This is a genomic window from Sphingomonas sp. (assembly GCF_041661885.1).
In the GTDB taxonomy this organism is placed as follows: Bacteria; Pseudomonadota; Alphaproteobacteria; order Sphingomonadales; family Sphingomonadaceae; genus Sphingomonas.
Genome location: NZ_JBAZTL010000004.1, coordinates 282,491 through 339,983, shown reverse-complemented (window position 1 = coordinate 339,983; position 57,493 = coordinate 282,491). Strand labels below are relative to the sequence as shown.

General features: G+C 65.0%; 52 protein-coding genes and 1 tRNA gene (2 of these 53 cut by a window edge). 36 read left to right on the top strand and 17 right to left on the bottom strand.

Annotated features, from left to right (window positions below):
* The 4 genes from WC704_RS10390 to WC704_RS10375 form a co-directional block, all read left to right on the top strand.
* On the top strand, window positions 1-681 hold the 3' portion of the coding sequence (locus tag WC704_RS10390; RefSeq protein WP_372889840.1) for a SapC family protein. 96 nt of this gene lie to the left of the window's left edge; 681 of the gene's 777 nt are visible here — the last part of the coding sequence; its start codon lies off the left edge, out of view; its stop codon occupies window positions 679-681.
* Window positions 678-1,682 carry a cupin-like domain-containing protein gene (locus tag WC704_RS10385; protein WP_372889839.1) on the top strand — a complete coding sequence of 335 codons (1,005 nt, stop codon included), beginning with the start codon at window positions 678-680 and terminating at the stop codon, window positions 1,680-1,682. The genes WC704_RS10390 and WC704_RS10385 overlap by 4 nt, the downstream gene beginning before the upstream one ends.
* Window positions 1,679-3,169 (top strand): tryptophan halogenase family protein, encoded by a 1,491-nt coding sequence (locus WC704_RS10380; protein ID WP_372889838.1) that lies wholly within the window; start codon window positions 1,679-1,681, stop codon window positions 3,167-3,169. The genes WC704_RS10385 and WC704_RS10380 overlap by 4 nt, the downstream gene beginning before the upstream one ends.
* A 154-nt stretch (window positions 3,170-3,323) precedes the next feature.
* Window positions 3,324-5,699: a TonB-dependent receptor gene (locus WC704_RS10375; RefSeq protein WP_372889837.1), complete on the top strand. Its 2,376-nt coding sequence runs from the start codon at window positions 3,324-3,326 to the stop codon at window positions 5,697-5,699.
* A 36-nt stretch (window positions 5,700-5,735) separates the two neighbouring features.
* Here WC704_RS10375 and WC704_RS10370 read toward each other — a convergent pair whose 3' ends face one another.
* Window positions 5,736-6,842: an S-(hydroxymethyl)glutathione dehydrogenase/class III alcohol dehydrogenase gene (locus WC704_RS10370; RefSeq protein ID WP_372889836.1), complete on the bottom strand. Its 1,107-nt coding sequence runs from the start codon at window positions 6,840-6,842 to the stop codon at window positions 5,736-5,738.
* Window positions 6,843-6,951: 109 nt separating this feature from the next.
* The gene (locus WC704_RS10365) at window positions 6,952-9,504 is read right to left on the bottom strand and encodes a TonB-dependent receptor (RefSeq protein WP_372889835.1); all 2,553 of its coding nucleotides are present in this window, start codon (window positions 9,502-9,504) and stop codon (window positions 6,952-6,954) included.
* 121 nt (window positions 9,505-9,625) lie between these two features.
* Here WC704_RS10365 and WC704_RS10360 point away from each other — a divergent pair, with 121 nt between their 5' ends.
* From WC704_RS10360 to WC704_RS10340, 5 genes are all read left to right on the top strand, one after another.
* Window positions 9,626-9,808 (top strand): hypothetical protein, encoded by a 183-nt coding sequence (locus WC704_RS10360; protein WP_033967126.1) that lies wholly within the window; start codon window positions 9,626-9,628, stop codon window positions 9,806-9,808.
* Between the two features lie 142 nt (window positions 9,809-9,950).
* Window positions 9,951-11,132, top strand: coding sequence for an efflux RND transporter periplasmic adaptor subunit (locus tag WC704_RS10355; protein ID WP_372889834.1), 1,182 nt, complete (start codon window positions 9,951-9,953; stop codon window positions 11,130-11,132).
* 7 nt (window positions 11,133-11,139) lie between these two features.
* Window positions 11,140-14,334 carry an efflux RND transporter permease subunit gene (locus WC704_RS10350; RefSeq protein WP_372889833.1) on the top strand — a complete coding sequence of 1,065 codons (3,195 nt, stop codon included), beginning with the start codon at window positions 11,140-11,142 and terminating at the stop codon, window positions 14,332-14,334.
* Window positions 14,331-15,815: an efflux transporter outer membrane subunit gene (locus tag WC704_RS10345; protein ID WP_372889832.1), complete on the top strand. Its 1,485-nt coding sequence runs from the start codon at window positions 14,331-14,333 to the stop codon at window positions 15,813-15,815. The genes WC704_RS10350 and WC704_RS10345 overlap by 4 nt, the downstream gene beginning before the upstream one ends.
* A gap of 190 nt (window positions 15,816-16,005) precedes the next feature.
* The gene (locus tag WC704_RS10340) at window positions 16,006-16,473 is read left to right on the top strand and encodes an N-acetyltransferase family protein (RefSeq protein ID WP_372889831.1); all 468 of its coding nucleotides are present in this window, start codon (window positions 16,006-16,008) and stop codon (window positions 16,471-16,473) included.
* A gap of 53 nt (window positions 16,474-16,526) precedes the next feature.
* On the opposite strand, the gene WC704_RS10335 is transcribed toward WC704_RS10340, so the two are convergent.
* Complete coding sequence (locus WC704_RS10335; protein ID WP_372889830.1) at window positions 16,527-16,859, bottom strand: phasin family protein; 333 nt, start codon at window positions 16,857-16,859, stop codon at window positions 16,527-16,529.
* A 261-nt stretch (window positions 16,860-17,120) separates the two neighbouring features.
* On the opposite strand from WC704_RS10335, the gene WC704_RS10330 reads away from it, so the two are divergent.
* Together WC704_RS10330 and WC704_RS10325 are read left to right on the top strand one after the other, a co-directional pair.
* The gene (locus WC704_RS10330) at window positions 17,121-18,308 is read left to right on the top strand and encodes a hypothetical protein (protein WP_372889829.1); all 1,188 of its coding nucleotides are present in this window, start codon (window positions 17,121-17,123) and stop codon (window positions 18,306-18,308) included.
* A gap of 64 nt (window positions 18,309-18,372) precedes the next feature.
* Complete coding sequence (locus WC704_RS10325) at window positions 18,373-18,879, top strand: polymer-forming cytoskeletal protein (RefSeq protein ID WP_372889828.1); 507 nt, start codon at window positions 18,373-18,375, stop codon at window positions 18,877-18,879.
* Between the two features lie 50 nt (window positions 18,880-18,929).
* Here WC704_RS10325 and WC704_RS10320 read toward each other — a convergent pair whose 3' ends face one another.
* The 5 genes from WC704_RS10320 to WC704_RS10300 are packed head-to-tail and all read right to left on the bottom strand — an operon-like array spanning window position 18,930 to window position 23,673.
* Window positions 18,930-20,345 carry a hypothetical protein gene (locus WC704_RS10320; protein WP_372889827.1) on the bottom strand — a complete coding sequence of 472 codons (1,416 nt, stop codon included), beginning with the start codon at window positions 20,343-20,345 and terminating at the stop codon, window positions 18,930-18,932.
* 40 nt (window positions 20,346-20,385) lie between these two features.
* Window positions 20,386-21,795 carry a dihydrolipoyl dehydrogenase gene (lpdA, locus tag WC704_RS10315; protein WP_372889826.1) on the bottom strand — a complete coding sequence of 470 codons (1,410 nt, stop codon included), beginning with the start codon at window positions 21,793-21,795 and terminating at the stop codon, window positions 20,386-20,388.
* Window positions 21,788-22,183, bottom strand: coding sequence for an acyl-CoA thioesterase (locus WC704_RS10310; RefSeq protein ID WP_372889890.1), 396 nt, complete (start codon window positions 22,181-22,183; stop codon window positions 21,788-21,790). The genes lpdA and WC704_RS10310 overlap by 8 nt, the downstream gene beginning before the upstream one ends.
* Window positions 22,176-22,388: a hypothetical protein gene (locus WC704_RS10305; RefSeq protein ID WP_372889825.1), complete on the bottom strand. Its 213-nt coding sequence runs from the start codon at window positions 22,386-22,388 to the stop codon at window positions 22,176-22,178. Before WC704_RS10305 ends, WC704_RS10310 begins: the two co-directional genes overlap by 8 nt.
* A 7-nt stretch (window positions 22,389-22,395) precedes the next feature.
* Window positions 22,396-23,673, bottom strand: coding sequence for a pyruvate dehydrogenase complex dihydrolipoamide acetyltransferase (locus WC704_RS10300; RefSeq protein WP_372889824.1), 1,278 nt, complete (start codon window positions 23,671-23,673; stop codon window positions 22,396-22,398).
* 135 nt (window positions 23,674-23,808) lie between these two features.
* On the opposite strand from WC704_RS10300, the gene WC704_RS10295 reads away from it, so the two are divergent.
* Window positions 23,809-24,264, top strand: a complete 456-nt coding sequence (locus WC704_RS10295) for a universal stress protein (RefSeq protein ID WP_372889823.1) — start codon at window positions 23,809-23,811, stop codon at window positions 24,262-24,264.
* Between the two features lie 45 nt (window positions 24,265-24,309).
* Complete coding sequence (locus WC704_RS10290; protein ID WP_372889822.1) at window positions 24,310-25,617, top strand: M20/M25/M40 family metallo-hydrolase; 1,308 nt, start codon at window positions 24,310-24,312, stop codon at window positions 25,615-25,617.
* Between the two features lie 6 nt (window positions 25,618-25,623).
* On the opposite strand, the gene WC704_RS10285 is transcribed toward WC704_RS10290, so the two are convergent.
* Window positions 25,624-26,484 carry an RcnB family protein gene (locus WC704_RS10285; RefSeq protein ID WP_372889821.1) on the bottom strand — a complete coding sequence of 287 codons (861 nt, stop codon included), beginning with the start codon at window positions 26,482-26,484 and terminating at the stop codon, window positions 25,624-25,626.
* Window positions 26,485-26,597: 113 nt separating this feature from the next.
* Window positions 26,598-27,083 carry a GAF domain-containing protein gene (locus WC704_RS10280; protein WP_372889820.1) on the bottom strand — a complete coding sequence of 162 codons (486 nt, stop codon included), beginning with the start codon at window positions 27,081-27,083 and terminating at the stop codon, window positions 26,598-26,600.
* 96 nt (window positions 27,084-27,179) lie between these two features.
* Between WC704_RS10280 and arfB the strand changes: the two genes are divergently transcribed.
* Both arfB and WC704_RS10270 read left to right on the top strand, forming a co-directional pair.
* A complete protein-coding gene (arfB, locus tag WC704_RS10275; protein ID WP_033967061.1) occupies window positions 27,180-27,602 on the top strand; it encodes an alternative ribosome rescue aminoacyl-tRNA hydrolase ArfB in 423 nt (140 codons plus the stop codon).
* A 66-nt stretch (window positions 27,603-27,668) separates the two neighbouring features.
* Window positions 27,669-28,979, top strand: coding sequence for a replication-associated recombination protein A (locus tag WC704_RS10270; RefSeq protein ID WP_372889819.1), 1,311 nt, complete (start codon window positions 27,669-27,671; stop codon window positions 28,977-28,979).
* Window positions 28,980-28,986: 7 nt separating this feature from the next.
* On the opposite strand, the gene WC704_RS10265 is transcribed toward WC704_RS10270, so the two are convergent.
* On the bottom strand, window positions 28,987-29,325 hold the full coding sequence (locus WC704_RS10265; RefSeq protein ID WP_372889818.1) for a YegP family protein: 339 nt from the start codon (window positions 29,323-29,325) through the stop codon (window positions 28,987-28,989).
* A complete protein-coding gene (locus WC704_RS10260; protein WP_372889817.1) occupies window positions 29,315-29,569 on the bottom strand; it encodes a BrnT family toxin in 255 nt (84 codons plus the stop codon). The genes WC704_RS10265 and WC704_RS10260 overlap by 11 nt, the downstream gene beginning before the upstream one ends.
* A gap of 30 nt (window positions 29,570-29,599) precedes the next feature.
* Here WC704_RS10260 and WC704_RS10255 point away from each other — a divergent pair, with 30 nt between their 5' ends.
* Both WC704_RS10255 and WC704_RS10250 read left to right on the top strand, forming a co-directional pair.
* A complete protein-coding gene (locus tag WC704_RS10255) occupies window positions 29,600-30,460 on the top strand; it encodes a hypothetical protein (protein WP_372889889.1) in 861 nt (286 codons plus the stop codon).
* Between the two features lie 19 nt (window positions 30,461-30,479).
* Window positions 30,480-30,555: transfer RNA gene (locus tag WC704_RS10250), tRNA-Thr, on the top strand.
* A gap of 207 nt (window positions 30,556-30,762) precedes the next feature.
* On the opposite strand, the gene WC704_RS10245 is transcribed toward WC704_RS10250, so the two are convergent.
* The gene (locus WC704_RS10245; protein WP_372889816.1) at window positions 30,763-33,360 is read right to left on the bottom strand and encodes a TonB-dependent receptor; all 2,598 of its coding nucleotides are present in this window, start codon (window positions 33,358-33,360) and stop codon (window positions 30,763-30,765) included.
* A gap of 197 nt (window positions 33,361-33,557) precedes the next feature.
* Window positions 33,558-34,400 (bottom strand): PhzF family phenazine biosynthesis protein, encoded by an 843-nt coding sequence (locus WC704_RS10240; protein WP_372889815.1) that lies wholly within the window; start codon window positions 34,398-34,400, stop codon window positions 33,558-33,560.
* Between the two features lie 186 nt (window positions 34,401-34,586).
* On the opposite strand from WC704_RS10240, the gene WC704_RS10235 reads away from it, so the two are divergent.
* From WC704_RS10235 to WC704_RS10145, 19 genes are all read left to right on the top strand, one after another.
* Window positions 34,587-35,201 (top strand): TetR/AcrR family transcriptional regulator, encoded by a 615-nt coding sequence (locus WC704_RS10235; protein WP_372889814.1) that lies wholly within the window; start codon window positions 34,587-34,589, stop codon window positions 35,199-35,201.
* A gap of 328 nt (window positions 35,202-35,529) precedes the next feature.
* Complete coding sequence (locus WC704_RS10230) at window positions 35,530-35,937, top strand: hypothetical protein (protein WP_372889813.1); 408 nt, start codon at window positions 35,530-35,532, stop codon at window positions 35,935-35,937.
* Window positions 35,934-37,208 (top strand): efflux RND transporter periplasmic adaptor subunit, encoded by a 1,275-nt coding sequence (locus WC704_RS10225; protein WP_372889812.1) that lies wholly within the window; start codon window positions 35,934-35,936, stop codon window positions 37,206-37,208. Before WC704_RS10230 ends, WC704_RS10225 begins: the two co-directional genes overlap by 4 nt.
* A 256-nt stretch (window positions 37,209-37,464) precedes the next feature.
* Window positions 37,465-40,662: an efflux RND transporter permease subunit gene (locus tag WC704_RS10220; RefSeq protein WP_372889811.1), complete on the top strand. Its 3,198-nt coding sequence runs from the start codon at window positions 37,465-37,467 to the stop codon at window positions 40,660-40,662.
* An 8-nt stretch (window positions 40,663-40,670) separates the two neighbouring features.
* Entirely contained in the window at window positions 40,671-42,074 is a 1,404-nt protein-coding gene (locus WC704_RS10215; RefSeq protein WP_372889810.1) for an efflux transporter outer membrane subunit, read from the top strand.
* Window positions 42,075-42,116: 42 nt separating this feature from the next.
* A complete protein-coding gene (locus WC704_RS10210) occupies window positions 42,117-43,343 on the top strand; it encodes a nucleotidyltransferase family protein (protein ID WP_372889809.1) in 1,227 nt (408 codons plus the stop codon).
* Window positions 43,340-43,831 carry a lasso peptide biosynthesis B2 protein gene (locus WC704_RS10205; RefSeq protein WP_372889808.1) on the top strand — a complete coding sequence of 164 codons (492 nt, stop codon included), beginning with the start codon at window positions 43,340-43,342 and terminating at the stop codon, window positions 43,829-43,831. Before WC704_RS10210 ends, WC704_RS10205 begins: the two co-directional genes overlap by 4 nt.
* Window positions 43,832-43,889: 58 nt before the next feature.
* Window positions 43,890-44,582: an endonuclease/exonuclease/phosphatase family protein gene (locus WC704_RS10200; protein WP_372889807.1), complete on the top strand. Its 693-nt coding sequence runs from the start codon at window positions 43,890-43,892 to the stop codon at window positions 44,580-44,582.
* Window positions 44,582-46,876, top strand: coding sequence for a patatin-like protein (locus WC704_RS10195; protein WP_372889806.1), 2,295 nt, complete (start codon window positions 44,582-44,584; stop codon window positions 46,874-46,876). Before WC704_RS10200 ends, WC704_RS10195 begins: the two co-directional genes overlap by 1 nt.
* A gap of 92 nt (window positions 46,877-46,968) precedes the next feature.
* Window positions 46,969-47,292 carry a hypothetical protein gene (locus tag WC704_RS10190; protein WP_372889805.1) on the top strand — a complete coding sequence of 108 codons (324 nt, stop codon included), beginning with the start codon at window positions 46,969-46,971 and terminating at the stop codon, window positions 47,290-47,292.
* Window positions 47,289-47,963: an orotidine-5'-phosphate decarboxylase gene (pyrF, locus tag WC704_RS10185; protein WP_372889804.1), complete on the top strand. Its 675-nt coding sequence runs from the start codon at window positions 47,289-47,291 to the stop codon at window positions 47,961-47,963. The genes WC704_RS10190 and pyrF overlap by 4 nt, the downstream gene beginning before the upstream one ends.
* Window positions 47,964-48,015: 52 nt before the next feature.
* The gene (locus tag WC704_RS10180) at window positions 48,016-48,654 is read left to right on the top strand and encodes a phosphoribosylanthranilate isomerase (protein ID WP_372889888.1); all 639 of its coding nucleotides are present in this window, start codon (window positions 48,016-48,018) and stop codon (window positions 48,652-48,654) included.
* 241 nt (window positions 48,655-48,895) lie between these two features.
* Window positions 48,896-50,125 (top strand): tryptophan synthase subunit beta, encoded by a 1,230-nt coding sequence (trpB, locus tag WC704_RS10175; protein ID WP_372889803.1) that lies wholly within the window; start codon window positions 48,896-48,898, stop codon window positions 50,123-50,125.
* Window positions 50,126-50,213: 88 nt separating this feature from the next.
* Window positions 50,214-50,561: an endonuclease domain-containing protein gene (locus tag WC704_RS10170; RefSeq protein WP_372889887.1), complete on the top strand. Its 348-nt coding sequence runs from the start codon at window positions 50,214-50,216 to the stop codon at window positions 50,559-50,561.
* Window positions 50,558-51,358, top strand: a complete 801-nt coding sequence (gene trpA / locus WC704_RS10165) for a tryptophan synthase subunit alpha (protein ID WP_372889802.1) — start codon at window positions 50,558-50,560, stop codon at window positions 51,356-51,358. Before WC704_RS10170 ends, trpA begins: the two co-directional genes overlap by 4 nt.
* Window positions 51,355-52,215 carry an acetyl-CoA carboxylase, carboxyltransferase subunit beta gene (accD, locus tag WC704_RS10160; protein ID WP_372889801.1) on the top strand — a complete coding sequence of 287 codons (861 nt, stop codon included), beginning with the start codon at window positions 51,355-51,357 and terminating at the stop codon, window positions 52,213-52,215. The genes trpA and accD overlap by 4 nt, the downstream gene beginning before the upstream one ends.
* A 114-nt stretch (window positions 52,216-52,329) precedes the next feature.
* Complete coding sequence (locus WC704_RS10155) at window positions 52,330-52,734, top strand: endonuclease domain-containing protein (RefSeq protein WP_372889800.1); 405 nt, start codon at window positions 52,330-52,332, stop codon at window positions 52,732-52,734.
* Entirely contained in the window at window positions 52,734-54,071 is a 1,338-nt protein-coding gene (locus WC704_RS10150) for a folylpolyglutamate synthase/dihydrofolate synthase family protein (RefSeq protein WP_372889799.1), read from the top strand. Before WC704_RS10155 ends, WC704_RS10150 begins: the two co-directional genes overlap by 1 nt.
* Window positions 54,072-54,140: 69 nt before the next feature.
* Window positions 54,141-54,599 carry a DUF6628 family protein gene (locus tag WC704_RS10145; protein WP_372889798.1) on the top strand — a complete coding sequence of 153 codons (459 nt, stop codon included), beginning with the start codon at window positions 54,141-54,143 and terminating at the stop codon, window positions 54,597-54,599.
* On the opposite strand, the gene WC704_RS10140 is transcribed toward WC704_RS10145, so the two are convergent.
* The 3 genes from WC704_RS10140 to WC704_RS10130 form a co-directional block, all read right to left on the bottom strand.
* A complete protein-coding gene (locus WC704_RS10140; protein WP_372889797.1) occupies window positions 54,589-55,338 on the bottom strand; it encodes a hypothetical protein in 750 nt (249 codons plus the stop codon). The genes WC704_RS10145 and WC704_RS10140 overlap by 11 nt on opposite strands.
* A 58-nt stretch (window positions 55,339-55,396) precedes the next feature.
* Window positions 55,397-57,097: an MFS transporter gene (locus WC704_RS10135; protein WP_372889796.1), complete on the bottom strand. Its 1,701-nt coding sequence runs from the start codon at window positions 57,095-57,097 to the stop codon at window positions 55,397-55,399.
* A 145-nt stretch (window positions 57,098-57,242) separates the two neighbouring features.
* Window positions 57,243-57,493, bottom strand: partial view of a response regulator gene (locus tag WC704_RS10130; protein WP_372889795.1) — the 3' portion only. 187 nt of this gene lie beyond the right edge of the window; the window shows 251 of its 438 coding nt (coding positions 188-438); the start codon falls outside the window, past its right edge; the stop codon is at window positions 57,243-57,245.

Sequence of the window (57,493 nt, the reverse complement as noted above, 5' to 3'; positions counted from 1 at the left end):
GTTCTCTTTCCCGGCGAAATCGACGAGGCGCAGCGCGATTATCCCATTCTGCTCCGCCGCGACGACGCTGGAGCATTTTACGCGGTCGCGCTGCTTGGGCTCGACCGCGACGAAAACCTGTTTCTGGGTGCCGTCGGATGGCAGGCCCGGCACATCCCTGTAATCCATCAGCGCGGGCCGTTCCTGATCGGTCTGGTCGATCGCACGATTGAGGGGCAGACGCGGCGCGAGCCGATGCTGCATGTCGATCTCGACCACCCCCGCATCGCCGCAGCATCGCAAAGCCCCAATGCACAGGCCGTGTTCCTGCCGCATGGCGGATCGTCCCCATATCTCGACCATATCGTGCGCGTATCGCAGGTCCTCCACGACGGGCATCAGCAGCGCGACGCGATGTTCACCGCCTTCGAACAGGCCGACCTGATCGAGCCTGTCACACTGGAAATCGCGCTTGACGCGCATACCCGTTATGATGTGCCCGGCTGCTTCACGATCGGCACCGGTCGGCTGGCGCGGCTCGACCCCGCCACGCTGCACACGCTCAACCGGAGCGACTATTTGGGGCACGCCTTCCAGATCGCGTCCTCGCTCGGCAATGTCGCGCGGTTGATCGAGCTCAAGAACCGCAAGCGCCGCGCCGAATTGGGCGAACCCCAAGCGGTCGCGCCGGTCCCGGTATGAGCGACCCCGCGCCGGAACCGCTGCTCGATCCGGCGGGCTTGATCGCGCAACAACAGCCCGTCGTGCTGCACGGCTTGGTGCGGAATTGGCCGCTGGTCGCCAAGGGCCTTCACGGGCCCGAAGCGGCGGTGGCGTATCTCAAGTCCTTCTACACCGGCACCGCGGTGGTCGGGTATAGCGGCCCGCCCGAGATTGGCGGCCGGTTCTTCTACAATGCCGATATGACCGCGATGAATTTCACCGCGACGCGCGTGAAGCTCGATGCCTTTCTCGACCGGATGCTCGCCACGCTGGACGATGCGCAAGCGGATGCGCTCTACGTCGGCTCGACCGACCTCGACACCTATCTCCCCGGCTTTCGTGCCGAAAACGATCTGGCCCTTCCACCCGAGGCGTTTGGCGGTGCCACGCCGCTCGCCAGTATCTGGATCGGCAATCGCACCACGGCGGCCACGCATTACGACATGTCGAACAACATCGCCTGTTGTCTGGTCGGGCGGCGGCGCTTCACGCTGTTTCCACCCGATCAGGTCGCCAACCTCTATCCCGGCCCACTCGAACCGACACCGGGAGGACAGGTAGTCAGCATGGTCGATCTTCGCGCGCCCGATCTCGATCGCTATCCGCGCTTCGCCAAGGCGCTGGCAACCGCGCAGGTGTTCGATCTCGAACCCGGCGACGTGCTCGTCTATCCGGCCTTGTGGTGGCACAATGTCGAGGCGCTCGATGCCTTCAACGTGCTGGTCAATTATTGGTGGAATGCAGCCCCGCGCTTCCTCGACACGCCGATGACTACGCTGCTGCACGGCCTGCTCAGCCTGCGCGACCGCCCTTTGACCGAAAAGCAGGCATGGCGCGCGCTGTTCGACCATTATGTGTTCGGCCCGGCGGACATCGCTGGCGAGCATCTTCCCGAAGCGGCGCGCGGGCCGCTTGCCCCGCTCGATGACCTCACCGCCCGCCGTTTGCGCGCGCATTTGCTGCAAAGGTTGAACCGATGAGCCATTCGGACGCGCAGACGATCAAGCGCGTGGTGATCGCGGGCGGCGGCACGGCGGGCTGGGTCGCGGCGGCGGCGCTGTCGAAGCATCTCGGGCCCCTGCTCGATATCGTGCTGATCGAATCCGACGAAATCGGCACGGTCGGCGTCGGCGAGGCGACGATCCCGACGATCCGCACCTTCCACCGCTTCCTCGAACTCGACGAGCGCGATTTTATGCGCGCGACGCAGGCAACCTTCAAACTCGGCATCGCCTTTGAAAATTGGGCGCGGCGCGGGGATCGCTACATCCATTCCTTCGGTCGCGTCGGCCAATCGATCTGGATGGGCGATTTCCAGCATATGTGGCTGCGCGCGCGCGCCGAGGGTGTGGGCGGCGCGCTGGGCGATTATTGTTTCGAGCTGACCGCCGCCGAAGCAGGCCGCTTCGCCACCGGGCCCGACGCCAAGATCAACTATGCCTATCATCTCGACGCATCGCGCTACGCGCTCTTCCTGCGCCAGTTCAGCGAAGCGCGCGGCGTCACCCGCGTCGAAGGCACAATCGGCCAGGTTCACCAGCATCCCGAAACGGGCTTCATCGAAGCGCTCGACCTCGCCGATGGCCGCCGGATCGAAGGCGATCTGTTCATTGATTGCACGGGCTTTCGCGGGCTGCTGATCGAGCAGACGCTGAAGGCGGGCTATGAGGATTGGAGCCACTGGCTCCCCACCAACCGCGCGCTTGCGGTGCAGACCAAGGCGGTTCAGCCGGCTTTGCCTTATACCCGCGCGATCGCGCATGAAGCGGGCTGGCAATGGCAAATCCCGCTGCAACACCGCGTCGGCAATGGTCTGGTCTATTGCAGCGATTATCTGTCGGACGATGCCGCGCACGCAAAGCTGCTCGCGCACATCGACGGCGAAACGATCACCGATCCGCGCCTGATCCGCTATGTCACCGGTCGCCGCAAACGCGTGTGGGACAAGAATTGCGTGGCACTGGGGCTCGCCAGCGGTTTCGTCGAGCCGCTGGAATCGACCAGCATCCACCTCATCATGATCGGCATTACGCGCCTGATCCAGTCCTTCCCGTTCAGCGGGATCAAGCCCGCGCTTGTGCAGCATTACAACGCGCTCGCCGAAACCGAGCTGGAGCGCGTGCGCGACTTCATCATCCTGCATTATCATTTGACCAAGCGCAGCGACGATCCGTTCTGGGACCGCTGCCGCACGATGGACATTCCCGCCACGCTTGCGCAGCGCATCGCCTTGTTCCGTGAGGCGGCGCTCACCCCGCAAACCGCCGACGACCTGTTCCAGGCCGATTCCTGGCTGCAAGTGATGCTAGGCCAGCGGCTGGAGCCCGCCAGCTATCACCATATGGGGCATATGCTCAGCATCGAGCATATGCAGCGCGCGCTCGATGACCTGAAGGGCAGCATCGCCAGCGCGGTTGCGCGGATGCCCACGCATCAAGCCTTTCTTGACGGATATTGCGCGTCCTGACGGCGTCAGCCCGCCCTGATCCATGCCCCGAAATGCGGAACACGGCACAGTGAGAGCACCATAAGGGTGGGACGCCCGCTATTAATATCTATATTCCATTGTATATAGCGAGTCGCCGACGCGGAGTGCCGTGGGCCAAAAGCTGGGGATTTACATGCGATTGTCGATCTATGCCGCTACCGTGTCAGCGGTTGCCGTGCTGGCACTCATGCCCTGCGTAGCCAACGCCCGCCCTACCGCCGATGCGCCGAAAACAGACGTTACGATTGATACCAATAGCGACATCGTCGTCACCGCGCGCCAGCGGGCCGAGGATCTGGAAAAGGTGCCGCTCGCCGTGTCGGTGGTCGGCGGCGCGCTGCTCGACCGGTCCTACACCGTCAACACCAGCCAGTTGAGCCTGCTGGTGCCCGCGCTCAACTACAGTTCGGCCAACCCGCGCAACACCGCCTTCACCATCCGCGGCCTCGGCAGCAGCGTCGTCGCGGTCAGCCAGGCCAATGACGGGCTGGAACCCGGCGTCGGCTTCTATGTCGACCAAGTCTATCACGCCCGCCCCGCCACCGCCGCGTTCGATTTCTCGGATATCCAGCAAATCGAGGTGCTGCGCGGGCCGCAAGGCACGCTGTTCGGCAAGAACACCACTGCGGGCGCGATCAATATCACCACCCGCGCGCCGACCTTCACCCCCGAAGCGAGCGAGGAACTGTCGGTTGGCAGCTTCAACTTCGTCCAGGCCAAGGCCTCGGCCTCGGGGCCGCTGATCGGCGATACGGTCGCGTTCCGGCTATCGGGGCTGGTCACGCGGCGCGACGGCGTGATCGACAATGTCCGCACCGGTGCCAAGGAAAACGGCATCGGCAACCAGGCGGTGCGCGCGCAGATTTTGTTCAAGCCGACCACCGATTTCCAGCTTCGCCTGACCGGCGATTTCACCAATTTCGAAAGCGAATGCTGCACCCAGGTCTATTTGCGCGTCGGCCAGAGCCTGCGGGCCCCTTCCCGGCAATATCCGGCGCTGGCGGCGCTGTTCAACTATACCCCGCCCAGCACCAATCCGTATGACCGCGTCACCGATATCGACGCAGCCTTGGGCGTGAACACGAATGAAGGCGGCGTCTCGGCGATTGCCGACTGGAATGTCGGTTTCGCGACGCTCACCTCGGTCAGCGCGTGGCGCTTCTGGAACTGGGATGCCGCCAATGACCGCGATTATACCGGCATCCCGGTCCAGCTTACCCAGCACATCCCGTCGCGCCAGGATCAGTACAGTCAGGAACTGCGCCTTGCCTCGAATGGCGACCACCGGCTCGGCTATGTCGCGGGCCTGTATTTCTTCGACCAGAAAATCACTGGCGAGCCGATTAGCATCTACGGCCCGGCAGCGGCTTATTATCTGATCGGCCAGACCACCGGCACCCCCGCCGTCGCGGTGCCCGCCAATTTGCTCGACGGTTATGGCACCGACGGCCACACCCGGCTGAAGGAAGACAGCTATGCCGCCTTTGCCGAGCTCAATTACAAGATCCTGCCGCGCCTCACCCTGACCGGTGGCCTGCGCTACACCTATGAAGTGAAGGACGGTACTTACGACACCACCGTGTCCGGCGGCCCCGCCACCACCAACACGACGCTCCTCAACGCGCGGCTCGGCGTGCTGCGCCCGCAAAGCTATGTCGCGCATGACCGCGAGAGCAACGTGTCGGGCCGCGCCAATCTCGCCTGGCAGGCGACCGACACCGTGCTGCTCTATGGCGGTTACGCACGCGGCTTCAAATCGGGTGGGATCAACCTGTCGGGCTTGCCGCTCAACGCCGCCAACCAGCCGGTGCTGACCACCGCCGTAATCCGCCCCGAACTCAACACCACCTATGAAGGCGGGATCAAGGCGGCGCTGTTCGACCGTCGGCTGGTGGCGAATATCGCGGGCTATTACACCGATGTTCGCGATTTCCAGGCGACGATCGTCGACAGTTCGCAAACCGTGGCGCTCCGCGGTTACCTGTCCAACATTCCCAAGGTGACGGTGAAGGGCTTTGAGGCCGATGTCACCGCCAACGTCACCCGCGCGTTTCAACTGCGTGGCAATGTTGCTTATGCGGACGGCAGATATGCAAAGTATCCGGCTGGCCCCTGCCCACTCGAAGTACAGACCGCCGCGACCACTGCGTGCAACTTGACCGGTCGCCCGCTCGCCGGGTTACCGAAATGGTCGACCACCATCGGTGGGGATTACACGCTGCCGGTCGGCAGCGCGGCGCTGATCCTGCACGCCGATTCAAGCTGGCGCACGAGTTATTATGGCGACCCCAGCCTGTCGAAATACACGCTGATCGACGGCTACAACGTCACCAACGCCAGCCTTGGCCTGCGCAGCAAAAGCGGGCTCGAGGTCGCAGTATTCGCGCGCAACCTGTTCAACGCCAATTATATTCAGAATCTGACGATCCAGGCGGGCAATTCCGGCCTGATCCTCGGCACCCCCAGCGACCCGCGCGTAATCGGCATCACCTTGCGGGCGCGGCAATAACCGCTGCGCCTCCCCATCAGGGGAGGCGCAAGACGCTCAATACACCACCACGCTGCGGATGCTCTCGCCTGCGTGCATCAAATCGAACCCCTTGTTGATCTCCTCAAGCGAGAGAACATGCGTAATCATCGGGTCGATCTCGATCTTGCCGTTCATATACCAGTCGACGATCTTGGGCACATCGGTGCGCCCCTTGGCCCCGCCAAACGCCGTCCCGCGCCAGTTGCGCCCGGTGACGAGCTGGAACGGCCGCGTGCTGATTTCCTTGCCAGCCTCGGCCACGCCGATGATGATGCTGGTGCCCCAGCCGCGATGGCACGCTTCCAACGCCTGGCGCATCACGGTCGTGTTGCCGGTGCAATCGAAGGTATAGTCCGCGCCACCATCGGTCAGCGCGACGAGATGCGCGACCAGGTCGCCCACGTCCTTCGGGTTGACGAAATGCGTCATGCCGAACTTGCGGCCCCATTCCTCGCGGTCGGGGTTGATGTCGACGCCGACGATCATGTTCGCGCCCGCCATCCGCGCGCCCTGCAGCACGTTAAGGCCGATCCCGCCCAGACCGAACACGATGACGTTGTCGCCAACTTGCACCTTGGCGGTGTTGACCACCGCGCCCACGCCCGTCGTTACGCCGCATCCGACATAACAGCTCGTCTTGAACGGCGCGTCCTCGCGAATTTTGGCGACGGCAATCTCGGGCAGCACGGTGAAATTCGAGAAGGTCGAGCAGCCCATATAGTGGAAGATCGTCTCGCCCTTGTACGAGAAGCGCGAGGTGCCGTCGGGCATCAGCCCCTTGCCTTGCGTCGCGCGGATCGCGGTGCACAGGTTGGTCTTGCCGCTGAGGCACGATTTACACTGCCGACATTCCGGCGTGTAGAGCGGGATGACATGGTCGCCCGGCTTGACCGAGGTGACCCCCGCGCCAACTTCGCGCACGATGCCAGCACCTTCATGCCCCAGCACGCTCGGGAACAGCCCCTCGCTGTCGAGCCCGTCGAGCGTATAGGCATCGGTATGGCAAATGCCGGTCGCCATGATTTCGACCAGCACTTCGCCCGCCTTCGGCCCCTCCAGATCAAGCTCGACGATTTCGAGCGGCTTCTTGGCTTCAAAAGCGACGGCGGCGCGGGTCTTCATGGCGGACACTCCTGGAAACGTGTGTCCTCACTTACGGCCACCGCCCCCCGCGTCAACCGCCCGCGCCGTTCAGCCGCCATGCCGCACAAGCATGAAAGCCATCCCCCGTTTAGAAGAACAGCTTGCGGATCGACACCCGCACCGTGCGCCCCAGCGGATTGAGATAATCGGGCTGATAGGCGACCGGCGTCGTGCCGCTCGCATCGGTCACGTGCTGACGCGAATCGAAGAGGTTGTCGACCGCGACCGCGACCCGCACGCCGCGAATCCACGGATACTTTTTAACGAGTTCCAGGCGCTGCCCCAAATCACCGAACAAGCGCAGGTTGACCGTCGCCAAATCCGAAAAGTGCAGATCCTGCGGGTTGGCCGCAGTGCCGCCATTGACGTTGGTCGCGCTTTGCCAATTGGCCGACAGGCGCACGCCGATGCCGTTATTGCTATAGCCAGCCTGCCCTTCCAGCTCATGCCGCGGTTGCCCGCCGCTGCCGCCGATCGCATCGCCCCGCAGCAAATCCAGCGAAGGCCTGCCCTGCTGCACCAGCACATGATCGGTGAAATGCCACGTGTGGTACAGCGCAAATTGCAGGCGACCGCCCGGCACGCCGCGCCCGCCCCCGCCTCCACCAAAGCCGCCGAAACCACCGCGCCCCGGACCGCCCGGACCACCGGGACCGCCCGGTCCACCAGCCCCCGGACCACCCGGACCACCCGCCGCACCACCGCGCTCCGCGCGTGCCTGGGCAATCTGGCGCGCAACGCTGTCGGGAATCTTGACCCCGGCAAAGGGATTGGGGCCCTTGCCCGCGCGCCACGCCTCGATTTGCTTTTGCAGTTTCGATTTGAGCGCCACCGAGAAATTGATGCCCCAACGCAGTTCCGACCGGCTCGTCTCGGCAAAGTTGATCGGCCGCGTGTCGATCCGCTGCAGATTGCCGTCAACATCGCGGGTGAAGCGCGACGGAAACGCCGCCTCGATCGCCGAACTCGCGCTCGGGAAGCTGGCGACGGGGTTGTCGGTGCGCACATCGACATAATTGGCCGACAGCGACAGATCCTTGGTGCTCCACGGTTTCAGCGTGGCACCCAGCTTGCGCGTATGGCTGTTGCTCGCGATCAGATTGGGATTGCCACCCGAAACCGTCGTCACCACCGCATTCACGCCGCGCACATAATCGAACACGGGGACGTTGGGCGTCACCACTTGCGGGTTGCCCAGTTGCTGCGCGGTTGGCGCAATGTCGCGATCGGTCACCGACGCGATGACCCGCAACGGCACCACCGGTGACCAATTGAGGCCGTAACCAAGCGTCGTCAGCGTGCCGAAATCCGACAGATGATCGACCGCGACATTGCCGTTGACCGACAGATTGCCAATCACCGGCAGCACATTCTTGGTACGGCTGGTCAAGGGCACATCGACATTGAGCTGACCGTTGACGGTATTGCGCGACACGCCGCCGAGCGAGGTCAGCCCGCCACGATACGACCTGCTGTTGAAATCGCTGATGTCGCCGCCAAGATGGACGCTGGTCGAAACCTCGCCCGCTGGCAGTTTGAACAGCGCACCGTTGACCAGAAGGTCAATTTGCCCCTCATCCGAGGTCGAATAGCCGCGATTGACCTGTGCCGTGGCAGCATTGGCGGCAAGCGCGGTGTCGGTGAAAGTCTTGGATTCGGCGTGGTCATAGGCGCCGGTGACCGACCACTGCCAGCCACGCAACGCGCCATTGAAACCGGTGCCAAGGTGCGTCGCGATTGCGGAATTGCGCTGTTTTAACGGGTTCACGTCGCCGCTGACCGCGCCATTCACTACCCCCGCATCGCTCGGCAAGCCAAGCAGCCCATTGGTATCCGTGGCCGAGAGCGTGGCGTTCAGCGTACCCGAAATATCCCCGAAACTGCGCGCATAGGTGGTGTTGACATTCAGCGTGCGCCCCGAGGGCAACAGCGTGCGATAGGGGCGCTGGTCGATGCCGCTACCGGTGCCGCCATTGGCGCCGGATTGCCGTGCCGTCGGCAGAATGTCGCGCTCATTCTCTTTCAGCGCATCCGACGCCTGATATTCCAGATGCAGATTGACCCGCCCCTTATTGGCGATGGTCAGCAAATCGAGTTCGGTTTGCGGCGTGTCGCGCCCGCCTTCCGTTGCGGTCCGGTCCGACAGCTCGACCGTTGCCGCGCGAAAACGGCGGCGCAGCACGATATTGACCACCTTCTGATCGGCACGATAGCCATATTTCAGCGCAACTTCTTCGGGCAGAATGTCCACCCGCGCAATTGCTTCGGTCGGCAAATCGCGAATCTCGGCGAAACCCGAAATGCGCTTGCCGTCGAGCAGCACCACCGGCGCTCCACCCCCGCCGCGATCACTGCGAATTTGCGGTCCCAGTTCCGCGAGCAATTCGGTGACCGACCCGACACCATAAGAGCGGATATCGGCTGGCCCGAGCTGCTGTTCGGGCGGGATGTCCCCGATGACGGAGCCAGGCTGCTTCGCCCCTTGAACCACGATATCGGGGCCGTCCTCGCTATCGTCGGCCACAGGCTTCGGCGTCGCTTTGGGTGCCGAACGGGGCGCGGCGGTCGGCTGTTGCTGCGCAATCGCCAACGTCGGCACCCCCACGAGAGCAAGGGTCAGCAAGGTCTTGGTCGGGGGCATGATGAATCCGTGCGTCGTGTGTAAGATGCGAGCCTGGCCGGGTAACGCCCAAGTGTCGCAAGAGTGTGTCAGGCCTGCGATACGCTGGTGCTTGCCGTCCGAGTGGCGTAGCGCAGGCGCTATGAGCGAAGATCGATTCGAACGCCACCGGCAACCCTGGACCACCGACGAAATCCAGAAGCTCCACACCCTCGCCAAAAAGGGCATGGCGCTCAAGGCGATTGCCAAGGCGCTCAAGCGCAGCGAAGAATCAACCAAGGATCGTGCCAAGGCCGACGGCTTGACCATCGCCAAGCTACGATGACATGCTGCACTGCAATAGAGTCGGTTAGGGCCGAACCGAGACAGTTGATCCGGGCCCGGAACAATCCCTAACAGACGACGTTTGGCGACGATTGCGCAGGGTATCCACCGTGCGCCGACTTGGCCCGGAGCGGTGGACAGCGATGACGGTTCGGTTTTTCTCCCTGCACACACTGGCGCTGCTTGGCGGTTCAACGCTGCTGCTCAGCGGTTGTGGTGCGGCCTCTCAAAATAAGAAAAACGCCGCAAAGGGGCCTCCCGAAGTCGGCTTTGTCGTCGCACAGCCAACCAGCGTACCGACCGTGACCGAACTTGCCGGGCGGACCGCCGCTTATCAAAGCTCCGAAGTTCGCCCGCAAGTCAACGGCCTGATCCTGCACCGCTTTTTCACCGAGGGCGCGTTGGTGCGCCAGGGCCAGCCGCTCTACCAGATCGACCCCAGCCTGTACCGCGCATCGGCCAATCAGGCGCGCGCCAACCTCGCCAGCGCTGCCGCCAATGCCGAAGCGACCAGGGCCAAAGCCGATCGCTACAAGCCGCTGGCCGACATAGAAGCGGTCGCCAAACAGGATTATACCGACGCCACCGCGACCGCGCGCCAGGCCGCCGCCGCTGTCGAGCAGAATCGCGCCGCGCTCGACACCGCGCAGATCAACCTGCGCTTCACCACCGTGCCCGCCCCGATCAGCGGACGGATCGGCCGTTCGCTCTTCACCGAAGGGGCGTTGGTCACCGCCAGCCAGGCGAGCCCGCTCACCACGATCCAGCGGCTCGATCCAATCTATGTCGACATTCAGCAAGCGAGTTCGGACGTGCTGCGCCTGCGCCGCGCGCTCACCTCGGGCGGTGCCGTTCCAACCCGCGCCGATGTGCGGCTGAAGTTGGAGGATGGCAGCGATTACGGCCTGACCGGTGACATCGAATTTTCAGAGGTCGTGGTCGATCCTGCCACCGGGACCGTCACGCTGCGCGCACGCTTCCCCAATCCCAAAGGCCTCCTGCTTCCCGGGATGTTCGTTCGGGCGAGTTTCACGCAGTCGATCGACACCAAGGCCTTCCTCGTGCCGCAACAGGCGGTGTCGCGCGATCCCAAGGGCAATGCGACGGTGTTCGTAGTCGGGCCCGGCAACAAGGCGATCCAGAAGACCGTCGTCGCGGCTCGCACCCAGGGTGCTTTCTGGGTCATTACCGACGGCCTGAAATCGGGTGACAAAGTCATCACGCAGGGCGTCGGCAAGGTGAAGCCGGACCAGCCGATCAAACCCGTCAACGCCGATACGCCGCAGACGATCAAGGCAGCGACCGCCGACAAGTCGAAGATCTGACCGCGCCGTGATCTCGCGCATCTTCATCGACCGGCCGATTTTCGCCTGGGTCATCGCCATCATCATCATGCTTGGCGGGATCGGCGCGATCTATACGCTTCCCGTCGAGCAATTCCCCGATATCGCCCCGCCCAACGTCAACATCCGCGCGACCTATCCCGGCGCATCGGCGGAGACGCTGGAAACGTCGGTCGCGCAAGTGATCGAGCAGCAGCTTACCGGCATCGATGGCTTGCTGTATTTCAGCACCAGTTCCTCCTCGCGCGGCCAGGTCAATATTTCCGCGACCTTCGCCAAGGGCACCGATCCCGACATCGCGCAGGTGCAGGTGCAGAATAAGGTCCAGCAGGCCCTGCCGCGCCTGCCGCAGCAAGTGCAGCAGCAAGGCATTACCGTCACCAAATCCAACCCCGACTTCCTGCTGATCGCCGCGATTTACGACACCAGCGACCGCACCACCAACCAGGACGTGTCGGACTATCTGGTGTCCAACCTGCAGGATTCGATCGGCCGGTTGAAGGGCGTCGGCGATATCAACGTGTTCGGCGCGCAATATGCGATGCGTGTGTGGCTCGATCCCAACAAGCTCGCCAGTTACAGCCTCATCCCCGGTGACGTCGTCACCGCGATCACTGCGCAGAATACCGAAGTCGCGGCGGGCGAAATCGGTGGTACGCCCAACGCGCCCGAACAGGCGCTCAACGCCACCGTTACCGCGCAATCGCGCCTGTCGACCCCGGACCAGTTCCGCGCCATCGTGCTGAAAACGCAGCCCGATGGATCGACGGTGCGGCTGTCCGATGTGGGCCGGATCGAGCTGGGTTCGGAAAATTACGGCATCACCAGCCGCGTCAACGGCCACCCCGGCGCGGGTCTCGCGGTCAGCCTCGCCCCTGGTGCCGACGCGCTCAGCACCGCTGAATTGGTGAAGGGTGAGATCGAGCGCGCCTCGAAACACTTTCCCAATGGCTATGCGTACAGCTTCCCGCAAGATTCGACCGCGTTCATCAAATTGTCGGTCGAGGAAGTCGAAAAGTCGCTGATGGAAGCGATTGCGCTGGTCGTAATCGTCATGTTCGTCTTCCTGCAAAGCTGGCGCGCGACGTTGATCCCGACAATCGCGGTGCCCGTCGTGTTGCTCGGCACCTTCGGCATTTTCTCGCTGGCGGGGTTTTCGATCAACACGCTCACCCTGTTCGGGCTGGTGTTGGCGATCGGCTTGCTGGTCGATGACGCAATCGTCGTGGTCGAAAATGTCGAGCGCCTGATGGACGAACATCCCGAAATGTCGCCGCGCGAGGCGACGATCAAGTCGATGGATGAAATCACCGTCGCGCTGATCGCGATCGCGCTGGTGCTGTCGGCGGTGTTTCTGCCAATGGCGTTTTTCGGCGGCTCGACCGGGGTGATTTACCGCCAGTTTTCGATCACGATCGTGTCGGCGATGGGGCTGTCCGTGTTGGTCGCGCTCGTGCTGACCCCGGCGCTGACCGCGACGTTGTTGAAGCGTAAGGACAAGACCAAGCAAGAGAGCTGGCTCGACCGCAAGACCCGTGGTGCCTCGGAATGGTTCAACACCGGGTTTGATCGCATGGTGACGCGCTATGGCAATGCCGTATCCCGCGTCGTCGATCGCAAATGGCTGTTCCTGCTCATCTATGCCGGGGTCGTTGCGATCCTTGCGCTCCTGTTCGTGCGACTGCCGACCGGCTTCCTGCCGACCGAGGACCAGGGCATCGCGCAAATCCAGTTCAACCTCGCCCCCGGCGCGACGATCAACCAGACGCGCGCGGCGCAGATGCAGATCGAAAAATACTTCTCCGGCCCCGAGGGCAAGAATGTGGCGGGGTTCTTGACCGTTGCAGGCGCGGGTGGCGGCGGGGTGGCCGGTGGGCAAAATGCCGGTCGCGGCTTCATCGCGCTCAGAAATTGGGCGGATCGCAAGGGTACGGTCAACGGTGCCGACGCGATCACCCAACGCGCGACCAAGGCGCTGAGCGGGCTGCGCGATGTCGAATTTTACGCGACTGTTCCGCCAATCGTGCGCGGGCTTGGCCAGTCCAACGGCTTCACGATGGAGTTGCAGAACACCGGCGGGCTTAGCCGTCCAGACTTCAAGGCCGCGCGCGACAGCCTGCTCGCGGCGGCGCGTGCGGATCCGACACTCGCCGCCGTGCGCCCGACCGACCTTGACGATCAGCCGACGCTGAAGGTCGATCTCGACGCGCAGAAGCTGAGCACGCTCGGCCTTACACAAGCGGACGTCAACACCACTCTGGCGACCGCCTGGGGTGGGCGTTACGTCAACGATTTCAACGATCGCGGACGCGTGAAGCGCGTCTATGTCCAGGGCGACGCGCCATATCGCGCGGCCCCCGAAAATCTGGCGCAATGGTATGTTCGTGGGTCGAGCGGGCAAATGGCCCCCTTCTCGGCTTTCTCCACCATTTCGTGGAGCAAGACGCCACCGACGCTGGCGCGCTTTTCGGGCATCTCGTCCTATGAACTTTCCGGTCAGGCTGCCCCGGGGAACAGCTCGGGCACGGCGATGAACCGCATGACCGAACTTGCCGCGCAATATCCCGGCATCAGCGTGGCGTGGAGCGGCCTGTCCTATCAGGAACGGCTGTCCTCGGGACAGGCACCGTTCCTCTACAGCATCTCGCTGCTCGTCGTGTTCCTGTGTCTGGCCGCCTTGTATGAAAGCTGGTCGATCCCGATTGCGGTGCTGCTGGTGATTCCGCTCGGGCTGGTCGGCGCGATCTTTGCGGTCACGCTGCGTGGGTTGCAGAACGACGTGTATCTGCAAATCGGGTTGCTGACGACGATGGGGCTTGCCGCCAAGAATGCGATTTTGATGATCGAATTTGCCGAACAGGCCGAAAAAGCCGGCAAACGCGTGATCGAAGCCGCACTCGAAGCCGCCCGTATCCGCTTGCGCCCGATTTTGATGACCAGCTTCGCCTTCATCTTTGGCGTGCTGCCGCTCGCCATTTCGACCGGGGCGGGTGCCAACAGCCGCATCGCGATCGGCACCGCCGTCATCGGCGGGATGCTGACCGCGACGATCCTCGCCATCTTCTACATTCCTTTGTTCTTCGTATTGGTCCGGCGGAGCACGCGCGACGTGTTGAAGCATTTGCACCACGAACACCCCGCCCCGCCCGCTGCGGCGCCAGGCCAGGCGGAGACGACGGCATGATCCGCAAAACCGTTCCGCTCATTGCGTTGGCGTCGCTTGCAGCCTGCTCGATGGCACCGAAATATGTGCGGCCCGCTTTGCCGGTGCCGCCAAGCTGGCCCGTTGGCGATGCCTATCTGAAGCAAAGCGAAGCCGCGCTGCCCAGCGTCAGCTACCGCGATATTTTCCGCGATCCGCGCTTGCAAAAGATCGTCGAGCAAGCGCTGGTCAACAATCGCGATTTACGGATTGCCGCCGCCAATATCGCGACTGCGCGGGCGCAATATCGCATTCAGCGCGCGGCGTTGCTGCCCGAAATCGATGACTCGCTCAACTTCAGCCACCGTGACAATGGCACCAGTGGGGTTACTTTCGGCAACACCACTGGCGGAACCACGGGTGGCGGCCTGACCAGCGGCGGGTCGGGCGTTCGCGAGACATATTCGACCAGCCTTGGCCTCACCGCTTTCGAAATCGATCTGTTTGGCCGCGTTCGTTCGCTCACCACCGTCGCGCAAAACAGCTATTTCGCGACCGAAGCTGCCGCCCGCGCGACCCGGCTGACGCTGGTCGGCGACATTGCGTCGGCCTGGCTCAATTATGCGTCGGACCAGAGCCTGTTGAAGATCGCGCGCGACACCGCAGCCAATGCGCAGCGCAGCGTCACGCTCACCAAGGCGCGGGTAGATGGCGGTGTCGCCCCGCGTACCGACCTCGACCAGGCACAGATCGTTCAGCAAACCGCGCTGTCCGATCTTGCGGCGCAGACCACCGCGGTCGCGCAGGACGTCAACGCCTTACATTTGCTGGTGGGTGCGCCGGTCGACCCCGCCCTGCTGCCGACATCGATCGAGGAAGCCGCGTCGACGATCGCCGAACCGCCCGCTGGGCTCGATTCGGGCATTCTCCTGCGTCGCCCCGACGTGGTGCAGGCCGAATATACGCTGCGCGCCGCCAATGCACAGATCGGTGCCGCACGCGCGGCATTGTTCCCGCGCATATCGCTCACCGCGCTGGCTGGGCTCGCCAGCACCTCGCTCAGCAACCTGTTCACCGGGGGGGCGTTCAATTATTCGGTCGCCCCCAGTGTCAGCTATCCGATCTTCCGCAGCGGCGCGGGTCGCGCTGGTGTCGCGCAATCGCAGGCGCAGCGCGATGCAGCACTCGCCAGCTACGAAAAATCGATCCAGACCGCTTTTTCGGAAGTCGCCAATGCGCTCGCCCGGCGCGGCACGGTTGATAGCCAATTCGCGGCGCAGGAGGCGTTGGCCAAATCCTCGGAGGACAATTACCGCTTGTCCGAAGCGCGCTATCGCGGCGGGATCGACACCTTTCTGCAAAGTCTGGTCGCGCAGCGTTCGCTCTACACAGCGCAGCGCTCGCTGGTGACGACGCGGCTGACGGGGGCGACCAACCTGGTGACGTTGTACCGCGCGCTGGGTGGCGATGCCGCGCTGGACGTAACACCATCCGGCCCGCAACCCGCCGCTCCGCCGCGCTGAACGTCCACCGCAAAGTACGCCGGGCGATAATTCCCGCGACGAAGAGGTGACAATCGCGGGCGGGCGTGCCAGCCTTACCCAAAGAAGCACGGCAACCAGGCGGCATTAGCCGATCTTGGCCGCTTGGCTTGGGGGAACGATCAGCATGGGTCATCACATTCGCCGGTTCGCGGCCAAAGACGAAAAGGCGATGCAAGCTTTCGCCGAACGCCTGCCCGAGCATGACCTTCTGTTTCTGGGGCGCGACCTGCGGCACCCGCGCGTGATCGCCGCTTGGGTTGAGGCGATCGGCGAAGGCGCGATCGACAGCCTGATCGCCGAGGACGACAAGGGAAATCTGGTTGGTGCCGCCGCCTTGGTGCGCGATCCGCTGGGCTGGAGCGGGCATGTCGGCGAAGTCCGCTTGCTCGTCTCCCCTGATAAACGCGGCGCGGGGCTCGGGCGGGATCTTCTGGAGGGGATTTACGCGATCGCCCGCGATCGTGGCCTTACCAAATTGACTGCGCAAATGACGCCCGATCAGATCGGGTCGGTCATGTTGTTCGAAAGCTTGGGGTTCCGCGCGGAGGCGTTGCTGAAGGGCCAGGTGCGCGACCGTGCCGGCACAGCCTATGACCTCACCATCCTCAGCCACGACATGCCAGGCGGCGCGAAATAGCGCACGCTATCTTGCGCGGACCGGGGGCGTTCCGCCGAACGCCCCCCACCCAGCTATTTTTCGCCGCGCACCGCGCCGACCGCGTCGCGACCGAATTGCAGGATCACCTCGCCGATTTCCCGCGCCTGTGTCATGCTGCGGCTGCCCTGTTCGCGCAGGAACTCCCCCTGGATCTTCATCACCTCGGAAAGGTCCTTCGCGGACGCGGCAGCGCGCATCGCGACAAACGCCTCGCGCGTGTTGGTTTCGGCCTGGTCGAGCAGCTTCAGCCCGACGGTCGCGCTATTTTCGGCAATCTTCGTGCCCGCCTCCCGCATCGATTCCCCGGCCTTCTTGGCCGGATCCACGATGGTTTCGTTGAAAGCGTCCCTCACTGAATCAGTCATGCGGTCGTCTCCTTCTGCTGATGCACCGTCTTTGCGCGGCCGATGGCGTCAACGCACGAGGGGACGAAGGGTGGCCGCCCCTCAACGCAAGGCTGCCGCATCTATCACTCTCCTCGCCGACGTCTTTGCGCGTCGCGGGCCGGATGGTGAACCTGCAAGGCGATCGGGGCAAGGGGCGTTGACACGCGGCGCAATCGCACACCGACAGGACACCACCGCAGCCTTAACCCCGCTTTAGCCCCGTTCTGGCAAGGTCGTCGGGTGAATAGCGCTCTCATCACGATGCCTGCCACGCGACACGCGCGCCCGACGCGTCTGCCGCCGGTGGCCTTCTCGCTCGCGATTGCGGTGGCGATGGCCTATGTCACCGCGCCGATGGTGACGGTGGACATGGCGGTCTATTTGATTCCGTGGTTCGATCACATCGCGGCGAGCGGCGCCATCACGGTCTTCGCGCATCCCTTTTCCAATTACACACCGCTTTATCTTTATCTGCTAGCCGCGATCACGCCTTTGGGCGGGCTGGTGCCGCAGGTCGTGCTGATCAAGCTCCTTTCGCTCCTTGGCACGGCGGCGCTGGCGTTTGCCGTGCGCGCGGTATTGGTGCGGCTCGGCGCGCCGCAGGCCAACCGTGGTGCGGCATTGGTCGCAGTGCTGCCCAGCGTCATGCTCAATGCGGGCCTGATGGGCCAGTGCGACGCGATGTGGGCCGCGGCCTGCATCATGGCGCTGGCAGCAGCGCTCGACCGTCGCCATGCGGCGATGCTCGCCTGGTGCGGCCTTGCCTTGGGGTTCAAGGCACAATCGGTGTTCGTGGCCCCGTTTTTCCTCGCTTTGCTGGTCAATCGGCACGTACCGCTACGACTGTGGCTGATTGCCCCGCTCGTCACGGTGGCGACGATACTGCCGGCCTGGATGGCCGGGTGGCCGGCGAGCGACCTCGCTCTGGTCTATCTGCGACAGGCCGATTATTTTCAGGCGCTGTCAATGAACGCTCCCAATATCTGGGCAATCGTGCAGCGACTGCCGCTTGACGGGTTGCCGCTGGCCGGGCTCGCTTTTGCCGCCGCAATCGGCGTTGGCGGGGCCTATGTCGCCCGCATTTCCACATTGCGTCTTGACGGACGCGCGCTGGTTGCGGCGGCGGCGCTCGCGCCGCTCCTCATGGTTGGGCTGTTGCCACGGATGCATGAACGGTTCTTTTTTCTTACCGATATCGTTACATTGATCGTGGCGCTGGCCAATCGCGACCGGGCGAGTTGGCGGATCGCGCTGCTGGTTCAGGCGGGGTCGAGCCTTGGTCTGCTCGGTTATCTGATTGGCTGGGATGGTTTTGCCGTTGTCGGCGCGGTGCCGATGCTGGTGGCAACCGTGTCGCTCGCGCGCATCGTTGTGAAGCCGGCCGCCAACGACAATCCCCTTATGGCACGCCCTCCCCTGAGAACGTAGTTCTGTAATTTCCACAGGCTATGCTAGCAAAACCCCCGATTCGGGGCTTTCCGGGGACGAGTAGATGGCGATTTTTACCAGCAGTTCGCGTGGCGATCGGGACAATGGTTCGGGCCTCCCGCCCGCACCGCCGCCAATGCCGCAAAGCGCGAATGGCAGGCGGGGCATGTTCTCGGTGATCGGGCCTGATATGGTCATCACGGGCAATATCGCGGCGACCGCCGACCTGCATATCGACGGCCGCGTCGATGGCGACGTCAATTGCGCCAATCTCGTTCAGGGCAATGACAGCCGCATCCACGGTGCGGTCCGCGCCGAAAATGCCCGGCTGGGCGGTTCGATCGAAGGCTCGGTTTCGGTGCGTCAACTGACGATCGAACGCGCGGCGCGCATCACCGGCGATGTCGAATATGAATCGATCGCGATCGAAACCGGTGCATCGATCGACGGTCGTCTGAAGCATGTGGCCGCCGACACCGGCACGCGTGCTTTCGATCGCACCCCGCCCGTCACCACCAGCCGCAACGACGAAGTGGTGCAGTTCACCACGGCCACGGCAACTCCGGCCTGAACGCGTTGGCCCGCCTTCGCGCGGGCCAACCTGTCGAGGGCCGCCCGTGGCTATTGCAACAAAGCGCGATAGCTTGTCGGCGGCGTCGGCAGCGTCAACCGTGCCATCAGGCCGCCAGCCAAAACCAATGCCAGCGCCAGCCCGCCAAGCCGCAACGCGCGGGCCGACCAGCGACGGTCCACCCATAGCAACACCATCGCCAGCGCGGTGCCGACCATCGGCCAAAGATGGTAGCGCAAGTCGGATGCGATACTGAGCACACCGAAACTCGCCTCCAACGAGACCGCCGACACCAGCAGCGCCAGCGCGAGATCGCGCGCCGCGCCCACCGGGCGCGGCACCGCGACCGCTAGCCCGATGATCGCCAGCGTCAACCACGCAATCGGCCAGCCGAGCGATGTTTCCGCCATCCATCGCGCTGCAATTTGCCACCCACGCGCCACCGCACCCGGATTGCCCAGGCCAAGGTCGTTGGGTTCGCTGCGCGCAGGCGGCGCCGCGCCCGGCCAGCCCGCCGGCACCAGGAAACGCTCGGTCGAATTGAAATGCGCCAGCCGGTGGGCCGCATAAGCAAGCGGATGGCGGATGATCGCGGTGACCAGCAACCGGTAGAGTTGCCCGGCAGGCCGCCCCTGCAAACGCGCGACGAGCGGCGCGCATCGCGTTTCTTCGCCCAGCGGATCCCAGAAATATGGCTTCGCGCAATGCCCAGCCCGCAACGCCTGCGCCTCGCCTGGCGTAAAGCCGATGGCGGTATCGGGCGGGCGCACTGCAATTCCAGCCAGATCATAGAGCGCTTCGGTCCGTTCGACCCCGCTCGACGTGGCACCCAACAGTCCGTGATTGAGGATCGGTGCCGCCATCAGCACCGCCGCCACGCCCGCCAGACCGAGCGCAAGCCGCGTCCACCAGCGCCCCGTCCCGAACAGCATTACCGCCAGCGGCACGGTTGCGAACACCGCGTTCGCGCGCACCAGCGTTGCGTACGCCAGCAACATTGCCACAACGATCAACGCCCATACCGGGACGCGCGCACCCCGGAGCCGCCACCACGCGACCGCACCACACGCCGCCAGCACCGCGCCCAGCATTTGCGTGTCCTTGAGCACCACCGCCTGCCAGCCGAGAAACAACGGCAGCGCGCCGATGGCCAGCACGACCGCAGCCGCACGTCCCCGCCCCAACCGCGCCAATGTCGCCGCGACCAGGCCGAATCCGGCCCAATACAGCGCCATCTGCACCGCGAACATCGGCTCGCTTGTACCACCGGCGGCGGCGTGGAACAGGCTCCACATCCGCGCCATCGCGGGCGGGTGCCAGTCTTCATAGGCCCCGCTCAGCACCTGGGCGAACTGGCCGACGCTATCGTACATCGCGATGCCCGGCCAGAACAGCGCCAGTGACCCCACCAGCAACAGCAGCGTCACCCCGGCAACCGTCCGGATGCGGGGCGGCGGGGTCGTCATATCGGTCGCGGACGTCCCGCTACGGCCGCATGACGGGCCATCAGATGTGCAACGCGCGACCGTACGCGCCGAGCACGCTTTCGTGCATCATTTCGCTGAGCGTCGGATGCGCGAATACCGTTTCCATCAGCTCGGCCTCGGTCGTTTCCAACTGGCGCGCGATGACATAGCCTTGGATCAGCTCGGTCACTTCGGCACCGACCATGTGCGCGCCGAGCAATTCGCCGGTCTTGGCGTCGAACACCGTCTTCACGAAGCCCTCGGCCTCGCCCAGCGCAATCGCCTTGCCATTGCCGATGAACGGGAACTTGCCGACCTTCAGCTCATGTCCCGCTTCCTTGGCCTTGGCCTCGGTCAGCCCCACGCTCGCGACTTGCGGGCGTGAATAGGTGCAGCCGGGGATGTTCCACTTCTCGAACGGATGCGGCTTCAGGCCCGCCAGCGCCTCGACGCAGACGATGCCCTCATGGCTGGCCTTGTGCGCGAGCCACGGCGCGCCGGTCACGTCGCCGATCGCATAAATCCCCTCGACATTGGTGCGCGCATAGCCATCGACCTTGATGTGGCCGCGATCGGTTTCGATCCCCAGCCCTTCCAGGCCGATATTCTCGGTATTGGGCACGATGCCGATGGCGACGATGACATGGCTATACTCTTCGGAGACAACCTTGCCGTCCCCCTTAGAATCCTTGGGGCCCTTGATCTTGGCGGTGACGCCCTTGGCCGAGGTGGTCAGGCCTTCCAGACCGGTGCCGGTCAGCAGCTTGATTCCCTGCTTGGTCAGCGCCTTGTCCATGAAAGCGGAGACTTCTTCATCTTCCACCGGCAGGATGCGCGGGAGCATTTCGACGATCGTAACATCCGCGCCCATGTCATTGTAGAAGCTGGCGAACTCCACGCCGATCGCGCCCGATCCGATGACCAGCAGCTTGGTCGGCATCTCGGTCGGCACCATCGCGTGGCGATAGGTCCAGATACGCTCCCCATCCGCCTTGGCGAAGGGCAAATCGCGCGCGCGCGCGCCGGTGGCGATGATGATGTGCTTGGCTTCGAGCTCGGAGGTCTTGTCGCCCTGCTTGACGCTGAGCTTACCCTTGCCGGTCAGCGTGCCGACACCCTCGTACACCGTGACCTTGTTCTTCTTCATCAGGCCCTTGACGCCCGCGTTGAGCTGGCCCGCCACCTTGCGGCTGCGCTCGACGATCTTGGGCAGATCGAACCCGACCTTCTCGGCCTTCAGGCCATAGGATTCGGCGTGCTGCATATAGTGATAGATTTCCGAGGTCCGCAGCAGCGCCTTGGTCGGGATGCAGCCCCAGTTGAGGCAGATGCCGCCCAGCCGCTCGCGCTCGACAATGGCCGTCTTGAGCCCGAGCTGCGCCGCGCGGATGGCGGCAACATAACCGCCGGGGCCGGAGCCGAGGATGACGAGATCGAACGTATCAGCCAAGGGAGGATCCTTCTTGTAGCGGGAGCGGACGACCGTCCTCCCCCATCGAAACCAATGTAAAGCGCCCGGCAGCGGCGCGCGAGGTGCCCTCCCCGTGCCGGTCGCGTCGCCACACCTGTACGGCGACGGTCATCGAAGTGCGCCCGGTGCCGACGATCTCGGCATGAAAGCTCACCTCATCGCCAATCTCGACCGGTGCGGTGAAACTGAACCCATCGGCGGCCACCACCGGCGCGCGCGCGCCGCAAAAGCGCGACGCGACCGATCCGGCGGCCAGCGCCATTTGCCCCATCAGCCAGCCGACGAAAATCTTGCCATACGGATTGGCATCGCACGCCATTGCGGTGGCGCGAATGGCGGGGGCTGTCGCGGGGGGAAGCTCAACCATCGGCGGGCCGGTCGTCATGATCCGCCCGCCACGCCAGCCGCAGCGGCCGGATTCCCATCAACACCACCACCACGATCACGCCATAGGCCACTGCCCAGATCGTGTCGGCGGCGTGCGGCAACGCCCACACCGCACCGGATGCGAACACAGCCGTGGTAACGATACCCGCCGCGATGTGGACCAACTCGATGAAGGTGCGCCGCATCGTTGGATCACGCCAGCATCGACAACGGCGCCTCGACGAGCGTCTTGAACACCTGCATCAACTGCGCGCCGTCTGCCCCATCGATCGCGCGATGATCGAAACTGCCCGTCGCCGACATCACCGTCGCCACGCCGAGCGCATCGTCGATGACGTAAGGGCGCTTTTCACCCGCGCCGATTGCCATAATCATGCCCTGCGGCGGGTTGATTACCGCCTCGAACTGCTTGATGCCGTACATGCCCATGTTGCTGAGCGAGGCGGTGCCGCCCTGATATTCCTCGGGCTTGAGCTTGCCATCGCGCGCGCGCGCGGCGAGATCCTTCATCTCGGTCGAAATCGCGGCGACGCCCTTGCTGTCTGCCCCGGCGATGATCGGGGTAATCAACCCGGTCGGCGTCGACACCGCCACCGAAATGTCGGCACGGCTGAAGCTGATGAGCTGGTCGGGGGTGAACATCACGTTGCACTTGGGCACCTGGATCAGACTCGCGGCGAGCGCCTTGATGAGCAAGTCGTTGACCGACAGCTTCACGCCGCGCGGCTCCAAACCCTTGTTGAGTTCGCCACGCAGCTTGAGCAGCGCGTCGAGCCGGATGTCGACCGTCAGATAAATATGCGGAACGGTCTGCTTCGATTCGGTCAGGCGGCGCGCAATCGTCTTGCGCACGTTGCTGAGCTTTTCGGCAGTGTGCGGAATCTCGGGGATTGCGGCGGGCTTGGCCGGGGCGACCGCGACGGAAACGGCAGAGGGTGCTGCGGCTTCAACGGCCTTGGGGGTCGGTGCGGCCCCCGCCTTCGCGCCGTCAACGTCCGCCTTCACGATCCGGCCATTGGGGCCAGAGCCGGTCAACGCCGCGAGATCGATGCTCTTTTCCGCCGCGATTCGGCGCGCGAGCGGGCTCGCCTTCACGCGATCACCGCTTTCCGCCTTGGGCGCGGGAGCCGCTGGGGTCGGGGCTGGCTTCGCCGCAACCGGCGCTGGTGCAGCGACCGGTGCCGCGGCGGGCGCGGCCTTCGGGGCGGGTGCCGCATCGGCGCTCTCGCCTTCGGCGATCAGCGTGGCGATAACGGTGCCGACCTTCACGTTATCGGTGCCCTCGGCCACCAAAATTTTGCCGATCACCCCTTCATCGACCGCCTCAAACTCCATCGTGGCCTTGTCGGTTTCGATTTCGGCCATCAGGTCGCCCGATTTGACCGTATCGCCCTCTTTCACCAGCCATTTCGCCAGCGTGCCTTCCTCCATCGTGGGGGAGAGAGCTGGCATTTTGATCTCGACCGGCATCAACGCTTCCTCATCTGACCGAATCCGTAGCGCCCGTCTCTTGCGCCCGATACGCGCACGGTCAAGACCGCTGCTTGCGCCACGCGCCGCTTCGCCCCACTTAATGCACCACAATCGCTTCAGGGGAGGGCGACAATGCGCATTTATCTGGTGGTGATCGACGAGACGCCCGAGAGCAGCATCGCCCTGCGCTTCGCCGCGCGGCGCGCGGTGAAAACGGGCGGCGGCGTCGAAATCCTCGCTTTGGTGCCTCCCACCGAATTCACCGCCTTTGCCGGTGTACAGGCGACAATCGAGGAAGAAGCGCGGCTGCACGCCGAGGGGTTGGTTGCCGCTGCGGCGGGTGCGCTGATCGAGGAATCGGGCCTGAAGCCACAGATCACCGTGCGCCGGGGCGAAGGCCCCAAGGTGATCCGCGAGATGATCGCCGCCAATCCCGATATCGCGGCCCTCGTGCTGGCGGCGGCGGCGAGCGGCGCCCCCGGCCCGCTGGTCGCGCATTTCGCGGGCGCGGACTCGGGCGCGCTGACCATCCCGCTGATGATTATCCCCGGTTCGCTTGACCGCGCGGCGATCGACCGGTTGAGCTGACGCAGCCCGCTTGCGCTCAAGCGGGGATCGCGCCACCATGCCGCGATGCGCTTCTTCACCACCACCACCGCCGTCATCGCGACACTCGCCACCCCTGCCCTGGCGCAGGATACCACCCCAAACCCGGCCCGGCTGAAGGCCACCGTCGAAAAGCTGGTCAGCTTCGGCACGCGCCATACGCTTTCCTCCGCCGATGATCCGGTACGCGGCATTGGCGCGGCGCGGGCGTGGGTTGGCGGCGAGCTGACGCGGATCGCCGATGCGTGCGACGGCTGTATCACCGTCGCCAACATCGCGCGCACCTTCACCAACGCGCGCGCGCCGAACGGCGTCAACGTGGTGGATGTGCTCGGTTTCCAGCAAGGGCTCGATCCGAAGCGCGTCATCATCGTCGGCGCGCATATCGACAGCCGCGTCAGCGATGCGATGGATGCAACGCACGACGCCCCCGGCGCGAATGACGATGGCTCGGGCGTCGCCCTGGTGCTGGAGGCAGCGCGCATCCTGTCCAAGGAAAAATTCCGCGCGACGATCGTCTATGCGATTTTCTCGGGCGAGGAGCAGGGCCTGTTCGGCGGCACCTTGCTCGCCGAGACCGCCAAGCAGCGCGGCTGGACCATCTCCGCGATGCTCAACAACGATATCGTCGGCAACACGGTGGGGCAGAATGGCGTTCGCGTTGCCGACCGCGTCCGCGTCTTTTCCGAAGGCATTCGCGCGGCGGAGGATTTGCCGACGCAACTCGCGCGGCGCGGCAATGGCGGCGAGGACGACGGCCCGTCGCGCGCGCTCGCCAAGGCAATCGATGGGGTAGCGGGTTCGCTGCCCGGCGGGCTCGACGTATTCGTCGATCGTCGCCCCGACCGGTTCGGGCGTGGCGGTGACCATGAGCCGTTCCTGAAGCTCGGCTATCCCGCCGTGCGCTTCTCGGTCGGGGCCGAAAACTGGACCCAGCAGCATCAGGACCTGCGCGTCGAAAACGGCATTCCCTATGGCGACACCGTCGACAAGATGGATTTCCCCTATCTCGCCAAGGTCACCGCGATCAACGTCGCCACCATCCGTCGCCTCGCCGCCGCCCCCGCCGCGCCCGAGGGCGTGACGGTCGCGGGCGCGCTGAGCTTTGACACCACGGTCAAATGGAATCCCGTTGCGGGCGCCGCCGCCTATCGCATCCATTGGCGCCGCAACGACGCGCAGGACTGGCAGAAATCGACCGACGTCGCCGCCTCCGCCACCAGCACGGTGTTGAAGGACATCAGCGTCGATGACCATTTCATCGGCGTCGGCGCGGTCGCGGCGAACGGAGCGGAGAGCCTGATTACCTTCGCCGGCCCCGAACCGCGCGGCTAGGCGGCGTCAGCTCCCCTGAACCGGCTTCTCGACGCGGCAACCGCAAGTCGGTCGCCGCGCGGGGCGGTAATGCCGCTTGGGGGCACGATACACCCGCCGCGCGGCGACGTAACGCGTCCGCGATTCCTCGACATATTCGGTCGTGGTCGTCGTCGTGGTTGTTACAATCGGCGGACCCTGGATCACCACGGTCGTCGTCGGACCGGCATAATAGCCGCCCGCCGCATAGCCGCCCTGCACATAGCCACCGGTCGAATAAGTCGTAACGGTGCCGTTCTGCACGACCGGCGGCAACGAAATATAGGGCTGGCCATAGCCACCCGCATATCCGCCATAACCACCCCCGGCATAGCCAGCGCCATCCCAATCGAGCCCGTTCACCGAATCCCACACGCGCCCGCGCGCATCGACCAGCACGGCATCGTCATAATAACGATGCCAGCTATAGCCCGGCGGCGGCGGCGTGAGGCCGTAGCTGCCATAATCGCCGAGGTAGAAGCTGGGCGAGAACCAATAATGCGGTAGCGCATAGCCGCGATGCGGGCGGCGATACGCGTTCCAGCCGCCGGGCGCATTGCTCCCGCCCGACCAGCGCCCACCATTATTGCCGCCCCAGCGCGATTGCGGGGTCGGCTGCGGCGGGCGTCCCGGATAGGATTGCGCGGGATAAGGCTGTGGCGGAACGGCTTGGCCGGGATACGCGACCGGCGGCATCTGCGGCGGCGCGGGCATCGATTGCCCGGGATATGATGGCACCGGATACGGCGCGCCGACAGTGCCACCACCCTGCCCGATTCGCTGCGCCTCCGCCCCGCCCGCGCCGAACGCGGTAACCATCGTAAGGGCAGCAAGGGCTAGGGTTCGCATGGTAAACGCTCCGTCCAACGCATCACGCTTGAGAGACGCGGTGCAAATTCATTAATGGACAAGCTACCATTTTCGGCGGTTTTTCGCCATGTTCGGGTGTGTCCCGAAACGGATCACCCCGCGATGCGTGGCCCGAGCACCGCCATCAGCGCCTCGCACCCCGCCGCATCCCCGGCATCGAAGCGCGCCGGTGTCGGACTGTCGAGATCGAGCACCCCGATCAAGCGCCCGTCATGGAGGATCGGCACGACCAGTTCGGAGCGGCTCGCCGCATCGCACGCAATATGCCCCGGAAAGGCGTGAACGTCCTCGACCAATTGCGTCTTGAGCGTCGCCGCCGCCGCGCCGCACACCCCATCACCAATCGCAATCCGGATGCAGGCGGGCTTGCCCAGAAACGGCCCCACCACGAGTTCCCCACCGACCAGCCGATAGAAGCCGGCCCAGTTGAGATCGGGCAGATATTGCCAGATCAGCGCCGCGACATTGGCCATATTGGCAATCGCATCCGCCTCGCCCGTGGTCAGCGCATCGAGCGCGGACTGAAGGTCGCGGTAAAGCTCGGCCTTGCTTTCCGCCGAAATGGTAAAATCGTACATCGCTATCTCCGTCGCGCCCCATTTGGCGAAGCGTAGCGGTTGGAACAAGCCCGCAACCAATCGACCAAGCCGCGCGCATGTCTTAGGAGGCGAAACATGGTCGCCATTCCCGTCACCCGATCGATCAGCATCGACAGCGACGAGCTGCAGGAATCCTTCACCCGCGCCGGTGGGCCGGGCGGCCAGCACGTCAACACCACTGACAGCGCGGTGCTGCTGCGCTTCGATGTCGGCGCGTCGCCCTCTTTGCCCGATGCGGTGAAGAACCGGCTGGCGGTGCTGGCGGGCTCGCGTCTGACGCGCGACGGCGTGCTCGTGCTGCGCAGCGAAGGCGCACGTTCGCAATTGCTCAACCGCCAGGAAGTGCGCGAACGCCTGATCGAGCTGATCCGCGAGGCCACCATCGTCCCCAAGCGGCGCCGCCCGACCAAACCCTCCAAGGCCGCCAAAGCGAAGCGGATGGAGGGCAAGACCAAGCGGTCCACGGTAAAGTCCCTGCGGGGCCGGGTTACCGATTGAGCCCGTTGCGCGCCGGGCCATGCTGATGGGGTGGTGGGGGCAGAAAGGAGAGCCTATCTTCCCGCCATGCCCGATCTGTTTGCCACCTTCGATCCCCCCGCCACCGACCAGCCGAGCGAAACCGCGCCGCTCGCCGACCGGCTGCGCCCGACGACGCTCGCCGAGGTGGTGGGGCAGGATCACATTACCGGCCCCGAGGGCGCAATCGGGCGGATGATCGCGGCGGGTCGGCTGTCCTCGATGATCTTGTGGGGCCCGCCCGGCACCGGCAAGACGACGATCGCACGGCTGCTCGCCGATGCGGTGGGTTTGCGCTTCATGGCGATTTCGGCGGTATTCTCGGGCGTCGCCGATCTCAAGAAAGCCTTTGCCGAGGCACGCGATCACGCGAAAATGGGCAAGCGCACCTTGCTGTTCGTGGACGAAATCCACCGCTTCAACCGCGCGCAGCAGGACGGTTTTCTGCCTTATGTCGAGGATGGCACCGTCACGCTGGTTGGCGCGACCACCGAAAACCCGTCGTTCGAACTCAACGCCGCCGTGCTCAGCCGCGCGCAAGTGCTGATCCTGCACCGGCTCGATCATGCCGCGCTCGGCAAATTGCTCGACCGTGCCGAGCAGGTCGAAGCGCGCCCACTCCCGCTCACCCCGGAGGCACGCGATGCGATGATCGCCAGCGCCGATGGCGACGGTCGCTTCCTGCTCAACCAGGCGGAGACGCTGTTTGCGGTCAACCTGCCCGAACCGCTCGATCCGGCCGGACTCTCCGCCTTTCTGCAGCGCCGCGTCGCGGTGTACGACAAGGATCGCGAGGGGCATTACAACCTCATCTCCGCGCTGCACAAAGCGGTGCGCGGATCGGACCCGCAAGCCGCGCTTTATTATCTCGCGCGAATGCTGACCGCGGGCGAGGAACCGTTGTTCCTGTTGCGCCGCATGGTTCGCATGGCGGTCGAGGACATTGGCCTCGCCGATTCCAATGCGCTGACGCAGTGCCTCGCCGCCAAGGACGCCTATGATTTTCTCGGCAGCCCAGAGGGCGAATTGGCGATTGCACAGGCGTGCCTGTATCTGGCCACCGCGCCCAAATCGAACGCCGCCTACACCGCGCAAAAGGCCGCGTGGAAATCGGCGCGCGAGACGGGGTCGCTGATGCCGCCCGAGAACATCCTCAACGCGCCGACCAAGCTGATGAAGGACATCGGCTACGGCAAGGGCTATACCTACGATCACGATACGGTCGAAGGGTTTTCGGGCGCGAATTACTGGCCGGCCGAGATGGAGCCGCAAACCTTCTACGTGCCGACCGAACGCGGCATGGAAAAGCGCATCGCCGAACGCATGGCGTGGTGGGCCAGCCTGAAGGCGGGCAAATAGACTGGCTTCAGGCCGCTTTCACGTCACCCGTCAACAGTTTGGACCGCAAAGCGTCGATTGCTCGGGCGGTTGCTGCTTTGGAGGCAAAGGGCGTGGCACTAACGGCGAGTTGGGCACCATCCTTATCTTTCAGAACCCAATGCCAGCTCCCATCCTTCGATCTGAACAGGATGTAGCGCACGCCTGATGTAGAGGACGGCAAGACCTCATCGATCGCGAATGTATCGGCGTCTCCGGCCATTGCTTCTGTGATATCAGCGTCGCTCAACCCGCGCAGATGTGACCAGTCAGTACGGTCGCCTTCAATGGCCGTGTCCAAACTGATCCTGATAATATCATCGCTCATGCCGTCTTGCCCGCCGTGCGCTGATGATCCTGCGAAAGCCCTGCCGCAACGTATATATCACGCAAATCACCAGATCGTCATCGCCAATCGTTCCCAGCGCCGCCAGTCGGGTCTCGGTCGGCGTCTGGCGGCTTGCGGCAGGATCAAGGACATCACCGCGCCAGATGGTGATCGCCCGGACAAAATCGATTCCGTGTTTCGCGATATTGGACTCGCATTTGGAATCGTTCCATTCGAACTCCATCGTTAAGCGATAGCATGGATGATCGATAACATGAATCCCCGGCATTTCATGCGCTTCGCCGCGATCGATTGGTCGGGGGCCAAGGGCGCGCGCCACCCTGGCATCGCGCTGGCGCTGTGTGAAACCGGGGCCGCCGCCCCCACCCTCATCCCCCCGCCGCGCGGGGTCTGGTCGCGCGCCGACATCCTGCACTGGCTGCGTGACCAGGCGGAAACGCCGCTGCTGGTCGGCTTCGACTTCAGCTTTGCGCCGCCTTACATCTTGCGCGGTGCCTATCTGCCCGGCGAGGACACGCCGACCACCGCTCGTGCCTTCTGGGGCTATGTCGATGCCCACGCCCCCGATGCCGATCTTGGCGCCGCCTCGTTCCTTGAAGCGCGACGCGGCACGCATTTTTATCTCGGTGCACGCGACGGGACCAAGGCCGATTTCCTGCACTTTCGCCGTTGCGAAGCGCACCACAATGCCGCGGGGTTCGGCAAACCCTCGACCGTCTATGATGCAATCGGCGCAGCGCAGGTTGCCAAAGCGAGCTTCGCCGGGATGCGGCTGCTCCACCATCTCGGGCGCGACGTGCCAGTATGGCCGTTCGATTCCGCACCGGGCGCTGGCGCGTGCGTGGTCGAGATTTACACCACCATCGCCGCCCGCGCCGCCGGCGTGCGCAAGGGCTTGAGCAAATTGCGCGATCCCGCCGCACTCGATCTGGCGCTGGCGACGTTCGGCAGTGCGCCGCATGTCCCGCTGACGGTCTATAGCGATCACGCCACCGACGCGATTTTGACCGCTGCCTGGCTCCGCGCCAACGCGCTCCGAGAAGAATTTTGGCGTCCGCAGGCGCTGACAGCACAAATCGCACGCACCGAGGGCTGGACCTTCGGCATATCCTGACGCATTGAGCGTCGCACGTGCCGGCTTAGCTCAGTTGGTAGAGCGCCAGTTTTGTAAACTGGATGTCGCGGGTTCGATCCCTGCAGCCGGCACCATTTGCACCCTGCAAAAACCGGCAAACCATTCATTTTGGCAATTGAAGTGGTCAGCCATCGTACTGACCAACTGTTGGATGGCGATATCCCACACGAATCAGGCCGTGGCCGTCAGCCGCTGAGCCAAAACAATTGGCACTGCCGATCGCGTAAATTGCAGCGGCGGTGTTCCCTGGCCGAGGTCCACCGCCGCTCCAACCGACTTGCTCAATAAGCCGCCGACACCGTCAGGAACCACTGACGCGGCGCAATCGGATAGGCCGAATAACTGTTGGTGGCCGATCCAACCGACAAGGTCGATACACCCTTCTTATCCGTCAGATTGGTGACGTTGAGCGACACCTCCAGCTTGCGCAACGGCAGGATGCCGTCCGGCACCTTCGCCGCAAGCCGCGCCGAGGTCAGGAAGTAGGACCCTACGCTCGCGTCATTCGAGAAGGTGGCAAAGCGCTTGCCGACGAAATCACCGATTGCCTGCGCCTCGAACGGCCCCACGTTGACGGTGGCGACGGTCTTGTTCAGCCACTTCGGCGTACCTGGAAGCTGCTTGCCGCAGGTTGGCACCACGCCTGCAGTAACGAGATAGCCGCCGATGCACGTGCCGGTTGCGGCGCCGATCCCCGATGCGGTCGAGGTATAGTCGCTCTGATAGGTCGACAGGTTGTACGACGCCGCATTGTACAACGAGAAAGTACGACCGAAGTGCAGCGTGAACGCCGCATCGACACCATCGGTGTGGACCGAGCCAACGTTGACCAGGATCGACGTCCCACCGGTGATACCACCCCCGGCGATGCCACCCGGATTGGTGGAAATCGCCAGCAAGCGATTGCTGAACACGACATGGTAATAATTGACCTGCGCCTCCAGCCCGCTGAGCAGGCCGTTGAAGCTGCGATGGCTGCGCAGACCGCCTTCGTAGGTCCAGCTACTCTCGGGCTTGCCCTGGCGGGCGAAGGCATCGAACGCAGCCTGGCTACCGGTGAACCAGGGACCGCCACCGCCAGCGAGATAAGCCTGATACTGGCGCAGGTTCTTCTGGACGTTGAAGTAGAACTGCTCATGGTCGGTCAGGTTATAGGTCGCGCCGACTGCGGGCAGGAACCAACGCAGCGTGTTGATGCGGCCCTGCGGCAAACCGCCGGTGAGGCCGGAGAGCGACCCCAGCACCGGCTGTACCGGGAAGCGGCCATCGGCCCATTGCGCGCTGGTCTTGAAACCGGCCTGGAGGAGCAGGCGGCTGGTCGCCTGCCAGGTGTCCTGCAAATGGAGCTGCAGCTCGTTGATCCGCGCCTCGCCCTGATATTGTGTGAAAAGCGGCTGCGCGACGTCGAGCGGGCGGATGTATGGCGTACTCGTACCGGGATTGCTGGCGCTGACACCGTACCACCGCCGCCACTGGGTCGTGCTGTTATGTTCGAACCAGCCACCAAATTCGATCGTATGCGCACCGAGATTGGCGGTAATCGCCGAGATTACGCCACCGCGATCGATCCGATATTCGGTGGTGCGGGTGACGAGCCCCGACCCACCGGTGGCCGCGACCAAAGCGGCACCGGCTGCGCTCTGCTGCGCCGGCGTCAGCGCAGTGCAGGCTACCGGCGAAACGCCATTGCTGTTGCCACCGAAGCGGCAATTGCTTGGCAAGCTGGCATAGGCCGGATCGAGATACGGCTGGATCGTCGCGATCGACTGGCCAAGCGGCCCCGCGACAACACCGGCACCATCGTTATGATGATAATAGCCGGTCGTCGACCAGGTTACTTTCGACGACAGGTGCGCGTCGTAGCGCAAATAGCCGAGGAAATCGGTACGCTGCGCGTCCGAATAATAATTGCGATAATTGCTGCCCTCCGCCGCCGGGGAGTTGCCAAGCGCGCTGAGATACGAGGTGCGATAGGTGGTGAAGTCAGGGTAGAAAAATGGCTTGGTGTACGGCGTGTAAAGCTGGACCGCCGTAGCGGGCGCGGCATTGGCCGAGGGCTTGAAGAAGACGGTCGAGTCCTCGTTCGGCTGGGTGAAATCGTTATAGTCGAAATAGGCAGTCAGCTTGCCGATGCTGTCGTCATGAACGAACTTGGCGTTGACCTGATAGCCACCCTGCTTGCCATTGAAATCCCATGCCCGGGCATCCTGGCGCGCCGCGGAGACATAGGCGCTGTTCCCGCCGCCAAACGCGCCGCTGTCAATCCGCACGAAAGAGCGTGAGGCCGAGAAGCTGCCGACCGTTTGCCCGGCCTGGACGCCGAATTTCTTCTGCGGATCGGACGAGTAGGTCTCAACCGTACCGCCGAGATTGCTGTTCGATGCGGTGGCAAGATCACCCGCGCCGGTGGACACAACGACGCGCCCGACATTTTCCGAAATCACCGCGCGCTGCGGCGACAGGCCGTTATAATTGCCATAGCTCTGGTCGCCGAGCGGCAGGCCGTCGAACGTATAACCGAGTTGCGGCCCGCTAAAACCGTGGATGAAGATCTGGGCGTTCTGCTCGTTATAGCCCCACGGGTCCGCCGTGATGTAGAGCACGCCGGGCAGCGTCTCGATCGCCTTGAGCGGTGAGATGCCGGGCAGGATTTTCTGAATTTCGCTGCCGGAAAGCGCGGTCGCGGAGCGCGTTGCCTTGGCGGTGACGACGATGGTTTCGGGCAAAGCCTCATCGGTGGGTGCCGAATCGGGCGTGGCTGGCGCCGGATCGGCAACCGGAGCGGCCGGCGAAGGGGCTGCGGCATGGGCCGCGGTAAACGGCAGCCCGGCCGCCAAGCTGACGGCAAGCGCGAAGGCCGAGACGTAGGATTTGGTCATGAAGGTCCCTTTGTTTGTGCTGCTGCACCTGGCGGGGGCCCTAGGGTAACGTCATGACAGTTAGCGGACGTTTTTTTAGCAATTTCATGACACTTAGACGACAAACTTCTGACAATCGTCCGCAAGCGGGCAACGCGCGCGCGGCGGCGACCAGGTCGAACCGATCGCCGCCTTGACGGTCAGGATCGCGACCAGGATCAGCTTTGCGTCTGCCCGGCAAACAGCGTCCGCGTCGCACCCGCCACCCACACTTGCCCGGCCTCATCCTGCGAAACATGGATGCGCCCGGTCCGCCCCAGCCGCGTGCCCTGCGCGGCGATATAGGAGCCGCGCGCCCGACCGCTGGCAAACAACCACTGCCCGACCGAGGCGTTAAGGCTGCCCGTCACCGGGTCCTCGATCAGCCCACCATGCGCGTCGCTGAAGATCGCCCGCAGCTCGAATGCCACCTCGCCGCCCGGCGCGTGCGGGCCGACGATGCCGATGTCGATATGCGTCGGGTGATGCCGCGCTGGTTCGACCGCCAGCACCGCTTCTGCCGACTCGAGCATGACCGCGATCCACCCCGGACCATTGTCCGCCCAGGCCGCATCGACGATCGCCGCGCGCTCGATCCGCAACACTTCGGCGACCTCGGCGATCTCGGCTTCGCTGGGCGTGCCCCCGCGCCGCAGCGGCGGGGCGGCGAAGGCCAGACGATCCCCCGCCTGGCGAAGCACGACCAGCCCAACGCCACATTCCTGTACGATCACGCCGTCCTGCTTCGGCTGCCCGCCCGCTTCGCGCCAGGCGTGCGCGCTGCCCAGCGTTGGATGGCCGGCAAAGGGCAGTTCATGCGCCATCGTGAAGATGCGGACGCGGTAATCCGCAGCCGGGTCGGTTGGCGGCAGCAAGAAGGTGGTCTCCGAAAAATTCAGCCAACTGGCGATCGCCTGCATCTCCCCGGTCGACAGCCCCTCGGCATCGGCGATGACAGCCAGGGGATTACCGGTGAGCGGATCGGTGCCGAACACATCGACGAGGCGGAAGGGGCGGTTCACGGTCGCGGTCTCCTGTGGATGAGCACGCGCTATAGTGCGCTGCAGGCTGTCGCGCCTCTCTTCCATCCAGACAATTGCCAAGGCCTTGCGTTGACGGTGTTCTGCCCCGTTGCGGCATATCTGTATATGGTGCCCGCACAGTGCGACACTGGACCTTTCGCTGCACCGCCCTATATACCGATCGGTATGAATAGCGTTTGCTCCCCGCCTGCCACGAAAGGTCGTCCGCGCGAATTTGACGTCGATGAGGCGTTGGCGGCTGCTTTGCTGGTTTTCTGGCGCAACGGCTATGAGGCTGCGTCGATGACCGAATTGACCAGCGCGATGGGCATCACCAAGCCCAGCCTTTATGCCGCGTTCGGCAACAAGGAAGCGTTGTTCCACAAGGCGCTCGACCTCTATGAGCGCGAAAAACTGGCCTATATGAAATCCGCGCTCGAAGCGCCGACCGCGCGCGGCGTGGCCGAGCGGCTGTTTCGTGGCGCGCTCGAGATTCAGATGAGCACGTGCGACCCCAAGGGTTGCCTTGGCGTCATCAGTGCGGCGACATGCGGCGCCGAAGCCGAACCGATCAAGGCAGAGGTCATCAAGCGCCGCGCCTCTTCGGAAGCCGCGTTGATCGCGCGATTCGAGCAGGCACAGGCGGCGGGCGAATTGCCCAACGGGATGACCCCGGCCGCGCTGACGCGCTATCTGTACGCCATCCTGCAAGGTCTCGCGATCCAGGGCGGATCGGGGGCCACCTGCGAAGAACTGTCGCAGTTGGTCGAAACCAGCATGGCCGTGTGGCCGACAAAGTAAGGTCGGAAATAAATATTCCGATCGGTACAGAATGCGGTTGACGCACTGCACAACCGCTTTATATACCGACTGGTATTGAAACTGGATCCTGCCGTGGAACCGGTGCCGACAAAAGGGTCTCCGCCAATGACCGCAGCACGCATCTAAATCACCCGCCAGCGGCCGCGCCGACTGGCGATCCCAAATTTCAAGGTCGGATCACGGAAACGCGCAGCGTCTCCGGCTCCGCTTCCGCACGCCCGATGACTGGCTTGGCATGAACGCAGATGCGTTCGCGCACGATGCCGCTCGTCCACACGATCGCCAAAGACCCAAAGGGGGATTTCTCATGGCCTATCTGGACCTCGATTCCATGTTCGCCGGCCCTGTGTTCGCCGACCCTGTCACCAGCAGCGCCGCTGAAACCGCCGAACCACAAGTCGGCTTCTCGGCGCTCGAATGGAGCGTCATCGCGCTTGCACAGCGCGACACGCTGGCCAGCCTGACCGAGCCCGGCCGCATGTCGCGCGCGCTGGGCAGCTTGTTCGGGCGCGGCCCGTCCTCGCGGCTGGCCGACCCCAAGCTCGAGGCGTTGCGCCGCGCGGCGGTGCTGGCCCGCCATCGCGGGTTCGCGCTGCCCATGTCCGAAATTCATCACTTCCATTCCGTCGGCTTCAGCGAAGCGCAGATGGAAACGCTCGTCACCAGCGTGACGGGGATGCGCGTCGGCCAGACCGACCAAAGGATTGCCGCATGAACATGATTGCCCCCATCGACACCGTCCCCAACGTCGAACCTGACGCGTCGCGTCGCCCCGTAAAACGGTGGACTCGCTGGCAGAAACGCACCGCCATCATCGTGCCGATCGCCATTGCCGGCGTGATCGGCGTGAAGCTGTTCGATCATTCCGATGCGGTCGCCGCACCGCCACCACCCGCGCCCGTCACCATCGCCACCCCGCTGGTCCGCCAGATCAGCGAATGGGACGATTATGTCGGCCGCTTTGCCCCGAGCCGTTCCGTCGAGGTGCGTCCGCGCGTCGCGGGCGAAGTAACCGGCGTCCACTTCCGCGATGGCGAAGTCGTGAAGCAAGGCCAGTTGCTGTTCACGATCGACTCCCGCCCCTTTGCCGCCGCGTTGGCGGAGGCACGCGCCAATGAAGCGAGTGCGCAAAGCGCGCTGGTGCTCGCGCGCAACGATCTGGGCCGCGCAACGCGGTTGATCGCCGACGATGCGGTTTCCGCCGGTGAAGTGGACGCGCTACGCGGCAAGCTTCAGGCGGCGCAGGCGGCGCTCGCGGCAGCCCAGGCCCGCGTTCGCGCCCGCGCGCTCGACATGTCCTTCACCCAGATCCGCGCACCGATCGGCGGGCGCATCTCCGATCGCCGCGTCGATCCGGGCAATCAGGTCGCGGGCGGCGAAGGCACTGGCGGCACGGTGCTGACGACGATCAACGCGCTCGACCCGATCTACTTCACCTTCGATGGGTCGGAGGCGTTGTTCCTCAAGACGCAGCGTGCGCGCCAGCCGGGTACTGCGGCACCGGCGGTCGAGATCCAGTTGCAGGACGAGACCAGCCACCGCTGGAAGGGCAAGCTCGATTTCACCGATAACGGGCTCGACACGCGTTCGGGCACGATCCGCGGGCGCGCGGTGCTGGCCAATCCGGGTCTGTTCCTGACACCCGGCATGTTCGGCAACATGCGCCTTGCGAGTGCTGGCACCAAGCCCGCGCTGCTGGTGCCCGACGATGCGGTGCAGACCGACCAGGCGCGCAAAATTCTGCTGACGGTGGACGCCAACAATGTCGTCACGCCCAAGCCGGTGACGCTGGGCGCAGTGGTCGACGGGATGCGGGTGATCCGCTCCGGGGTTGGCCCCACCGACCGCATCATCATCAAGGGCACGCAAATGGCGATGCCCGGTGCCAAGGTCGCGCCCACGGTCGGCAAGATCGTGGTGTCGGGGGATACGGCAGCACCCACCGCACAGCCAATCGCGGGCGAGGCGACTTTGTCCGGGCATTAAGAAGATTGCGAGGATCGTTTCCAACGCACGCACCTTTCCCCGTTCGCCCTGAGCCTGTCGAAGGGCACCTTTCCAAGCGGACGCCCGCTCCCGTGGAGAGGAAGGCTTCGACAAGCTCAAGGCGAACGGGTCGGGCGCGCGGTTTGAAAACGACCCCAGCCGAATAGCAGACCGATTCATCACTGCCGTTCCACTCCTGGGCCCCGGCTTCCGCCGGGGAAGGATGGGGTGTGGCCGCCGTTTAGGAACATGCACCATGCGCTTTTCGCGCTTCTTCATCACCCGGCCGATCTTCGCCGGGGTCATCGCGGTGGTCATCACCATCGTCGGGTTGATCGCCTATCTCGGCCTGCCGGTATCGCAATATCCCGACATCGTGCCGCCGACCGTAACCGTCAGCGCGGTCTATCCCGGGGCTTCGGCAGAGACCGTCGCGGAAACCGTCGCCGCGCCGATCGAGCAGGAAATCAACGGCGTCGACAACATGCTGTACCAGTCGTCGCAATCGACCGGCGACGGCAAGCTGACGATCACCGTCACCTTCAAGATCGGCACCAACCTCGATGCAGCGCAGGTGCTGGTGCAGAACCGCGTCGCGGTCGCGGTGCCGCGCCTGCCCGAGGAGGTGCAGCGCCTGGGCGTGGTTACGCGGAAAACCAGCCCCGACTTCCTGATGGTGGTGAACCTCGTCTCGCCCGATGGCTCGCTCGATCGTGGGTATATCTCCAATTACGCGCTGACGCAGGTGCGCGATCGCCTGAGCCGCATCGACGGCGTCGGCGATGTGCAATTGTTCGGCGCGCGCGATTATTCGATGCGTATCTGGATCGACCCCGGCCGCGCCGCTGCGCTCGATCTGACCGCAGGCGAAATCGTCGCCGCCTTGCGCGCGCAGAACGTCCAGGTTGCAGCGGGCACGCTCGGCCAGCCGCCTTATGCAACGGGCAACGCGTTCCAGCTCAACGTCGAGACGCAAGGCCGCCTGACCGACCCCCAGCAATTCGCCGATGTGGTCATCCGCACCGACAAGGACGGTCGCCAGGTCAAGGTATCGGATGTCGCCCGCGTCGAGCTTGGCGCGCAGGATTATGGCGCCAACACCTATATCAGCGGCAAGCCAACCGTCATCGCCGCGGTGTTCCAGCGTCCCGGCTCCAACGCGCTCGCCGCCGCGCAAGCGGTGTCGGCGGAAATGGAGGCGATGTCGAAAAAATTCCCCAAGGGCCTCGCCTACCGCGTCATCTACAACCCAACCGAGTTCATCGCCCAGTCGATCGATGCCGTGAAGCACACGCTGCTCGAGGCGATGATCCTCGTCGTGCTCGTCATCCTCGTTTTCCTCCAGAAATGGCGCGCGGCGATCATCCCGATCGTGGCGATCCCGGTCTCGCTGATCGGCACCTTCGCGGTGCTGGCGGCGGTCGGTTATTCGCTCAACAATCTTTCGCTGTTCGGACTGGTGCTGGCGATCGGCATCGTCGTCGATGACGCGATCGTCGTGGTCGAGAATGTCGAGCGCAACCTCGAACACGGGCTCTCGCCATTGGAGGCAGCGCGCAAGTCGATGGACGAAGTGTCGGGCGCGCTCGTCGCGATCGTGCTGGTGCTGTGCGCGGTGTTCATCCCGACGGTGTTCCTCACCGGCCTGTCGGGTGCCTTCTATCGCCAGTTCGCGGTGACGATCTCGACCGCGACGGTCATCTCGCTGCTGCTGTCGCTGACGCTGTCGCCCGCGCTTGCGGCGATGCTGCTCAAGCCGCACGCCCCGGCGGATTCGGGTGGGCGCATCACGCGCTTCGTCCGTCGCGCAGGCGACGCCTTCAACCGCACCTTCGAGCGGATGAGCGTCGCTTATGGCACCCTCACCCATCGTCTCGTCACCGCGCCGCGCAAGATGATGCTGGCCTATGGCGCGCTGATCGCGCTCACCGCCTTCGTCTTCACCGTCACCCCCTCGGGCTTCGTGCCCGCACAGGATCAGGGCTACTTCCTCACCGTCATCCAGCTACCGCCCGGCTCCTCGGTCGAGCGTACCGATGCCGTGATGCAGAAGGTCGCCAAGCGCATCCTGCCGCTCGCCGGGGTCAAGGGCGCGGTGATGCTCGCCGGGTTCGACGGACCGTCGCAAACGCTCGCCCCCAATAGCGCCGCCGCCTACATCCCGCTCAAAAGCTTCGAGGAACGCCAGAAACTCGGCGTCACTTTCGCCGGGATCATGGCCGAGGCGCAGAAAGCCACCGCCGACATCAACGAAGCGCGGCTGCTGATCGTTCCGCCCCCGCTGATCCAGGGGATTGGCTCGGCCGGTGGCTATCGCATGATGGTGCAGGACCTGCAGGGGCATGGCTATCCCGAAATGGGCAAGACCGCGTATGGCCTGATCGGCCAGGCCAATCAGACCAAGGGCCTTGCCCAAGTCTATACCTTCTTCGATACCGCCACCCCGCGCATCTTCGCCGATGTCGATCGTACCAAGGCCAATCTGTTGGGCGTACCGCCCGAGCGCGTGTTCGAGGCGCTGCAGGTCTATCTCGGCTCGGCCTTTGTCAATGATTTCAACCTGCTCGGGCGCACCTATCGCGTGACGGCACAGGCCGATGCGCCGTTCCGCAACACCACCGCCGACATCGCCAATCTGAAGACCCGCTCGAACACCGGGCAGATGGTGCCGATCGGATCGGTCTCGACCTTCCGTGACAAGACCGGGCCATACCGCGTCGTGCGCTACAATTTGTTCCCGGCAGTCGAGGTCGATGGCGACACCGCCAGGGGCTATTCCTCAGGCCAGTCGCTGGTTGCAATGGAGAAGCTCGCCGACTCGACCTTGCCGACCGGCTATGCGCATGAATGGACCGGCATTGCCTTCCAGCAGAAATCGGCGGGCAGCACGGCGGGCCTCGTCTTCGGCATGGCGGTGCTGTTCGTCTTCCTCGTGCTCGCCGCGCAATATGAGAGCCTGACACTGCCGCTTGCGATCATCCTGATCGTGCCGATGTGCCTGCTGGCAGCAATGACCGGGGTGAACCTGCGCGGCATGGACAATAACGTCCTCACGCAAATCGGCCTCGTCGTGCTGATCGCGCTCGCCGCCAAGAATGCGATCCTCGTGGTCGAATTCGCCAAGCAGGCCGAGGAGCAGGACGGCCTGTCGCCAGTCGAGGCGGCGGTGCGCGCCGCACGCGACCGGTTGCGCCCGATCCTGATGACCAGCTTCGCCTTCATCCTGGGGGCCGTGCCACTGGTGATTGCCGAAGGTGCTGGTGCTGAATTGCGCCAGGCACTCGGCACGGCGGTGTTCTTCGGGATGATCGGCGTCACCGGCTTCGGCCTGCTCTTCACCCCCACCTTTTACGTCGTCGCGCGGGCGCTGGCGAAGCGGCTCGAACGCCGCGCCGCCGCCCCTGCCGCGACCGATGGCCCCGCTGCCGCGCCTGCGCTGCAGCCAGCCGAATAGGAACGATCATGAAAGCCGCCCTCCTCACCAGCCTCTCCGCGCTCGCGCTCTCGGCTTGCGCCGTCGGGCCCAACTATGTCGCGCCGATCGCGCCACCAAGCGCCACCGCGCCGTTCGTCACCGCCAATGCGGCGACCGTCACCACGCCCGCAGACCAGAATTGGTGGCGGATGTATCGCGACCCGGCGCTCGATGCGCTGGTCGCCGATGCGCTTGCCGCCAATACCGATGTGCGCGTCGCGGTGGCGCGGCTCGATGCGGCCAGGGCGTCGCTGCGCGGCGCGCGGTCCGACCGCTTGCCGCAAGTGACCGCAGGCGCGAGCGGCACCTATGGCCGCTTGCCGCAGTCGCAGCGCCTGCCCGGCAGGAACCAGGAAGCGGCGGTGTTCGATACCGGGCTCGAAATCTCCTATGAAGTCGATCTCGCCGGGCGGGTCCGCCGCACTATCGAAGCGGCACGCGGCGATGTCGCAGCCTCCGCCGCCGATGCCGATGCGGTGCGCGTATCGATCGTCGCCGCCACCACACGCGCCTATGTCGACGCCGCCGCCGCTGCCGAGCGGCAGGCGGTGGCCGAACGCATCGTCGCCCTGCTGAGCAAATCCGCCGAACTGACCGGCAAGCGCGTCGATGCCGGGCGCGCGACCAAATTCGATTATGTCCGCATCGCGACGCTGCGCGACCAGCGCGCCGCGCTCGTGCCCGCAATCATAGCGGAGCGACAGGCGGCCTTGTTCCGCCTCGCAACGCTCACGGGCCGCACCCCGCAGGAACTGCCTGCTGCGGCAAGCGCCCGCACCACCACGCCGCGGCTCGACCAGCCAATCCCGGTCGGTGACGGTGCCGGACTCATCGCGCGCCGACCTGACGTGCGCGCCGCCGAACGCCGCCTCGCCGCCGCCACCGCGCGGATTGGCGTCGCGACCGCCGACCTGTATCCGCATATCACGCTTGGCGGATCAGGCGGGGTGACGGGGTTGTCGCTGGACAACCTGTTCACCGGCGGCCCGGTGCGCTGGCTGGTCGGTCCGTTGCTCAACTGGTCGCTCAACCCGTCCGCCGCCCGCGCCCGAATTGCCGGCGCGCAAGCGGAAACGCGCGGCGCGCTCGCCAGCTTCGATGGCAGCGTGCTCGCGGCGCTTGAGGAAACCGAAACCGCGCTATCGACCTATGCCCGCGAGCTCGACCGGCGCGCGCAACTGCAATCGGCGCGCGACAATGCCGAGACGGCGGCGCGCATCACCCGCGCGCGCCAGCGTGAGGGAACGATCGACTTCCTCGAAGTGCTCGACGCCGAACGCACCTTCGCCGATGCCGATGCCGAAGTGGCCGCCGCCGACGCGCGCATCGCCGACGCGCAAATCGACCTGTTTCGCGCGCTTGGAGGCGGTTGGCAGACGCAGGCACACTAAGCACCTCTTTCCCAATCGGCGCGAAATCCCTAACCGGGTGCGGTGACCGTCCCCGCTGACCCCGAGTTTCTTCTCGCTGCCGCCTGTTGCCGCTGGCCGCCCTCCCCCGCGCGCGACGCCGAGGTGCAGCGCGCGGCGGCGGGCGTCGATTGGGCGCGCTTCGGCCAGGTCGTCCAACGCCAGCGTATCGCGGGCCTTGTCGATCTCGCTCTCAAAACTGCGGGCATCGCAGTGCCTGTGGCGATCGCCGCCATGATCGGCCAGCAGGCGAAACGAATCGCCTTTCACAACCTGTTCGCCGCCGCAGAAACCGCGCGGGTTATGCGGCTGATCGAGGCGGCGGGGTATCCCGTGTTGACGGTGAAGGGCGTCGCGCTGGGCGCGCGCGCTTATGGGTCGATCGCGCTGAAGCACAGCAAGGATATCGACCTGTTGATCCTGCCCGAACATGTCGGGCCGGTGCTGGCCCTGCTGGAAGCGGATTCTTATCGGCTGGTCGCCCCGGCGACGACGCTCAGCGCGGCCCAACGCGCCCTGTTGCCGCGGTACGGCAAGGATGCGACGCTGGCGCGGGTGAACCATGCGATGCAGATCGAACTGCACTGGCGGCTGATCGGCAATACCGCGATGCTGCCCGGCGTCACCGCGCGCGCGCCAGCCGATCCGGTCGGGCTTGGCGGCGACATGGTGGTGCCGACATTGAACGCGCCTGATCTCTATGCCTATCTGGTGGTTCACGGTGCGATCGACGGCTGGTCACGCATGAAATGGATCGCCGACGTCAACGCCTGGCTGGCACCGCTGCCGCCCGCCGAAATCATCGCCCTGCATCACTCTGCCGTCGCGCGCGGCGTCGGCCCGGCGTCTGCCCAGGCGCTGTTGCTGATGGCGGAGTTGTTTGGCCTGGCGCTGCCCGAGACGTTCGTGCGCACGTTGACACGATCGCGGCGTGTGCGGACGCTGGTGGCAGGGGCGTATCACCTGATGGCGGTTCCCGATGGTGCCCGGGAAATCGCCCACTGGCGTGGCGGGCAAATGCGGGCATTGGCGATGCAAACGCTGTTGCGGTACAGCCCGCATTATCAATGGCAGATCGTGAAATCCGTCCTCTATATGCAGGCCGATATGTATCAGAGCAAAATCCCGCCCGCGCTCTACGGCTTCTATCCCGCGATCCGCATTCCGGCGTGGCTGATCGAGCATGTCGGTCGGATCGGTGCCCGCTTGTTCGGCGGAAAGGCGGGCACGCAACGGACCCCGGCACCATGACCGCCCCCCGCGCCAAAGTCTGGCGGCGGATGCGGCATCGGCTGCGGCGGCTTTCGCAAGTTGGCCTGCGCGATCACGCACTGTTGGCGGAGGCGAGCGTGCGGTTGCTCGTTGCCAAAATTGCGATCAAAAGCGTACCATTCGCGCGCATTGCCCCAAGCATGGGCGAACTCATTAGCCCACCGCAGGCACAAGCCAAGGCGGTGGCCAGCCCGGCGAGCGCGCACGACCTGGCCGTGGCCCGCACAATCGGCTGGGCAGTGACGCGCGCCGCGCGACACCTGCCGTTCGAGGCGGTATGCTTGCCGCAGGCGATGGCCGCCCACGCCATGCTGCGCAAACGCGGGATTTTCAGCATCGTCCATTTCGGCACGGCACGCGCCGAATCGAACCCGCTCTCCGCCCATGCCTGGGTGAATGTGGAAGAGGTGGAGGTTACCGGTTATCCGGTCGGTCCGGAATTTACCGAGATTGCGTGTATTGCATGAAACGCCCGCGCCGGTCGGAAGCGCGATTGCGCGCTGATCGACCGGGGGTGACTGCGCGATGATCAAGGTCGTCAGCTACAATATGCACAAGGGCATCGGCCTCGACCGCCGCCGCGACCCGCGCCGTATCGTCGATGTCCTGCGCGAAATCGATGGTGATGTGGTCGCCCTGCAAGAGGCGGATCGTCGCTTCGGCACCAAGGCACAGGTGATCCCGCACGCGCTGGTCGAGGATCATTCGCCGTGGCACGCCGTCTCCTTCGGGCATGATCGGGCGAGCATGGGGTGGCACGGCAATGCGATGCTGGTGCGCAAGGGGAGCACGGTCCGCGCCGCCACGTCGCTGCATTTGCCCGCGCTCGAACCGCGCGGTGCGATCCGCGCGGATGTGGTCGTGGGTGCGGCTGCGATCCGTATCCTCGGGATGCACCTCGATCTGTCGGGGCTGTGGCGCAGGCGGCAGGCGCGCGCGATCCTTGCCCATATCGACGCCTGCCCCGCTCCGCTGCCGACGGTGCTGATGGGCGACCTCAACGAATGGACCGCGCGCGGCGGCTGTCTGCACGATTTCGGGCGCGACTATCCGAGCGTGCCGACCGGCCCGAGCTTCCACGCGCGCCGCCCGGTCGGGCGGCTCGACCGGATCATGACGCGCGGGTTTCGCGTGCTCGGCTGCGGCGTGCATGACAGCGCGCTGGCGCGGCGCGCATCGGATCATCTGCCGATCTGGGCAATGCTGGAGCCTTTGTGATGCGCGAAAAGGAACTCCGCCTTGCGCTCGTCTGCTATGGCGGGATCAGCCTGGCGGTGTACATGCACGGCATCACCAAGGAAATCTGGCGGCTGGCGCGCGCCAGCCACGGTTTCCACACCGCAACCCCGCCCGTTGGCGGCAGCGAGGGCGTCTATCGCACGCTGCTGGAGGAAATCGAGGCCGAGACCGGGCTGCGGCTGCGTGTGTTGATCGACATCATCGCCGGGGCGAGCGCGGGTGGCATCAACGGCGTGTTCCTGGCGCAGGCGATCAGTGCCGGGCAAAGCCTGGAGCCGCTGACCGACCTGTGGCTCGATTCGGCCGATGTCGAGGCACTGGTCGATGAAAAGCAGGCCCCGGCCCACCCGATGACCAAGATCTGGGCGCTCCCGCTGGCATGGATGGCGGCGCGGCGCAGCACCGATGGCATCGATGCGACGGTCGAGCCCGGTGCGCGCGACGAAGTCCGCGCGAAACTGTCGCATTTCGTGCGTTCGCGCTGGTTCGAGCCGCCGTTCGGCGGCGAACGCTTTACCGGGCTAATCCTCGATGCGCTCGATGCGATGGCGGCGGCCCCGCATGAGCCGCGCCTGCTGCCCGATGGCCAGCCGCTCGACCTGTTCGTCACCGTTACCGATTTTCGCGGCCACCCCGAACGGCTGCGCCTCAATTCGCCGCCCGAAGTGATCGAAACCGAGCACCGCGTGGTCGTGCCCTTCACCGATCACGGCCTCGCTTCGGAAACGCTGGCACACCCCGCCGAACTCGCCTTCGCGGCGCGCGCGACCTCCAGCTTTCCGGGCGCCTTCCCGCCCTTCATGGTCGGCGAGCTCGATCGCGTGCTGCAGGCGCGCAAGGTGCCGTGGATCAACCGTGCCGCTTTCCTGAAGCGCATATTGCCGCGCCAGGCCGCCGCCAACACCGCCGACAATGCCGTGCTGATCGATGGCTCCGTGCTCAACAACGCGCCGTTCCGCCCCGCAATCGAGGCACTGCGCGAACGGCCCGCGCGGCGGCAAGTCGACCGGCGCTTCGTCTATATCGATCCGCATCCGCGCGGTGGCTTCGGCTTCGGATCGACCAAGGCGGGTGCTCCGGGCTTTTTCCAGACGATCATCGGCGCGATTTCGGAACTGCCGCGCCAGCAGCCGATTCGCGACAATCTCGAGGAAATCGCCGAACGGTCGGGACGGATCGAACGGATGCGCGCAATCATCGCCGCAATCCGGCCCGAGGTGGAAAAGCAGGTCGAGGCGCTGTTCGGCTACACGCTGTTCCTCGATTCGCCGACACCCGCGCGGCTCGCGGCATGGCGGCAGCGCGCGCAGACCGCCGCCGCCAAGAGCGCAGGCTATGGCTATGCCGCTTATGGCCACCTCAAGATCAACGGCGTGGTCGAGACGATTACCGATTTGCTGCATCACGCCGGGGGCGAGCCGGGTCCGCAGCGCTGGCGCGGCATTCGTCGCCACATTGCTGAAGCGGTGAGCGCGCGCGGTTTCGACGACATGCAGCCGAGTTTCTCGGGCGGGGCGAGCGCGACCACGATCGGCTTCCTGCGCACCTTCGATCTCGGTTTTCGCCTGCGCCGCCTGCGTTTGCTCGCACGGCGCATCACCGATCTCGAAGGCGACCAACCCGAGGCCGAGCTCGATCCGCTCCGCGAGGCGATCTATATGAGCCTTGCCGACTATCTCGAATGCAAGCGCACCGAACGCTATCTCGCCTTGGGCAAGGATGTGCGGTTGCTGCGCGGCAATGCCGGGCCGTTGCTCGACAAGCTTGGCGCCGCGATGGACCTGAGGGCGCTCGACCTGCGCACCGAGGAACGCCTCGCCACTGCCTTTGCCGGGTTGGGGCGTGAGATCAAGCGGCCGATCCTGCTCAGCTATCTCGGCTTTCCCTATTTCGACGTCGCCACGCTGCCGTTGCTGCAAGGCGAAGGACTCGACGAATTCGATCCAATCAAGGTGGATCGCATTTGTCCCGACGACGCCACCGGTATCCGCAGCGGTGGCGCAGAGGCGACGTTGAAGGGCATTCAGCTTAACAGTTTCGGCGCGTTCTTCAGCCGCGCTTACCGCGAGAATGATTATCTGTGGGGGCGGCTCCACGGCGCCGAACGCCTGATCGACATCGTAGTGTCGGCAATCGACCCCGCGCGCACGCTCAAGCCCGGTCGCACCGCCGCGATCAAGCGTGCGCTGTTTCTCGCCATCCTCGACGAGGAAGAGCCCAAGCTGAAGACGATCCCCGCCCTGTTCGAAACGCTGCGCCACGAAATCGGGTAGCGCCCCTTTCTTTCTCCCCTCCCTGAAAGGGAGGGGAGAAGCGATGAGGAAGCAGGCTGGCAATCGTGACGCGTTCGCACTAACCTCCCCGTATGCAATTCCTGAAAATCCTCTTCTGGTGCCTCATCGCCTTCATCGCGGCGATCTTCACGCTGGAAAACTGGACCAGCGTCACCATCCAATTGTGGGGCGGAGTCGAGGCGCTTATCAATTTGCCGCTGCTGCTGTTGCTGACCTTCCTCGCCGGGCTGCTGCCCACGCTCGCCTGGCATTCGACGCTGCGCTGGCGTTTACGCAACCGCCTCGCCACCGCCGAGCGCACGCTCGCCGACCTGCGTGCGGCAATGGCCCCGCCGCCCGCGCCCCCGCAATCGCCCGACTCCGTCGCCACGCCCGCATCGGAGCAGGCAGCGTGAGCAACCGTCTGTTCGTCGCGCTCGACACGCCCGAGCTGGACAAGGCACGCGCGCTGGCATCCAAGGTCCGCCACCATGTCGGCGGCATCAAGCTGGGCCTTGAATTCTTCATGGCCAATGGCCGCAGCGGCGTGCGCGACATGGCCGAACTCGGCCTCCCGATCTTCCTCGACCTGAAACTGCACGACATTCCCAACACCGTCGCCAAGGCGATCATGGCTTTGCGCGGGCTCGATCCCGCAATTCTGACCGTCCACGCCGCCGGGGGTCGCGCGATGCTGGAGGATGCCAAGGCCGCCGCCCCGCTCGGCACCAAGGTCGTCGCGGTGACGACGCTGACCAGCCTCGACGGGGCCGACCTGAAATCGATCGGCTGTTCGGGCGACCCGCACGAACAAGTGCTGCGGCTGACCGAATTGGCGCGCGATGCGGGTGTCGATGGCGTGGTGTGCTCGGGCGAAGAAGTCGCCGCCGCGCACAAGCTGTGGCCCAAGGGCTTCTTCGTTGTGCCAGGCGTGCGCCCGGCGGGCGGTGTCGTCGGCGACCAGAAGCGTGTCGTCACACCGCGCGCGGCGGTGGATGCCGGCGCGTCAATTCTCGTCATTGGTCGCCCGATTACCCAGGCCGAAGATCCCGACCTTGCCGCACGCGAGATTGCCGGGACTTTGTAATCGGGCCCGGCACGGCTTGAACTTGGCGGCACATGCGCCGATGAACGCGGCCATGCCCGTTACCGCCAAAATCTGCGGCCTCAGCACGCCCGAAACGCTCGATGCCGCGATTGGCGGCGGCGCGAGCCATGTCGGCTTTGTGTTCTTCGCCCCCTCCCCGCGCAACCTCTCGCATGGCCGCGCGGCACAGCTTGCGGCGCGCGTACCCGGCCATGTTGCGCGCGTCGGCGTGATGGTGAACCCCGACGATGCGCTGGTCGACCAGGCGATTGCCGCCGGGCAGCTCGAAGTGCTGCAATTGCACGATACGCCGCCAGCCCGCGCCGCCGCGATCAAGGCGCGCAGCGGCCTGCAAATCTGGGCAGCGGTGGCGGTGCGCACCCGTGCCGATCTGGCGCTGGCCGAAACCTTTGGCGGTGTCGCCGATCATATCCTGTACGACGCCAAGACCCCGCCCGGTGCGGCGCTGCCGGGGGGCATGGGCGTGCGCTTCGACTGGCATCTGCTCGAAGGTTTCCGGCATCCGCTGCCCTGGGCGCTGTCGGGCGGGCTCGATCCGGTGAACGTCGCCGAGGCGGTGGCGGTGACCGGGGCGACGCTGGTCGATGTCTCCTCGGGCGTCGAAAGCACAGCCGGAATCAAGGACGCGACCAAGATCCGCGCGTTTCTGGAGGTCGTGCGCGACCTCTAATCGCGCGAACAAAGAAGAAGGTTTGCTCGCGCGGAGGCGCGGAGACGCGGAGATGTTCGCCCGGCTAGGGCCCGCGTAAGCGCCTACGAAATCCCTGCGTCTTGCTTGCGCGAGGGCTGCTTCGCAGCAAGCACACCATCTCCGCGCCTCCGCGCCTCCGCGCGAACAAACCTCACGTCTCTTCTGCTTCGTGCCTTCGCGCCACGCTCGACACACCCGCCCGAGATGCTAAACGCACCCCATGAACGCCCCCAACTCCTTCCGCACCCAGCCTGACGAGCGCGGGCATTTCGGTGAATTCGGCGGCCGCTATGTCGCCGAGACGCTGATGCCGCTCGTGCTGGAACTCGACACCGCCTATCGCACGGCCAAGGCCGACCCGGCCTTCAAGGCGCAGTTCGACGATCTGCTCGAACATTATGTCGGCCGCCCCAGCCCGCTTTATTATGCCGAACGGCTGACCGAGGCTTTGCGCGAAGGCGCACCCGAAGGTAAAGGCGCGCAAGTGTGGTTCAAGCGCGACGAGCTCAATCACACCGGCGCGCACAAGATCAACAATTGCATCGGGCAGATCCTGCTCGCGATGCGCATGGGCAAGACGCGCATCATCGCCGAGACGGGCGCTGGCCAGCACGGCGTTGCCACCGCCACCGTCTGCGCGCGCTTCGGCCTGCCGTGCGTGATCTATATGGGCGCCAAGGATATCGAGCGGCAGGCGCCCAACGTGTTCCGCATGAAGCTGCTGGGTGCCGAAGTACGCCCGGTGACGAGCGGATCGCATTCGCTGAAGGATGCGATGAACGAGGGGATGCGCGACTGGGTCGCCAACGTCCACGACACGTTCTACATCATCGGCACGGCGGCAGGCCCACACCCCTACCCCGAAATGGTCCGCGATTTCCAAAGCGTGATTGGCATTGAGGCGCGCGCGCAGATGCTCAGCCGCATCAACCGCTTGCCCGATTTGCTGGTCGCGGCGATTGGCGGCGGATCGAACGCGATCGGGCTGTTCCACCCCTTCCTCGACGATGGCGACGTGATGATGCTCGGCGTCGAAGCCGCCGGGCGCGGGCTCGACAAGGAACATGCCGCCAGCCTCGCCGGTGGCGCGCCGGGCATCCTCCACGGCAACAAGACCTATTTGCTGCAGGACGAAGACGGCCAGATCACCGAGGCGCATTCGATCTCGGCCGGGCTCGATTATCCGGGCATCGGGCCCGAGCATAGCTGGCTGCACTCGATCGGCCGGGTCGAATATACCGCGATCACCGATACCGAGGCGCTGGATGCGTTCCAGTTGCTGTGCCGGACCGAGGGCATCATCCCCGCGCTGGAGCCGTCCCACGCCATCGCGGCGGTTGCGAAACGCGCGCGCGAAATGGACAGCGACCAGATCATCCTGGCGAATTTGTGCGGGCGTGGCGACAAGGATATCTTCACCGTCGCGGAAGCGTTGGGGGTGGCGATATGAGCGCAAAAGCCCTCTCCCCTTCAGGGGAGAGGGTTGGGAGAGGGGAAGTCAGGTGCGCGACGCCCGACTGACCGCCTACGCCAAAGCGATGCGTAAGGAGCCCTCCGAACCAGAGCAGCGCCTCTGGCTCGCGCTGCGTGCCAAGCGCTTCGAAAACGTCAAATTCCGTCGTCAGAAAGTCATTGGCCGCTATATCGCGGACTTCGCGGCTCGCGGCCCGATGCTGGTGATAGAACTGGACGGCGACACCCACGCCGGACAAGAAGGGTATGATGAAGCCCGAACGCATTTTCTCCAAGAACAAGGCTATCGCGTGATCCGATTTTCGAACATCGACGTCATGACCAACCTCGAAGGCGTGTTGATGACGATTGCGAGCGCTGTCGCCACTTCCCCTCTCCCAACCCTCTCCCCTGAAGGGGAGAGGGCTAAGTGACCCGTCTTTCCAACGCCTTCACCAAAGGCCACCCCGCGCTCGTCGCCTTCGTCACTGCGGGCGATCCCACCCCGGACGCCACCCCCGCCATCCTCGACGCGCTCGTCGAGGGCGGTGCGGACGTGATCGAGCTCGGCATGCCGTTCACCGATCCGATGGCCGATGGCCCCGCGATCCAGGCCGCCAACATCCGCAGCCTGGCGGCGGGCACGCGCACCGCCGACATCCTCGCCATCGCCAAGGCCTTTCGCCATCGCCACCCGCAGGTGCCGCTGGTGCTGATGGGCTATGCCAACCCCATGACGATCCGTGGCGGCACATGGTTTGCCGAGGCCGCGTGCGATGCCGGGGTCGATGGCGTGATCTGCGTCGATATCCCGCCCGAGGAAGACCCCGAACTCGGCCCGGCCCTGCGTGCGGTCGGCATCGACCAGATTCGCCTCGCCACGCCGACCACCGACGCGGCACGCTTGCCGACCGTGCTGGAGGGGGCGAGCGGCTTCCTCTATTACGTGTCGGTCGCCGGGATCACCGGGCTGCAACAGGCAGCACAAACCTCGATCGACGCGGCGGTCACGCGGCTCAAGGCGCATACCGATCTGCCCGTCGCGGTCGGCTTCGGCGTGCGCACCCCCGAACAGGCCGCCGCGATCGCACGCGTGGCCGACGGCGTGGTGGTCGGCTCGGCGATCGTCGATCTGGTCGGCGAGCACGGCGCCGCTGCACCGCAAGCGGTGCGCACCTATATCCAATCCCTGTCGCAGGCGATTCACGCCGCCCGGAAGGAACCCGCATGAGCTGGCTTACCAGCGTGCGCAACGCGCTCGCTTACGTCGTCCCCGTCAAGAAGGACACGCCCGACAACCTGTGGCACAAGTGCAAGGGCTGCGGGACGATGACCTTCGTCAAGGAACTGGAGGAGAACCTCCATGTCTGCCCGCATTGCGACCATCATGATCGCATCGGGCCGCTGCTGCGCTTCAAATATGTGTTCGACGCGGGCAGCTACAGCATCGTGCCGCTGGCCAAGGTGCCCGACGATCCGCTGAAGTTCCGCGATACCAAGCGCTATGTCGATCGCATCAAGGCGGCGCGTGCCGCGACCTCCGAAGGCGACGCGCTCATCACCGCGCGTGGGCTCATCGAGGGGCATAAGGCCGTGATCGGCGTGCAGGACTTCGCCTTCATGGGCGGGTCGATGGGCCTGGCCGTCGGCGAGGCGTTCGTGCGCGGGGTAGAGACCGCGATTGCCGACAACTGCCCGTACATCATCTTCACCGCCGCCGGGGGCGCACGGATGCAGGAGGGCATTCTTAGCCTGATGCAAATGCCGCGCGCGACCGTGGCGATCGCGATGCTGCACGATGCGGGCCTGCCCTATATCGTCGTGCTGACCGACCCGACCACGGGCGGCGTGACCGCGAGCTATGCGATGCTCGGCGACGTGCAGATTGCCGAGCCGGGCGCGCTGATCGGTTTCGCCGGGCAGCGCGTGATCGAACAGACGATCCGCGAGAAACTGCCTGAAGGCTTCCAACGCGCCGAATATCTGCTGGAACACGGCATGATCGACATGGTGAAGCACCGCCGCGACCTGCGCGCAACGCTGGCCAGCCTGATCGATTACCTCTGCGGCGCGAAGCAGGCGGCGTAGGACGACCAAACGCCCCTCCCGCTTGCGGGAGGGGCACCATCAAACTCCCCTCCCGCTTGCGGGAGGGGCGCCATCAAACTCCCCTCCCGCTTGCGGGAGGGGCTGGGGGAGGGAATGGAGCAACGGACCAAAGCCCGTGCGCTACGGGGCAATGCCACCGCAACCGAGGTCCGCTTGTGGCGCGCGATCAGTGCGCGCAAGGTGGAGGGTGTCCGTTTCAACCGCCAGGTCCCGATCGGACCGTTCATTTGCGACTTCGTCGCGCGGAGCCGCAAGCTCATCATCGAAGTCGATGGCGAAACGCATGGGAATCGGCGCGAGCAGGATGAAGAGCGTACACGCTATCTCCAATCCGAAGGGTATCAGGTCATTCGCTTCTGGAACAACGATGTGCTGGGAAATTTGGAAGGCGTCATGCACCAAATCGAGCAAGCACTTGCGGCACTGCCCTCCCCCAGCCCCTCCCGCAAGCGGGAGGGGAGCTTTGGGCACCCCTTCAAGCGGGAGGGGAGTTTCTGATGGCTGACCACGCCACCTCAACCAATACCGCCGTGCAGACGCAGCTCGACCGGTTATGGTCGCTCTCACCCGGTGCCGATATTCTCGGGCTTGAGCGGATCACCGCCCTGCTCGACCGGCTCGGCAACCCGCAGCACCGGCTGCCGCCGACGATCCATGTCGCAGGCACCAACGGCAAGGGCTCGACCTGCGCCTTTCTGCGCAGCGCGATCGAAGCGTCCGGGCTGACCACGCACGTCTACACCAGCCCACACCTCGTCCGCTTCAACGAGCGCATCCGCCTTGCCGGGCGGTTGATCGCGGATGGAGCGCTGGCCGCCTTGCTGGCAGACGTGCTAGATCATGCAGAAGGCATCGGCGCGAGCTTCTTCGAAGTCACCACCGCCGCCGCCTTCCTCGCCTTCAGCCGCACGCCCGCGGATGCGTGCATCATCGAGGTCGGGCTTGGCGGGCGGTTGGACGCCACCAACGTGCTGACGCGCCCGGTCGCCACTGGCATCGCGCAGCTCGGCATCGATCATCAGAGCTTTCTGGGGGATACCGCCGAAGCGATTGCGGGCGAGAAGGCGGGAATCGCCAAGCCCGGTGTTCCGCTCATCACGATGCGCTATCCCGCATCGGTCACGCAGCGCGTCGCTGCGGTCGCGCAAGCCGCAGGCGCGACCGTGCTGCCGACCGGCACGGAGTGGCGCTTCACCGTCGCGGCCGATCGCCTGACCTATACCGATGCGGCGGGCCAGATCGAAACCCCGCTGCCGACACTCGCCGGGCCGCACCAGCCCGAAAACCTCGCGCTCGCCATCGCCTTGCTGCGCCACCAGACCGCGCTCTCGATCCCGCCCCAAGCCTATAGCGCCGCCGCGCTCCACACGCGCTGGCCCGCGCGGATGCAACGGTTGCACCCTGGGCCGCTGACAGCCCTGCTCCCGCCCGGCAGCCAGCTTTGGCTCGATGGCGGGCACAACCCCGCCGCCGCTGCCGCCATCTCCGCCACGCTCGATGCGATCGCGCATCCCGGCATCGGGCGCAGCGAAGTGCATCTGGTGCTGGGGATGCTCGCCAATAAGGATCCGCTCGGCCTGCTCGCCCCCTTTGCGCGCGTCGCCACCACGCTCCATGCCGTGCCGGTGCCGAGCCATGAGCATCACGCGCCCGCAGCACTCGCCGCCATCGCGCACGACCTTGGGCTCGCCGCGCACACCGCCCCCGATGTCGCCAGCGCTTTGCGCGACATCACCGAGATTGCCGACCCGGCCGAGCCGCCGATCGTACTGATTCTGGGCTCGCTCTACCTCGCCGGTGAAGTGCTCTCGGCCAACGACGAAGCGCCCGATTGATCTCTTTTTATTGCGATTGACTTGCAATAGCGAATATCGGAGGATGCTCCCCTGCAACGGAGCATCGCCATGACCACTGCCCCCACCCCGTCGTCCGCGCCCACTTCGCCGTCGCGTTATTCGGCCAGTCTGCCCAATGCGATGCCCGACAATCCCAATAGCCGCCTGTTGTTGTTCGCCTTCCGCCGCATGGGCGCGCATGGCCTCAACGATGCCCACGCCGCGCACGCGGTGTTCCAGGCGTTCGGACAGGATTTCCGCCGCCCCTTGCTGTTGCTGCGGACGATGATGGCTGATCTTGCGCACAGCGCGGCGTGCCCGATCACGATCGCGCCGTGCTGCTGTATGCGGATGACGGCGTCGGAAGCGGCGATCCTCAAAATCATCGACCGCGCGGAAACCGCGCCCGACAGCGCGCATTTGCTGCTCGGCGATCTGATCGGCCTGCGCCGCCCGGATGGCGTGCTCGCCAGCATCACCGCCGTGGTACAGGCGTTCGCCGATGCCGGGCGGCCGCTTACGCCTTGACCGCGCGCAACTCGCCCAGCCGCGCCATCGCCCAGCGATACATTTCCGCTTCGGCGGCGCGCTGCTGGCGGTCGAGCAACTTCATCCGCGCCTCGACCTCTTCCAGCACCTCGCGCGCCCTCTTGTCCCAGCCCTGTTCGAGCAGCAGCGCGGCATAGCGACAGCGCCCTTCCTCGCCCGGCAAGCGTGTGACGAGATCGGCATAGAGCGCCAGCGCCTCGTCCTTGTGCCCCAGCGCATCAAGGATGCGCGCGCGGAGCAGGCCGATCCGGTCGCGGTCGCTTTGCGCCGAGGCGGGCGGCGCGGCGTCGAGCGTGGCGAGCGCGGCGGCAGAATCATGCGTCTCAAACTCGGCGCGCGCCTGCTTCTCCGCGCTGCGCAAATCGACCGGGCCGCGCTCCGCCGCCTCACGATACAGCGGCAGTGCCTCGGCATAATTGCCGAGCGCCGCCAGCGCATCGGCCAGCCGCATCCGGTTGGCGACGGTATCGGCCAGCGCCAGCGCCCCCCGCGCCGCGCGCACCTCCTTCTCGGGATCGAGCTTCGCCGCCACCGTCGCGCGCGCGGTGCGGACATGGCGGTTGCCCTGGAAGCGCGGATACACCTCCAGCACGACATAGGCGATCGTACTGGCGAGCGGCAGGAACACGAGCGCCATGATCCAGAGCTGATTGCGCCCGTTGCGGATCACGTCGATCACACACAACACCTGAATGGCGATGGTGAGGAGGTAGAACATCGGTATCGCGCTCCGCCCAGTTAGTCCCGCGCGCGCGGGTCGATGAAAACAACCAGCATCAGCCTTCCCCGCTCGCCGCCGCCGCGCTGCTGCGGGACGAACGCCACCATTCGAGCAACACGAAGAAGATTGCCAGCAACCCCAGCACCGCAACGTCGCGGAACACCGCCGCATAGCCGATCTTGTCGATCAATTCGCCCGCAAAGCCCTTGCCCAGCGACCCGATCAGGAACGTCAGCGACGACAACAAGGCATATTGCACTGCCGAATATCGCTTGCTGACGATACCCGAAACATAAGCGACAAACGCCGCGCCCGCGATCCCGGTCGAGACATTCTCATACGCGATCGTCAGCAGCAGTCGTGCCATGCGCAGGTCTCCCCCCAGCGCCTGCGCCAACACATCGAGCCGCAGCGTATGTAATACAATGTCGATGTGGGCCGCACCATCGGCGAGATCGGCATAGAGGAAATTCCCGAAAATCGGCAGCGCCGCCCCGATCAGCACCGTTGGAAATCGCCCGATCCGCAGGAACAGATAGCCGCCAAGGCTTACCCCGATGATCGACATGACAATGCCGAAAATCTTGGACGCGAAGGCCACCTCGTCCTTCGTATAGTGCATGTAATCGAGGTAGAACGGGTAAGCGAACGAGGCCCAGACGTTGTAGCACAAAGCATAAGTGAGGATTAGCCCGATCACCACCAGCACGCCCCAGCGCATCCGCTCGGTCAAATCGGCGAGCGGCGCAATCAACGCACGGTAAAGGTGGTTGGCGATCGTTCGCGCAGGCGACACCCGCGTATCGGCAACGGCCTGCACCTGATGCCCGCGCAGCTTCAACCAGTTGAGCACCGCCGCGACGATCAACGGGACGATCACCGTCGCCAGCACGATCAGCGGCCCGTTATATTTCAGAAAATCCCCCGCCGACGGCCGTTTGCCGCCCGGCGGCACCTCGGCCAGCATACTCATCATGAACACCACGATCCGGACGATCGCCCACACCCAGCTCGACCCGACGACGATGAGCGCGATCGCGCGGGTGCGCGGCGCAATCTCGCCCGGCTGGTCGAGTTGATCGGCGGCTGTGTCCGGGCCGCGTTCGGTATCGGGCGCGCCCAGCGCAATCAGCAGCATCACGCCAATCAGGCACGCCATCAGCAGATAGACCGTTGGCCACGACATGCGCGCCGCCAGAAACAGCGCGAACGCCCCGCCGACGATGCTCGCGGTACGATACCCGAGCTGGTAGATTGCGGAGAGCAATTCAACCGGTGTGCGTTCGTCGGCCACATCGATCCGCCACGCATCGATCGCCACGTCCTGCGTCGCCGAACCGATCGACGCGACGAACGCGAACAAGGCAAAGCGCGCGATGTGGACGGTGGGGTCGGTCACCACCAGCCCGATCAAACCGAGGATGATGAGTCCCTGGCACAGCACGATCCAGCTTTTGCGCCGCCCGATCCGCCCGAGCAGCGGCGGTCGCGTACGATCGACCAGCGGCGACCACAGGAACTTGAACGCATAGGTCAGCCCGACCCACGACAGCACGCCGATCGTCGCGAGGTTGACCTTCACTTCGCCGAGCCACGCCGTCAGCGTCCCGATCAGCAGCGCGAACGGCAACCCTGAGGAAAAACTGAAAGCAAGCATCGACGCGGCCTTGCGCGTCTGCAACGCGGCCTTGAGCAGTCGCCAGCCTTTGGGCTTGATCGGCGGCGCGGTATCCTCGCGCGTTTCCGTAACAGTCACAGATTCCCCTTCGAACCGCCAGCGGGCGTATCGGCCCGTGCGCGCCGGAGACTAGCGCCAAAAATCGTGAGCGGAAGGGCGATGAGCCCCGAGTTCGTCGTCACTGGGCCCATACCTCAATAATGCCCGGCTGACCGATGGCGACCTATGCTTCCGCCACACCCGCAAACAAACTCAGCCCGCCCGGCACCCGTCGCGGCTTGCGCCCGTCGAGTACCGCCTCGATTGCGGCAATCGCCGCGAGCAGGTCGCGTTGTGCATAGGGTTTGGCGAGGCACCCGGCGGCGACTTCGCGCCCGCCTTCGGGGCACGATCCGGTCACGAACAGCACCGGCACCCCGGCCCGGTGCGCCGCGCGGGCGACATCAATGCCGCTGCCATCGGCCAGGCTGATGT

Excerpts from the sequence above, each read along its gene's own strand:
- WC704_RS10180 (WP_372889888.1), top strand. The coding sequence starts at position 48,016 with ATGCCCGTTACCGCCAAAATCTGCGGCCTCAGCACGCCCGAAACGCTC.
- WC704_RS10205 (WP_372889808.1), top strand. The coding sequence starts at position 43,340 with ATGACCGCCCCCCGCGCCAAAGTCTGGCGGCGGATGCGGCATCGGCTG.
- WC704_RS10360 (WP_033967126.1), top strand. The coding sequence starts at position 9,626 with ATGAGCGAAGATCGATTCGAACGCCACCGGCAACCCTGGACCACCGAC.
- WC704_RS10265 (WP_372889818.1), bottom strand. The coding sequence starts at position 29,325 with ATGAGCGATGATATTATCAGGATCAGTTTGGACACGGCCATTGAAGGC.
- WC704_RS10220 (WP_372889811.1), top strand. The coding sequence starts at position 37,465 with ATGCGCTTTTCGCGCTTCTTCATCACCCGGCCGATCTTCGCCGGGGTC.
- WC704_RS10190 (WP_372889805.1), top strand. The coding sequence starts at position 46,969 with ATGCAATTCCTGAAAATCCTCTTCTGGTGCCTCATCGCCTTCATCGCG.
- WC704_RS10230 (WP_372889813.1), top strand. The coding sequence starts at position 35,530 with ATGGCCTATCTGGACCTCGATTCCATGTTCGCCGGCCCTGTGTTCGCC.
- WC704_RS10145 (WP_372889798.1), top strand. The coding sequence starts at position 54,141 with ATGACCACTGCCCCCACCCCGTCGTCCGCGCCCACTTCGCCGTCGCGT.
- WC704_RS10260 (WP_372889817.1), bottom strand. The coding sequence starts at position 29,569 with ATGGAGTTCGAATGGAACGATTCCAAATGCGAGTCCAATATCGCGAAA.
- accD (WP_372889801.1), top strand. The coding sequence starts at position 51,355 with ATGAGCTGGCTTACCAGCGTGCGCAACGCGCTCGCTTACGTCGTCCCC.
- WC704_RS10285 (WP_372889821.1), bottom strand. The coding sequence starts at position 26,484 with ATGCGAACCCTAGCCCTTGCTGCCCTTACGATGGTTACCGCGTTCGGC.
- WC704_RS10380 (WP_372889838.1), top strand. The coding sequence starts at position 1,679 with ATGAGCCATTCGGACGCGCAGACGATCAAGCGCGTGGTGATCGCGGGC.
- WC704_RS10310 (WP_372889890.1), bottom strand. The coding sequence starts at position 22,183 with ATGGTTGAGCTTCCCCCCGCGACAGCCCCCGCCATTCGCGCCACCGCA.
- WC704_RS10345 (WP_372889832.1), top strand. The coding sequence starts at position 14,331 with ATGATCCGCAAAACCGTTCCGCTCATTGCGTTGGCGTCGCTTGCAGCC.
- WC704_RS10215 (WP_372889810.1), top strand. The coding sequence starts at position 40,671 with ATGAAAGCCGCCCTCCTCACCAGCCTCTCCGCGCTCGCGCTCTCGGCT.
- WC704_RS10200 (WP_372889807.1), top strand. The coding sequence starts at position 43,890 with ATGATCAAGGTCGTCAGCTACAATATGCACAAGGGCATCGGCCTCGAC.
- WC704_RS10270 (WP_372889819.1), top strand. The coding sequence starts at position 27,669 with ATGCCCGATCTGTTTGCCACCTTCGATCCCCCCGCCACCGACCAGCCG.
- WC704_RS10365 (WP_372889835.1), bottom strand. The coding sequence starts at position 9,504 with ATGCCCCCGACCAAGACCTTGCTGACCCTTGCTCTCGTGGGGGTGCCG.
- WC704_RS10140 (WP_372889797.1), bottom strand. The coding sequence starts at position 55,338 with ATGTTCTACCTCCTCACCATCGCCATTCAGGTGTTGTGTGTGATCGAC.
- WC704_RS10255 (WP_372889889.1), top strand. The coding sequence starts at position 29,600 with ATGAATCCCCGGCATTTCATGCGCTTCGCCGCGATCGATTGGTCGGGG.
- WC704_RS10320 (WP_372889827.1), bottom strand. The coding sequence starts at position 20,345 with ATGACGACCCCGCCGCCCCGCATCCGGACGGTTGCCGGGGTGACGCTG.
- WC704_RS10300 (WP_372889824.1), bottom strand. The coding sequence starts at position 23,673 with ATGCCGGTCGAGATCAAAATGCCAGCTCTCTCCCCCACGATGGAGGAA.
- WC704_RS10305 (WP_372889825.1), bottom strand. The coding sequence starts at position 22,388 with ATGCGGCGCACCTTCATCGAGTTGGTCCACATCGCGGCGGGTATCGTT.
- WC704_RS10385 (WP_372889839.1), top strand. The coding sequence starts at position 678 with ATGAGCGACCCCGCGCCGGAACCGCTGCTCGATCCGGCGGGCTTGATC.
- WC704_RS10225 (WP_372889812.1), top strand. The coding sequence starts at position 35,934 with ATGAACATGATTGCCCCCATCGACACCGTCCCCAACGTCGAACCTGAC.
- WC704_RS10170 (WP_372889887.1), top strand. The coding sequence starts at position 50,214 with ATGCGTAAGGAGCCCTCCGAACCAGAGCAGCGCCTCTGGCTCGCGCTG.
- WC704_RS10195 (WP_372889806.1), top strand. The coding sequence starts at position 44,582 with ATGCGCGAAAAGGAACTCCGCCTTGCGCTCGTCTGCTATGGCGGGATC.
- WC704_RS10295 (WP_372889823.1), top strand. The coding sequence starts at position 23,809 with ATGCGCATTTATCTGGTGGTGATCGACGAGACGCCCGAGAGCAGCATC.
- trpB (WP_372889803.1), top strand. The coding sequence starts at position 48,896 with ATGAACGCCCCCAACTCCTTCCGCACCCAGCCTGACGAGCGCGGGCAT.
- WC704_RS10325 (WP_372889828.1), top strand. The coding sequence starts at position 18,373 with ATGGCGATTTTTACCAGCAGTTCGCGTGGCGATCGGGACAATGGTTCG.
- WC704_RS10155 (WP_372889800.1), top strand. The coding sequence starts at position 52,330 with ATGGAGCAACGGACCAAAGCCCGTGCGCTACGGGGCAATGCCACCGCA.
- WC704_RS10280 (WP_372889820.1), bottom strand. The coding sequence starts at position 27,083 with ATGTACGATTTTACCATTTCGGCGGAAAGCAAGGCCGAGCTTTACCGC.
- WC704_RS10245 (WP_372889816.1), bottom strand. The coding sequence starts at position 33,360 with ATGACCAAATCCTACGTCTCGGCCTTCGCGCTTGCCGTCAGCTTGGCG.
- arfB (WP_033967061.1), top strand. The coding sequence starts at position 27,180 with ATGGTCGCCATTCCCGTCACCCGATCGATCAGCATCGACAGCGACGAG.
- WC704_RS10150 (WP_372889799.1), top strand. The coding sequence starts at position 52,734 with ATGGCTGACCACGCCACCTCAACCAATACCGCCGTGCAGACGCAGCTC.
- WC704_RS10290 (WP_372889822.1), top strand. The coding sequence starts at position 24,310 with ATGCGCTTCTTCACCACCACCACCGCCGTCATCGCGACACTCGCCACC.
- WC704_RS10370 (WP_372889836.1), bottom strand. The coding sequence starts at position 6,842 with ATGAAGACCCGCGCCGCCGTCGCTTTTGAAGCCAAGAAGCCGCTCGAA.
- WC704_RS10355 (WP_372889834.1), top strand. The coding sequence starts at position 9,951 with ATGACGGTTCGGTTTTTCTCCCTGCACACACTGGCGCTGCTTGGCGGT.
- WC704_RS10375 (WP_372889837.1), top strand. The coding sequence starts at position 3,324 with ATGCGATTGTCGATCTATGCCGCTACCGTGTCAGCGGTTGCCGTGCTG.
- WC704_RS10340 (WP_372889831.1), top strand. The coding sequence starts at position 16,006 with ATGCAAGCTTTCGCCGAACGCCTGCCCGAGCATGACCTTCTGTTTCTG.
- WC704_RS10235 (WP_372889814.1), top strand. The coding sequence starts at position 34,587 with ATGAATAGCGTTTGCTCCCCGCCTGCCACGAAAGGTCGTCCGCGCGAA.
- WC704_RS10335 (WP_372889830.1), bottom strand. The coding sequence starts at position 16,859 with ATGACTGATTCAGTGAGGGACGCTTTCAACGAAACCATCGTGGATCCG.